The sequence below is a fragment of the Chryseobacterium culicis genome (assembly GCF_900108365.1).
Taxonomy (GTDB): Bacteria; Bacteroidota; Bacteroidia; order Flavobacteriales; family Weeksellaceae; genus Chryseobacterium; species Chryseobacterium culicis.
In genome coordinates, this window is sequence record NZ_FNWQ01000001.1 from 1326443 (window position 1) to 1384113 (window position 57671).

A 57671-nucleotide genomic window follows, 5' to 3' on the forward strand; every position below is an offset into this window, starting at 1 on the left:
TTCAGCTTTTCATGTAAAATACTTTGCCCCGTGGTGTAGATAAAAGCGCCGAGTGATTTTGCTACCTGAATAGCCAGTGTTCCGACACCTCCCGCACCGCCGAGAATGAGAATGCTGTTGCCTTTTTGTAATTTTGCGCGTCCCACAAGCATTTCCCAAACAGTCCCTCCGATAAGCGGAATAGAAGCTGCTTCCTCATAGCTTATATTGTAAGGCATTCTTGATAACGAAGACTCGTCAGTAAGATGATATTCCGAATAACTGCCCGAACTGCCAAAGCGGGGAGAATAATACACTTTATCGCCGGCTTTCCATTTTTTGACAGCTTCACCTACGGAAACAATATCACCAGCTATATCATGACCCGTAATAACAGGCAGCTCAAAAAATGAGGCATAATCACCCCGTCTTATCTGATAATCGAGAGGATTAACAGACGTTGCTCTTACTTTTACCAGAACCTGAGTCGGATCTTTTATAACAGGAACAGGCATTTCCTCCAGCTGCAAAACTTCCGGCCCGCCATAGTTATTAATAACAATTGTTTTCATAATGAGGTATTTTTCTTATTTCTCAAAAGTTTAGTGGTGGCTTACTGCATTGAGACAGTGTCCATAAACTGAAGGATTTCAGCACCTATTTCTTCCGCGTTTGTCTCAAGGGCAAAATGTCCGGTATCATAAAATTTTAACCGGGCATCCGGAATATCCTTTTTATAAGCTTCAGCGCCCTGGGGAAGGAAATACGGGTCTTTGTTTCCCCAAACCAATAATAATTTTGGCTGGTACTTTCTGAAATATTCATGAAATTTTGGATATAAGGCTACGTTGCTTCTGTAATCTTTTACCAGATCCAGCTGGATCTCTATATTTCCTGGTCTGTCAAGAAATTTCTGATCAAGGGTGTAGGCTTCAGGGGCAATCAAAGAAGGATCAGAAACGCCGTGATGGTATTGAAATAAGGTAATTTCTTTAGAAACAAAGCCTTGTAAAGCAAGGCGGTTGGCCTCTGTAGTTTCCTCCCAGTATTTCCGGATCGGGTTCCACTCATTGCTTAATCCTTCTTCATAGGCATTCCCGTTTTGTGAAATGATACCTGTAATTTTCTCAGGATTGTTCATAGCAAGACGTAATCCTACCGGAGCTCCATAATCAAATATATAGATGGCAAAACGTTTCATTTCCAGCTTATCTACAAATTTTTGTATCGTTTCCGAAAGGTTATCGAAGGTGTAGGAGAACTCATGATGATCCGGAGCATCAGAATAACCGAATCCCGGCAGATCTGGAGCAATGACATGGTATTTTTTACTCAAAATCGGGATCAGGTTCCTGAACATATGAGATGATGTGGGATATCCGTGCAGAAGAAGTATTGCGGGGGCATTAGCAGGACCTGCTTCTCTGTAAAACAGATTAAGGTTATTTACTTTAATGTTACGGTAATGGGTAGGATGGGTGTTTTCCATAATGTGATGATTTAAATGTAATGTCTGATTAGATTGAGCCATTGTCATATTACCCGTAAACAGGGCAACCGACAGGCCTGCAATCCATTGTTTTGAAATGATTCTCATTTATTTTTTTTGATATTCAAAATTAATGCGGATATTTGATTATTAAAAACGATTAATTATAATCATTTAAATCACTTTTAATGATTAATTAAAATGAATATACACGATTTAAAAATATTTGAAGCCGTAGCAGAAAGCGGAAGTTTTACAAAAGCTGCCACAATGATGTTTACGGTTCAGTCTAATGTTACAGCAAGAATAAAAAGTCTTGAAGAAGAGTTTAATGCCAAACTGTTTTCCCGTACTTCCAGAAGAGTAGAGCTTACTTCCGAAGGGATGATCCTGATGCAGTATTCTAAACAGATTCAGTATTTGGTGGAGGAAGCCAGACATAACATCCAAAGCGGTGATCCTATCAGAGGATGCCTGAAAATAGGCTGTATAGAAACTACAATGGCACTCAAAGTTCCAGAGATCCTGCATATTTTTGATGAAAAATATCCCGGAATTGAGCTTGAATTTAAATCAGATACCAGAGATTCAATGCTATCTGATGTGGTGAATTATAATCTGGATGCAGCTTTTGTCTCGGCACCTGTGAATGTGAAAGGATTGGAGAAAATTTGTATCAAAGAAGAACAGCTTGTTATTCTTTCTTCCTCAAAAGGGCCGGGCCTGCAGACGCTTATTGCGAACGAACCATTAAAGATTGTAGTATTTGATGAAGGATGTATTTTCAGGGAAAGATTAGAATCCTGGTTAAGCCATAAAGGAATTCTGAATTACAAAAGTACAGTTCTGAACTCTATTGAAGGAATAATTAACTTTGTGGAAGCTGGTTTGGGAATCAGCATACTCCCTGAAGAAATTGTGTCTAAATACTACGCTGGAAGAGAAATTAAGACGTACGGACTGAATAAGCAGCTCGGTACCATGAACACAATTCTTGTTTTTAGAAAAGATGGGGCACAGTCAAGAGCTTTGCAATGCTTTATTGATATGCATACAGAAATGGTGTGATTTTCAATGAAAGATTCTGCAGGCATAAACGTGGGCTTCCTCAAAAGTAACATTCTTCACAGTACAAATTTCAGAATGATCCATGGAGGAAGCCTGTTTAATCTTCAAAGATTTATTTTTTAGAGGTTAAAGAAAAATTGTCTACATAAACAGCCTGATGTACACCGTTCAGTAAAACTTTCAGTGCTAAGTGCGTGTCCTTTTTGATGGAAATAGTGTAGGTTTTCTTTTCTCCTGTTATTTTTGAAGCTTTAGCAATGGAGCGGTAAGATTTAGCATCAGATGCATTGCCTGCTGAGAAAATTTCCAACACAGTATCCCCGCCGTTATCCGAAATATCAAGGCTGAGTGTATAAGTTCCTGCTTTTATTTCCGGGGTTACCAGATACATATTTTCTCCGGGGCTGGTCATAGAATAAAAAATGATTTTTTTATCACTTGCATACAGCATGGCTTTTCCTCCCTGAGCCGTCCAGCATTTGTTGATGTCTTTCCATGTATCAAAATTTTCAACCAGTGATGTTATAGGTTTACATTGTGCATTTGCAGTAAGAAATCCTCCTAAAGTTACTATTCCCGCTACTACGAATCTTTTCATGAGTTATTTATATTATCACGTAAAAATACTTAAAAAGAGATTGTTTTGCTGAATTCTGGGTTGATTTTAATCATGAAAACGAAGTAATGGTCTGTTTTTGTTCCGTAAAGTGTAAAAGCAGTGCATACACTTCATAAAGTTTGCGGACTAAAAACCGGAAGGCTTACTCATTAGTTGTGTAGACCCATTGGTACCGCCAAGATCTTTAGTATCATCGTTAATATTTTGTTTTGTGATCAGATATTTATAAGCCATTAAATAGAGATCAACTTTAAAACTATTGTAAGTGCCGTTCGGGCTGGTATAGCGCTCTAATCTGCTATTTGTAAAATTTGCCCTGATATGCCAGGTTCCGTTGCTTTTAAAAGTATTGATATTGGGAGATCCCTGTCTGTTATCATTAACGCCGTTGCTGCCATAGTCCAGAGCAACTTTCGTAGAGCCGTTACTAAGCTGAAACGAATAATTATGTACGACTACCAGAAATTTTGCGGTATCTATTTTAGTATCATAATCTGTAATTCCGGTGGAAGGAACTCCCGAAATGGTAAGCTTGATATAATTAAATAATCCGCTGGTTTCAAGCGCAGGATTATACAAATCCAGGGTGTTTTTAGAGGTAGCAAGAAAACGGCCTCCCGTTTTATCCGGTTCACCAGGGTTTCTTAAATATAAGGAATTGGTAAAGCTTGAGCCGTTTACATCAAGTGTTTCTGCTGGAGCTGAGGTATTGATTCCTATTTTTGTATTTTGAGCATTAATAAATATTCCTGAAAGAAATATAATGGTGCTGTACAGTACTCTTTTCATAGTTTATTATTGAAGTCCGGTGGGTGTATTAGTTGAAGTTCCTGTAAATGAACTGTTCACGCTTCCGGTGTAAGTTCCCCAGTCTTTAATGAGTGCTTTTTCAAAACACAAAGTGTAAGGGTCCAGGTTCCGTTCTGCGCAGATGTTGTGCCTGCCCCCTTAAAACCGAGGTTAACGGCATTGTACGTTTTTCCTCCACTTAACACATGGGTTATTTCCGTAGAATACGCTCCATAGGAAGGGATACCTGTTGCTGTATTTACCCCTGCTGTGGCATCTGTGAAAACCGCTCCGGTAATGGCTGCTATATATTTTTCTGTTTCCAGTCCTGTATTGAGATTGACAACATCTGTCTGGCTCACATTTTTGAGGATAATAGTATATGTATTAACAGGCGCTACATTTCGAAGGGAAATATCAAGAAGCTTGATCTTTCCTGCTGGTGTAGTATCTTTTGAGCGCGTAAGCAGATAATAGTTACCGGTTGCATCAGAATTTGCAGTATCAATAACATAAGATTCAACAAGTGTTCCTCCCTGAACATCCAGCATGCCCTGCGGATCTTTTGTGTTTATTCCCACTTGTGCATTAGCTCCAAAATAAGTACAGGCGGTACAGAGAAATAGGGTTATTTTTTTCATATTCTTTTTTTATTATTGTATTAAAGGAGCCGAAGCGGCGCCTGTTCCTGAGGTATTAACGGTTTGTGCAGAGGTGAATTCCTTGGCATAAGCTCTGTCAAACACCAATAAATTGAGGGTCCAAATGCCATCGGGTAAAGAATCATCAGTTGAGAACCCTACATAATCAGCTTTGAGTTTCCATGTGCCGTTGGTATTGTAGGCAAAAACTTCAGGTACAGGAGTAATTACCGTTGAGGTATAGGTAAATACCGGCTGTGTAAATCCGTATGAGGCAATTACAACCAGGAATTTATTTGAATTAATTTTAGTATCATATTCATCTACCCAATCTTTATCCGCACTATTACAGGTGATCTTATATTGGATCAGGTTAATAGGTGCAGGAGTATTGGGTACAAAAGATTCGTTATAAGATGTGATCTTGTTCTGGGGAGCCGGAGATTTAATTAAAAAAGAATAATTTTCATCTGCCCCAAGTTTTTCCAGAGGATCTTTGATGGTAATACCGGATGTTTTCATCGTCCCATTTACCGTGAGCTCTTTTTCAGGATTGGGTGTATTGATTCCTACGTTACCAGCGCTTTGTGCGCACACAGGAATGAAAGCACCGGCGAGCAGTACAGTCAAAATAATTTTATTCATTGCTATTGTGTTAAATGTATGATATAGTTTGCATGGTTATGACGGCCTGAAGGCTACACCTTAAAGTGGTTTTTCCATTTGGTAATGGTATTTCTGCTTAATTTATAATGATTAGAGAGCTGGGTGTTATTAAGTCTGTATTTCTTCTGATATTCCAGGATCTGTATAACCGTCTCATCATCATAGGAGCGGAGCCGCTGATTTTCTGATGAAATTTCTTCAGATCCGAATATTCTCTGATTAAGCTGAATAATATCCAGAATACCAAGCTCTTCTTTGGATAAGATAGAGTTGCATTCATCAATCTTTTCCGGAAACTTCATGGTAAGGATGTCCGTGTAGATTTTTTTATAGTAAGGCTGAGTTATTTTTTGTTTTTTTCTATCCATTTGTATAAAGTAGTTTTAGGAATATTATACTCACTTATAACCTGGCTTTTGGTTTTTTTTCCGGTCTCGATCATTTCAAGCATAAAATTGATAACCTCCTTGGTATAAATATTCTTTCGGAAATGAGGCATCTCAGAATCTGATTTATTTTTTTTGTTCCTGATATCAGGCGATGCAGGAGAATAAAAAATCAGATTTTGAGAATAAAACCGGAAGAAATCATATTCTAAAATTTTACTCCACTTCAGAAGAATTTCAGTATCCATACTTTTAGAAGCATACATCTCAGAAATGTCCTCTTCTGTACAGTTAAAAAATTTGCAGATTCTGGGCATGGGAGTTTCGCACTCCTTCACACGCTTATTGATCATGGAGCCAATGTGTATATTCTTGAACTTCATCTAGGCACGAATTTGAGGTAGGGGTGAAACAGAGTAACTGCAAGTCTCGAAATAGTGTTTTTTTATCATAAATTTTAATTTTTTTATCCTTTGTGTGTTGAGAAAAGTATAGCCATAAACCAACCTGATCGTTTGTTAAATTATCTAAAATTGGTACTTTTCTTTATTTTTTACTAAATATTCTAATATTTGATATAAATGTTATTTTTATGCAGTATTAAGGTAAATCTGATAATATTTATATTGTTATAATGATTTATATGTGATGATATGGAAATTGACTTGTGCTTTTAATCATTTTGAATGTTATCATATATTATTAAATTTGTAACTTGCTTTAGCAAAATTAAGAGATAAAAACAATCATAAATTGAAAGATTAAATTGAATTTTTAATTTCATTTAATTATATAAAGTTTTGATATTTACTATTTTGCATAAGTTATTTTTTGAAAAACATTAGGATGACAGCTGACAAAGAATTTCAGGATAAATCTGTAGAGGCGCTCAAGAGAAAACTTATTTCACAATATGTTTATCTTATGTCCGGCATATTGCTGGCATATTCTGTTGTATTTTACTTTATCATTAAAGATGTTTTTTTTGCAGCATGTACGCTGATCTATTCCGTTACTATGTTTTATACCTTTATGGTAATCCGCAAAAGTTATAATATTAAAGTGTTGGTACATCTCTATATGTCCTATGCTCCTTTATTCGCCGGATTTGTCATGCTGGATTTCTGGAAGTTTTCTGCGGCCACGGCTATGTGGCTTCTTCCTGTACCCCTTGGCGCACACATTTTTCTTGGGAAAAAGTACATCTATATTTACACTTTATACATTTTACTGATTATAATAGCTGTAAGCATTCTTAATAAGTTGTATGTATTTGATTACTTCGCTCTTAATGATGTTAAAGTGATTGTAGCTTCTGACACTTTTGTAGGTGTTTCCAATATAGCGGTATTCGGTCTTTTACTTTATTATAATGAAAAAATAAGAAAAGCTGAAATTGAAAGTAATATTTTGAATAAAATAGAGTTTTCCAAACAGCAGGAAAATCCTGATAGGTCTGAAGAAGCAGACTTTACTGAAAAAGAAAAAGCAGCTTACCCCAACCTTGAAAATACAGAAAAATATAACCTCCTTTTTAATGATATAAGAGATATTGTAGAAGATCAGGGCTATTATAAAGATGTAGGATTTACCATCTCTCAATTGTCTAACATTTTGAAATCCAATAATCTGTATATCTCTAAATCTATTAAATTAAACGGATTCTCAAACTTCAGCCACTATCTTAATACCTGCAGAATAGAAAACGTGAAGAAGCTGCTTGAGGAAAATGATATCAGCAAAGTGACCCTTATGTACATTTATACGGAATCAGGGTTTTCCAATCAATCCACATTTAACAGGGTGTTTAAACAGATTGAAGGCGTTACTCCTTCAGAATATCTCACCAATTTAAACTTGGAAGAATAGAAAAAGTTGACATTCTCATCATTGTAATTTGAGCGATTTGGGTTAAAATAATGAACCCCCAAAATTAACCGTCATAAAAAAGCCCGGCACCTTTGGTGCCGGGCTTCATTATTAATCTAAAAAATCTACTATTTCCAGAAACTCCAGTTCAATCCGTCGAACACAGCTATTGTTTTGCTAACTGTGTCATAGCAGATGGTTCCTGCCACCGGACTTTTCATATTGGCAGCAGGATCATTTACTTTAGGCAGAACCAAAGCTTTACTGGTAGATTCAAGAACAAGAACGCCCTGTGCAGGAGAACTTGCAGCTCCTATAATTACTCCGCTGCCTGTTTCTGCAGAAGTGTTAGGCATGGTACCTGTAAGACTTCCTGGATCAGATAAAGGTACCCACAAATCATTCTGGCGCATTTTTATGGTAAGATCAGTCTTATCCAGAAGAAATGTTCCGTTGGTAGCCGCTGCTCCCGTAGGAAGGACTTCTACTACAGGAAGAATAATTCCTGTTCTGGAAACAGGGAAATCCAGAATAGCATCTCCGTCTACAGAAGACTTACCCATGCCCACCTGCGATTTCAGCGAAGAAACGCCGGCAACAATAAGGGTTAATATGATTACTTTTTTCATTTTCGATTCATTAAAAATTATTATTGATTACAGCTTCTTGCTACACAGTTCCAGCTGGTTCCGTTGTAAAGCTTCATGCATTTGCTTACTGTATCATAAATAAGCATTCCTTCTACAGGGGTTGTAATAGATGAGCTTTGTGTACGCGTGATAACGAAACCTTTGCTTTTCGATTCCAGAGCAATGGCGCCGTTAGGAATATTTTCCGGCCATCCGCTTTGCTTAGACTGGGTTGTAATCCCAATTTTGGTAATCATGTCAGCGGGAGAAGTATTAGACGGGCGTGTACAGTATGTCAATTTTGAAAAAGTGAAAAATTTACCATTCGGGATCTGAATACCGGAAGTGGCACCAGCTGTAAGGCTGATATTCACTACATTGGCCGTTATCGCTGCATCATCCGCATACACAAGATAGTTCGCCTGGCTGTCAGAAGTCTTAATGTATAGATTCTGTGCCGTACCTGTCGACTGTACTTTCCATCTGCGCAGCATTAGATTTTGAGCATTATATGTGGTTGCAGCACCATTATTACCCGTGATAAAATAAAATTGATCATTAGTAATATTGGAATGACCTGCACCTGTATTGGCGCTTGTAAAATCATTATTCGTACTAATGGTAATAATATCTGCCACAGCATCCTGAGATTTTGCAATTCTCTGATGCAAAGCTTCTGCATCATCTCTTGCGATACCTATCACATTGGTTTGGTAGGTGCTTGCTGCCGTAGACCATACTGTGGTACCATTAGTACTGGTATAGTTCACCGGGGAAGCAAATGTTCCTAGCGTTACACCATATTTAAGAGCCATGTAAGATACTACCTTATTATAATCTGCAGCATTCAGGACGGAATTATACATAATGTTTTCAGGCATAATAATGTCTATACCATCATCAGATCCGCCATCAGCATCTACTCCTATTACCAAATTGGTTCCGTTTTTTGAAAGACTGGCGCCGCTGCCCTTGGATACACTGTTTACTTGGTAAGCGATGGTTCCTGTTCCCGTCGCTGAAAACGTAGTGACCGCAGGAATATTTACCGTATATGCGGATGTTCCGGCAGCACTTGGCCACGCTATAGGGGAGCTAGTATAAGTCCCAAACCAGCTGCTGGAGGTACTTACCGTATTTAGGCTTGCACTGTCATGGAAGCTGAACATGTTTCTAAATCCTGCAAAAGGAAGAGTGGGGTTTTTATGCAAGGCAATCATGGTATAATCATCCCCGATAGTGGCAAACGCATTCTGCATACCAAGCCCGGAGGTGGAAGTAGACTGTGCCACAGGATTGAAATTGATATTCATTGCTGAAGAGTTTCTGTACAATGGACCGGTCGTTTGTAATGCAATGGTATTGGGAGATGCAGCCCCTCCAATGAAATTTCCACCAATTGGCGATCTGTTTGGCCAGGTGCTTATCGCTACGTTATCCGTAGTATTTCCGTTAGGATGATCATCTGCTTTTATCCAGACACGCAGATTGTTTAAAATTCCTCCCGGAGCCTGAGCAAAAGATGCGAATGTAAAAAACTGTCCGTTGGCAAGAGAAACATCAGCATAATTATATACAACTCCGTTAATAGTCTGCGTGTTGGCAGACATATCAGTCACAGTATTTCCAGAAGCAAAAGTAGGATCCGAATTGTTCTGAATCAATTTTAAATTATTCAGTCCCTGAGGCCACATTACCCTTACTGTTCCTACAGAGCCCGTATTTTGAACCTTCCAGACAGAAGCGAAAAGGTAATTAGCTCCCGGAATGTTGTTTACAAGGGTTGCAGGCGCTTTTGCCAGACCATTATCACCAACAACAAGTGATTGCAGGTTGGTTAATGTTCCCGAATTGGAAGCGTTAGTATTAGCCATTCCTGTAAGTCCGATCAAAAGCTGCTGTCCGGGATTAATACTCATCGACTGCTTTTGATACAAGGCTGAATTGTCATCTCTGGCAATACCTGTTATATTGTTGCTATATGCACTGTTCATTGCGGAATTCCAATAGGTTGTTCCGTCAGAAGCAATATAATCACCAAATTTTGTAATTCCGTATTTCAGAGAAAGGTAACTTTCTATCTGGGGACGTTCTAAGGTCTTTGTGGTGTTGTAAATAACAATTTCAGCGATATCTGCATTCACGAAATTATTAAGTCCCTGGCCTCCTACCCAAACAGGCTGTGTACCTGAAGTAGCAACAGCATTACCATTGGAAAAAGCTGAAGACTTAAATTGGCCGTTCACATAGACATTCATTAAACTTGAAGTCCCGTCTGTTGACTGTAATCTGATTTCATTGATTGCAGGAGTTGCAGAACCTACACTACGGTTCGTAATAAGCATGCCTCCATTGGAATTTGCTCCCACATTCCATGTTCCTCCAAAACCATTAGAATGGTTGTATAAGGAATTTGCAGTACTTCCTACTTTTCTGTAGACCACATATTGTGATGACTGATAAGGAGATGGCGAACTGACTGTTACATTTTGTGGAACACTGGGTGCTGCCAAACGGTCATCTACCCCATCAAATCTTATTGATGGATTAAAGTTAATCTGGCTTGTATTATAAGCAGGCAAAGTACTCGTTGCTGCGGACTGTTGGATAAGATCATAAGTTCCCGGAGAAGCACTGTTATTCCATTGGCTAACCGTTCCTGATGAAGTTGTAATTCCTGCATCAGCTTTATACCAGAGCTGAGGAGCAATTCCTCCCGGGCTTTGGGCATTTGTAAAAATGAATACATTGGCTGTTAGCAATATACCCATTAAGATATTGTTTTTTGTCACCTTAGTATGTTTAAAATTAAAATATTGTATTGATTCTTTTATACCCGTGAAGAGGGTGGAGGGCGGGTTTTATATCGGAACCAGTAAAAGTCTTTAAAGAAAATAAAGCTATTGCTGACAATTTTGTTCTGTGTGAGATTAAGATATCCGGGGCTGAATCTTAGTTTTTTACTTTCAATTGAAAAATTCAGATGGTCATATATTACGACCGAAGCATACACCGCTTCTCCTTTCTGATGTGACGAAAAGAAGTCATCCGGATGGGACGCAGCCAATTCTGCAGATTCCGCTTTAGGATATGCTCTGACTTTTTCTGCACGGTGTTTCGCTGCAGTTCTGTTGGTATTGAAGATAGATTTTCTTCGTTTTCCGTATTTTGATACGTTCTTCTTTTTCGGTGACTGATCTCCGGAATTCTTCAGATCTGCCTGATGTATTTCGCCTGCATCAGTAGTATACAATATCGTATTTTCCCCAATAGTAATGCTGGTGTCCTTTACATCAAAGAGAATCTGAGCCTTGATTTTCGAGGGGATAAAAAATAAAAACAACAGCAGTGAAGCCCTCTCGTATAAAGGGAAGAAAAGCTTCAATTGCTGTTGTGGGGATTTCATTGTGTGTGTTTTTATGTTGATAAGAAACAAACGTGTTGTTTCAGTACTTTTTCTGGTTCAGAAAAAATTCTGAATCATCTATAATGAGGGAGCTGAGGTCTAATGAAAATTAAAGCACAGGTAACCGGATCAATTGCAGGTATGCCTTTTTACCGTGGAATGATTGTATAAAAAATATTTTACAATAGAATAAATAGGATGGATTTTTTTTCACGTTGTATAAGGGTGGTTAATGGATTTTTTTCCAATGTTTTTTATATAAGGGTGAGTTTTATGGAAAAATTAGAAGCAGCCGCCGCTGTAATTTTGCGTGCCTTTCTTTTGGTAAAATTAGAGGTAAAATTGATAGTTTAGGCTGGTTTTATCAATAACATTAAATGATTTTGTTAATTTCATTAATGTTATTTATCTTATTGAAGTATAGTATTTTATGTAAGTTAAAAAGACAATTTTTTGAAAATAGCTTAAAGTAGAGTATAGGCCGTTTTTAAAAAAAGATAAAATCAGTCATTTTTTTATCTCGGAGGAGCTGAAAAGCAAGGTATTTATTCAAAATAAAAAAACTTTCTGAATTCTTAAAGGAAATAAACAGAAACATTTTCTATAGAAAGTGGAGGGTAAATTTTACGCATAATTTTATTAATTGTGGAAAATATTACTTTTTCTGACAGGTCGTTAATCAACCGGAAATAAAGATCCTCAATTTGCCTACAAAGGTCTGCGATTAGCCTACAAAACCCGAAGATAAGCTCTATACCTTTGCTTTGTAAATAAAACATATACAATTATGACACAGCAAAATAGAGTCTGGTTCATTACCGGAGCATCAAGAGGATTCGGTCGTATCTGGACCGAGGCAGCACTGGAAAGGGGAGATCAGGTGGTGGCAACAGCCAGAAAACTGGAAAGTATTGCTGATTTTAAAGAAAAATACGGTGATCAGGTGCTGACTTTAGAACTGGATGTTACCAATGCCGGTCAGGTAAAAGAAGCCGTAAATAAGGCACATCAGCATTTCGGAAAGCTGGATATTGTACTGAATAATGCAGGATATTCGCTGGTAGGAACCATAGAGGAGGCTTCTGCCGATGAAATCCGTGCTTTGTATGAAACCAATATTCTGGGGCCTGTAAGCGTAATTCAGGCTGCGCTGCCGATCCTAAGAGAGCAGGGGTTCGGGCATATTTTAGGGACATCCAGTAATCTGGGGCATTTTACACTGCCTGTCATTGGCTACTACAGCTCTTCTAAATGGGCCTTTGAAGCCATCCATGAAAGTCTGGCCGAAGAAATAAAGCAGTTCGGGATTAAGGTAACCATTATAGAACCGGGTGCTTATGCTACAGAATTCGGAAGCCAGGACTCGTTGAAGTTTGCTCAGAGCTTAGACGTATATCAGGATTTTAAATCAGAGTTTATGAAAACCATTCAGTCTTTTGAGCGGGGAAATCCGAATGCTACACCGCAGGCGCTCTTTAAGGTTGTAGATGCTGAAAATCCACCGCTGCGTTTTCATCTGGGAAGCCATAACCTTCCGCAGGTAAAATCTGTATATGCAGACAGAATAAGTCTTTGGGAGGCTTGGGATGATATTTCCAGTGCGGCACAGGGCTCATAACCACTGTAAAAACCGGCTATCAGGATATAACCGGTTTTTCGTATCTTTAAAGTACTATTTATGAAAAAGACAGACCAGACTCCTTTAAAATTTGAATCATTGTCTGTAGCAAGCCAGTTTTTTGGACTGCCGAAGCCTAAGCATCCCCTCATTAGCTTAATGAACGGGCCTCATAATCTTGTGCTGACTGATAAATTGTCCCAAAAGCATGTTTTGAGCTTCTACAAGATTTCCTATAAACCCAAATTAGAAGGAAGAATAGAATACGGGCAGGGTTACTATGATTTTAATGAAGGCGGATTGCTGTTTGCTGCTCCCGGCCAGGTGATCGGCGGTAACGGAAACAGTGAAACGGTCTGTTCCCAATACTCGCTGCTCATTCATCCCGATTTCTTTTTGGGATATCCTATCGCAAGGAAGATCAAACAGTACGGCTTTTTCTCTTATTCTACCAAAGAAACGCTGCACCTTTCTGAAGAAGAAAAAAATACGGTTCTTTCGATCTTTAATTTTATGGAATCTGAGCTTAACAGCCGTATTGACGATTTCAGTCATGATGTAATGATTTCCCAGATAGAATTGCTTCTCAACTACGCCAATCGTTTTTACAAACGTCAGTTTATTACCCGTAAAGCAACCAGCAGCAGCCTTTTACAAAAATTTGAAGAGTTGCTGGATGCCTATTTTAAAGACGAAATGTCGCTGAGCAAAGGAATACCCACGGTGGGTTATTTTGCAGAACATCTTCATCTTTCTCCAAGCTATCTGAGTGATATGCTGCGGTCATTAACGGGGCAGAGTACTCAGCAGCATATTCATGACAAGCTGATCAGCGAGGCCAAGGAAATGCTTTCCACCACCAGTTTATCGGTGAGCGAAGTAGCCTACGCACTGGGATTCGAACATTCCCAGTCCTTCAGTAATTTATTTAAAACAAAAACCAAGCTTTCCCCCTTAGAATTCAGGAAGTCTTTTAATTAACGGTATAGTTTTCATTTGGTTGATAAAAACTCAGTTGCGCCATTGAGTCGATAAGAAAGTTTAAAAACTATCGGACAAGAAGATAGATCCCGACCCCAATGGCAGTATAAGCCGTCACGGTAAGAATATCTGCGATAGGCTGTGAGAAGCGTTTTTCTGCAATTTTTTCGCTATTGATCTGGTTCTTATGGAACTTCAGGCTTGTTTTGGCATTGCGAACAGGATGGGCTACCAGGCTGTCGCTTTCCCATCGGTCAACAATTACTTTATAACTCTTACCATTGACTTCAATTTTAACATTCTTACCAGGGGCAAGCTTCTCCTGAACATTCACCGGAGCAGGTGCCTGTACTGCATTCAGATTTTGAGGTGCCGCTCCTGTATTGTTCATTTGCGGGGAAGCAGTATTGGCAAGAGCTGTATTGTTTTTAGGGTCTTGCTTATTGTTAGCCGCCGGATCTACAGGTTTTTTGACCTGATAGGTATAGCAGCTGGTAAGGGAACATAAGATAATGATAAGATAAAAATTCTTTCGCATGAACCAAATTTAAGAATTAAACGGAATATTTAAGAGTTTCTTTTGAAAGATGATGTTTTTTTTGAAATTTCTGGGGGAGTGTCTTGGTTTTGAAGCTATGAGAAATGGTTCTTTTAAAAATGCGCCGAAGTTGGAGACCTTAGAAGGTGGTTATTTTATTTTTGCTTTCAATATGTGTGATTTATAATACTAAAAACCACACGAAGGGATTCGTGTGGTAGCGGAAATATTTTTTATTTAATTACAACATATCCTTCAAAAGAAATTCTATTTACTGAAAGAATAACTGAATTATTAGTATCTTTAATTCCAACGTTTATCGGAATATAGCCACCATCATCATCTTTCTTGTAAACTTGAATTAAATGTTTTCCTGGTTCCTCTTTTTCAATTAGCATAATAAAAGTATCACCTGCATTAGTCCAGTGATCCTGTGTGAATTCATGTATCATAATTATTTTTTTAGTTCGAACCAAATATACAATTAGACTTAAAATCTTAATTACGGTTTTCCGTAATCGAGGTGTTGTAATCTCATTTATTTTTGCGATTAAAAGCTTATATGATACTAACCTTAATTAATATCTCATTTGGTATTGGTGAACTTTTTTCGACAACATTCTTAATCTTGATCATTTTATCATTTTGTGTTTATCTCTACAGAATTTCTAAATATGAAAAATATCAGAAATCTAGGTATGCAATTGCATGTTTTGCAATCATGTTAATGTTACATTTAGTACTTTTTCCTTTTTTATATACTTTAATGCTTAAAAATAATCCAGATAGCTTTGAATTTAAAACAGCTATTCATGATAATCGAAAACAATTGGTACTAAGTGAGTGGAACGACGATTCCAAAAATATTCCATATCAGATTAAATACCTTGAAAATATTAAACTCTCAAATTATTTGATATTAAATAAGACGTTAAAAGAATTAGAGCAATTAACTTTTACAAAGAATTATATAATACACGCAGATTATAGTCTCAATTTGCCTCATAGAAATAATGATTTTACTGCAACTATTTACATATTCGATAGAAAAGGTATTTTAAAAAAGAAGCTGTATGAAGGAGGAAGCCAAGCTGGGCTGGATTCTATGAAATTTGGAACGGTTATTACTCAAGATATTAACTATCTTAAGAATGAATTACACTATTACAAAGTTAAAAAAGCTGAATTAGATAAGAATAATTTTTGGACCTATGCAACATTACTTCCATATAGCATATCTTCAATATTCACAGGGAATATGTCTCCACTAACGCCACTGGCTAATATATTATACACTTTTCATTATATTATAATTTATTGCATTGGAATTGGGGTGTTCCTTCATTTTCTTATTAGAAATCTGGAATTGATTATTAGGAACCGAAAAGTTTGATCTAGATATTATTTGTACAAAGCTATATAGTCTGTCGATTCTAGAATTAATAAATAAAGTTTTTTTGAATTTCTCTTTTCAAAAAGCAGTTTGTATATTTAGTGTAAATTAATTTCCTTAAAAATAAATATTTAAAAATGGAATTACAAGAAGCTCGTAAAATAATTAGAGGTTCGGCATATACCACTTATCTCAATGAACTTGAGTATGAATTTGTATTGCCTCATTTAGATATTAAATTAAAATTTGTTGGATTAATTAATATTTTTAGATTCTTTAAAGAGCAAGATGAAGGTTGGAAGTTAAAAACATTAGATCCCTCCAATAATTATTTTAGTCATTCAACTAGCTTTTTTTCAACGGCATATACTTTTATTCAGAAATTTTTAAATGAATATATTTCTAATAATAATTATAGTGAGAGTAATTTACAAAGTACTTTTAAAAGTTACCTTCAAGCTTATTTATCTCCTAATCAGTATGTTTTCTTATCAGAATCTTCAGAAGTGGAATTTTTACTTAAATTGTTAGTAAAAGATGAACAAAAATTTCATGGTGGGTATAGATTTTTTACAGACCAAAGTATGGATTATAATTCGCGAAAAGGTATAGAAGGGTATATTCTTAGTTATGAATTTGCAAATCGGGAAAATTCTGTTTTATTTAACAGACGAGAATCCGAAAAGAGATACGTTAATGATATAAGAAACAAAATACAAAATGTAGAGGATGACTACAATAATAAGGTTATTTCGTTAGTACAAAAAATTGAGGAAGATTATAAAAATAATACTGATTTACAAAGTGAAAGTCAATCAAAATCACGTCAACTTCTTGCAGATTGGTTGCAATTTAAAAGAACTAGTTTTTTCGGTTTTTTAGATGCTACAAATACGGAGTTCAAAGCACTTTTTGAAAATTCCAAATCAGAGTTTAACAGTTTGCAAAATCAATATAGTGAATTGTTAAAATTGCAGGAACCTGTAAAATATTGGAAGGATAGAGCTAATGAACTTAATACTAAAGCCAATAGTATTCTGAAGGCAATTATGGGAGTTTCTTTATTATTTGCAATAATGGTTTATTTTTTACTATGGTTTACTCCTGAAGGTTTATTAGAGTCTTTTTTTGATGGTGACAAATACAAAGCATTTAGATGGTCTTTTGTATTTGTGATTTTTGTATCCATTTTTTTTGTCGTAATAAAAGCTTTACTGAAATATATGTTTAGTAATTATCATTTGGCTCGAGATGCAGAAGAGAGAGAAAAATTGACCTATTTGTATATTTCGATACGTAATAATTCAGAAGTTTCCGAAGAAGAAAAGAAAATTGTTTTTCAAGCATTATTTAGTCGATCAGATACAGGTTTATTAAAAGAAGATTCATCACCTACTATGCCAGGTATATCAAGTATAATCGAAAAAAATATAAAATAGATATAGAGAAGTGAAAATTGAAATTTGATGAGAGAAATGAGTATTTCTCGTCATGATTTATCAATTATATTGTGTTCGTATTTTATATTCCAACCATCTTAAAAAAGGTGGCAAGAGTTAAATTTCTGGCATGGCAAATTCGCATTATCGTAAGAAGGGCAATTTGATACTCTTTATCGTCTTTTATTCTTCGGACGGTCTTTTCATCTATGTTATGATCCACTGCAAATTTGCTGTTATTGTTCAGAGGGATAACCCATTCATCCCTTATAAATTCAACAATTTTTCTATTTGCTTCTGTCATAGAAACAAATAAATTACATATTCTTATAAAAATCTCGGACTCAAATCCGAATGTTTGGAATTTTTTATTACATTTATAAAAAAATACAAACACATGAAAAAAAGCAGAACACACTTGGACACCCGTTTTTGGGCAGTTGATAAGAAACGTTCAGGATTACAGCTGATGGAGACCTTCTTCCAGTTCAATGATCTGGCAGCGTCTAAAGAGATGCTAAACAGCATCATGAGTTATGCGGTAAAGAGAAATAACTGGATCAATGAAGATCCGTCTGAGATCTATCAGTTTCATCAGGCGGTACGGTCTTTTGTACGTGCCGGTTATCTTATCCATCTGAAGGAAAAGAAACAGGTTGCAAATGTTCATTTAGAGAATCCTTCTTCATGGGTTCTTGGCTTGCTTTCGGAGAAAGAATACCAAAATCCTCTGTTGGTTTTTAAAAAAGCATTCAAAGAATACAGCGTCAGGGAGTTTGATTATTTTATGTCCGGTATTGTCTATTTCTCCATGGGAATGTATGATCATCTGCCGGAAAGAAACATCGTGAATCCCTACATTCACCTGACCAAAATGCTGGATGCTGCCTACCTGATTCTTGAAAGGAGAAGGAAGAAGGAGTAAGGAGGCTGAGAGTGGGAAGTTGTTGAGTGGTTATGATGCAGAGTCTCTGCAAAACTGTGTTGTTTTAAACACAAAGACTGGCAAGTATGACCTTATCATTTTTAAGAGAGCAAAGAGCGGAATCAACGGGGATGATTTTTCTTTAGCACGCGCATAGCCATACAGCTTCATCAATGACTTTGTGCGGTCTTAGCTTTATTATCCACTAACAGATTGTATCCTGCGCTTTAGGGAATGAATACTAAAAAAGAGGCTCCGGAAGCCTCTTTTTATTATTTCATAATCTGCTGGTCAAACAGAAGATTGTCATCTTCATCAAAGCTGATGATCAGTACTTTAAACTGCTTTGCACTGTCATTATTAAAGAATTTGATTCTTGGCGGAACATAATCGCTGTCAAATAAATTAGGATTCCAGTACAGGGTTTCTCTGGTATCGCTCTCAATTTTCTGTGGGGCATCTTCATCTATCATTTCAATAGGAAATTCGGAAGGTCTGTCATATCCTTTGATGACGGCCGTATTGTTGCTATTGGTTTCTTTTTTGGTGCTTTTAGATTTCATATTGCCTTTCATTGTGTAGATGGCTACGGCATCACCTATTAATCCTGATCCTTTAATGATCTTTACCATTGCAATATTGTCTATAGGAAGGCTGGCGATCATGGTGGGATCAGTCTGTATTTCATCCAGAAACAGTTTAGCCAGCTGGCCACGGATGTAGGGTACGTTTACTCCGGAATTATTTCTCTGGAACGTTAACCCGGCAGCTCTTCCCTGCAGCCAGTCCAGAATGTTCATTGATCCTGCGGCGTGCTGGTCTTCATTAACAAAATCAAACACAGTAGCATTGACGGAGCTGAACATGCCGGTAGACAGCTGTTTGTCCAGTTCTTCTTTGGGATCTTTCTTTTTGCCTACCAGGGCAACTTCCTGAATCTGGATATCATTACTTTCCTTCTTTTTGATATTTTTCTGAGTATTGATAGCTTTTGCAATGGATGGAGGAAGCGTTTTGTTTTCACCTGATTTTACCAGTGTATATTTTGTGGCCGGAAAGTTTCCGGTGAATGGAGCAGGATTTACAAGAGGTTCCACTGTTACAAAAAGGTTATCACTGCTGGCATCTTTATCTTTTTCTGCGTTCACGAATAATGAAACGTTCAAAGGTTGGTCGGTGTTGATATTGTTCAGATACACATAGCCGTTCTGGTCGGTTTGAAACTGATTAATAACGGGATCTCCTTTACCGGCTCTCAGTACTAAATTTACTGTTGAGTTGACGAGTAAAGCATTGTTTTTTATAGGTTTTACCCGGTAGGAAAGAAAGGGCTGGGAAACGGTTTTAATAGCAGGGGCAGCGCCGCTAAGAACAGAATTCCAGTCAAATCTTTTCCACGTTTCCGAGATCAGAAGGGCATCTAAAGCCTCCGTATTGGCTGTTTTAGAAAAATACTGTGCGGGGCTGTCTATTTTTGAAGTAAAATCTCCTGTTAACCAGAGTGCACTCAGAATATTTTCTTCTTCCGGACTTTGTGTACCGTTATCTTCGCTCACCAAAACAGTATAATTTTTAAAATAGGACTCCGGAGAAAGATCAATGCTGTTGAAAGCCCGCGGAGTTGGTTTTAAGCTCTGACCAACTATTTCTGCCTTCTCAATTTTTAAATTACCGGGTCTTAAGAAGCAGAGCCTCTGGGCAACAAGATTATCCTGCTCATCAAAAACGGCCAGCTGAAAAACAGCGTTTGCGCCGTTGCTTACTTTGGTAGGTATAAGACTGGAGGCCTCATTGGTGAGATGATTGATATTAGCCCTGTAAGCAAGGTGATTATTGATAAATCCTACAATTTTATACCCCTGAAGCTGCTGTTTCAGATTTACACCTTTCAGCGTATATTTGATTCCTTCTTTGGAGCTGTTAACTTCTATGCTGAGACCGTTTTCAGAAGCCTGAGGAAGATCTATAGTCTGGCTTTTACCGGTATTATCCTGAATTACGGCCTGGTATTTCTTTCCTGATGCCGGAGTCATTTTAAACGAAGCCACATTTTTATCAAAAGACTTAAAGGTGGCGACAGGTGTTTTCGGATTTTGGGTATCAATAACCTTGCCGGACCAGCTTTCGGGAAAAGAAGTGCCGGCAGATACCCTTACGGCAACTTTTGCAGGCATTCCATTAATGAAGGTTCCGCCCTCAGGAAATGCTTTTGCAGACCAGTCGGAGCTTTTGGAAATTACCAGCGACTCTTTTGAATTAGGATTGTAAACCGGAAGTGCTTTTACGATCTGAAAATCTTCACTGAAATTGGTCATATAAGGGGTATAAGCCCTTACAAAATAAACCTGTTCAGGAAGGTCTTCTTTCAGCTGAAAATCTCCGCTGCCTTCCCCATTCGTAAGAAGTACGGTTTTCCAGTCTATTAATTTTTTATCAGAATTATACAGCTCAACAAATAAAGTGGTAGATAATGCAGAACGGTTATAGCCGTCAAATACAAAACTTTTAAACCATATTTTATCACCTGCTGCATATTGTGATTTGTCTGTCAGTAAGTATACTTTTTCCTGTTCGTAATGATCCTCAAGGTTGGTGATTGCTTTTTCCAGCTTAGTTTGTGCCATTACAGGCTGTATAGCGGAGAGGAGCAATACACAGAGCATATTTTTCATAGAAATCTTAGCGCATTTAATTCTCTGCTAATGTAATGAATTAAAGACTTCGAAAACTTATAATCATCTAAAATCCGGCGTATTTCTTTCAGATCTTAAAAAGTGGCAATTTCGGTGGAAAACTAAAGGTGATTTTTCCCGGAAAATGGTTCTGACAGAGCCGTTTTAACAAGGTGAAGCACTCGGAAATATTTGGAAATTGATCAATAAAGTAAAATGTGGTAGCATAAAATCGCTAATAAATACTATCTTTAATTATATGAATTGAAGAAGCTTACAGACTGACAGGAAGATATTTAATTGTCGGCAAGATAGTTGTATTCAATCAATCACCCAACCAAAATATAAACTATGAATGTACAGATAAAACAGGATTATCATCTTAATAATGATTATACGGACAGTTTCAGCTCAGATATTTTAAAAGGCCTGTCTGCCCATCCGAAGAAATTGTCTTCAAAATATTTTTACGATAAAACAGGCGACCGCCTTTTCCAGCAGATCATGGCCATGCCGGAATATTATCTTACCGATTGCGAACTGGATATATTCCAAAATAAAACAGAAGAACTCGCAAAAGCAATTTCCCATATCAATGAGTCCTTTGACCTGATAGAATTAGGAGCCGGAGATGCCATGAAATCATCTTATCTTCTTAAGAATCTGGTGGATAAAGGAACCGACTTTACTTATATGCCTATTGATATCTCAGGGAATATTCTTTCCGTCTTGCAGGAAAACCTGAATAAAAAACTTCCGGAACTGAAAATAGTACCGCTGGAAGGAGAGTATTTTGATATGCTTGATAAAGCAACAGCTCTTTCAAAAAGAAAAAAAGTAGTCCTTTTCTTAGGAGGAAATATAGGAAATATGGAAAACGAGGAAGCCAGACATTTCTGCAGTGAGGTCAAGAGAAAACTCAATCCCGGAGACCTGTTTCTTGTAGGTTTTGATCTTAAGAAAAATCCTAAGACCATCCTTGCCGCATATAATGATCCTGCGGGTATTACCGCATCATTCAATCTTAATCTTCTGACAAGGATTAACAGGGAGCTGAACGCTGATTTCAAATTGGAAAATTTCCAGCATTATCAGAATTATGATCCCATTTCAGGGGCCTGCAGAAGCTTTCTGGTAAGCCTTTGTGATCAGGAAGTTCATGTAGGAAGCCGCCTGTTTCATTTTAAAAGAGATGAGTGGATTGATATGGAAATTTCTCAGAAGTTTTCCGAGCAGGATATCAAAAAGCTGGCGGTAGATGCAGGCTTTCATATTCTTGTGGAAATCAGAGATGCTAAAAGCTGGTTTGTGGATTCTGTCTGGATGGTATAATTAAAACGATTTTTTATGAAAAAAGATGCATTGCTTGTAGAAGCAAACCCTCATAAGAACTGGCTTAAAAAGTATACTGAAATAAGGAACCATTCCGTTGAGATTTGCAGCCCTCTGGAAATTGAAGATTACGTGGTTCAGCCTATCGTAGATGTAAGCCCTCCGAAATGGCATTTGGGACATACCACGTGGTTTTTCGAAACTTTTATTTTACAGCCCAATTTTCCGGGATATGAAGTTTTTGATCCTCAGTATAATTTTGTATTCAACAGTTATTACGAAACCATAGGAGCCCGTGTTATCCGTACCGACAGGGGAAATCTAAGCCGTCCCTCCGTTTCAGAGGTTTTTAAATATCGTGAATATGTAGATCGGAAAATGAATGAATTTCTTCAGAACGGATATCTTACAGAATCCCTTGAACCATTATTGGAATTAGGTTTAAACCACGAACAGCAGCACCAGGAATTATTACTCACGGATATTAAATATATTTTGGGGCATAATCCTTTATTTCCCGCTTACAAAAAAGAACATATTGCAAAAAAAGAAAATACCGAAGCCCCGGAAATACTCCGTTTTTCAGAAGGAATCTATGAAATTGGTTTTAACGGTGAAGGTTTCTGCTTTGATAATGAGCTTGGAAGACACAAAGTGTATCTGAATGATTTTACAATAAGCAGCCAGCTGGTAACCAATAAAGAATATCTGGAATTTGTAGAAGCCGGCGGTTACGAAGATTTCCGGCACTGGCACGCAGAAGGTTGGGATTGGGTAAAGCAGAACAGTGCGAGATCCCCGTTATATTGGCATTTCATTGATGGAAAATGGATGAATTATACATTAAACGGCCTGCATGAAATTGATTTGGAAGAATCTCTATGCCACATTAATTTTTTCGAAGCTTCCGCTTTTGCTTCATGGAAAGGAAAACGCCTGCCCACCGAAGCTGAATGGGAAGCGGCATCAGAACATTTTGAATGGGGAAAACGATGGGAATGGACCAATTCTGCCTATCTTCCTTATCCGGGATTTAAAAAAGAAGCGGGTGCTGTAGGTGAGTATAACGGAAAATTTATGGTAAATCAAATGGTGCTTCGTGGTGCTTCAGCAGCCACTCCGCCAGGGCACAGCCGAAATACCTACCGCAATTTTTTCCAGACGCATTTGCAGTGGCAGTTTACAGGAATCCGACTTGCACAATAATTTGCCTATGATTACAGTTGAATCGGTTTCAAAAAGTTTTAACGGAAAAAAAGCTGTTGACGGTATTTCATTTCAGGCCGGTGATAAGGAAATTCTGGTGCTGTTGGGAACAAGCGGCTGCGGAAAAACGACCATGCTGAAAATGATTAACCGCCTTATAGAAGCAGATTCCGGAAATATTCTGATTGACGGAAGAAACATTAAATCCCAAAAACCGGAAGAGCTTAGAATGGGAATTGGTTTTGTTATGCAGCACTCCGGATTATTTCCACATTACACCATTCAGCAGAATATTGCAGTGATTCCCGATTTATTAAAATGGAACAAAAATAAGACAAAAGACAGAACACTTGAGCTGTTACATAAACTTCATCTTTCAGAAGATGTGCTTACCCGCTTCCCCAACGAATTAAGCGGCGGCCAGCAGCAAAGGGTAGGAATTGCAAGAGCATTGATTGCAGATTCACCGGTTTTGCTGATGGACGAACCCTTCGGTGCATTGGATACGATCACCAAAGCTGATATTCATGCAGAATTTACATCTTTGGAAGAACTTAAAAATAAAACCATCATTCTGGTCACTCATGATGTACAGGAGGCATTTGATCTGGGTCATAAGATTTGTATGATGGACAAAGGTAAAATTATGCAGACCGGGACTCCAAAAGAAATTCTGTACCAGCCGGAAAATGATTTTGTTAAAGATTTCTTTGCTCAAAACCGGCTGCTGCTGGAATATAAAGTAACCACATTGAAAGATGTAGCAGCTTTCATTGATGGTAACCGTTTCTATGAAGATCTTCATTTTTCAGAAGATGCCGGCATTTGGAATGTTATGCAGCAGTTGAGTACAGACGGCTCGCTTTCCGCAGATTATGAAACTCTGGTTAAAGCATTTAACGAATACCGAAAATTCCAGACTGTATGAGTGAACAGAGCTTTTGGCAATTTATCACAGAGCAGCATGAAAAATTACTGGTTCAGGCTGTACAGCATCTTGGCCTTACATTTTTATCTTTGTTTCTGGCCATCATGATCGGGTTACCATTAGGAATTTTAATAGCCCGAAAAAGAAAGCTGTCAGGTTCTGTTTTAGGTATTGCGGGCATTTTACAGACCATTCCCAGCATAGCTTTGCTCGGTTTTATGATTCCTGTTTTCGGAATCGGCGCAACTCCGGCTATTGTTGCATTGCTCATCTACGCCCTTTTACCCATTATAAGAAACACCTACACCGGAATTACCGAAGTAGATCCGGCGGTAACTGAAGCTGCAAAAGCAATGGGAATGAACAGGAAGCAGATGCTTTTCAAAGTAGAACTTCCTTTAGCCATGCCTGTCATTATTGCAGGCATCAGAACAGCGGCAGTGATCAATGTTGGTGTTGCAACCTTAGCATCATTTGTGGCTGCAGGAGGTTTGGGAGAGTTTATTTTTGGCGGAATTTCCCTCAACAGTACGAATATGATTCTGGCCGGAGCCATTCCCGCAGCAGTATTGGCCGTTCTTTTGGATCAGACTATTGCTGTTTTACAGAAGTTAAGCTATCGTTCGGTAAATAAAATAATATACAGTATTCCTGTTATATTAATCATCATTGGAGGGGTCTATCTTTTGGGTTCCGCTTCGGATCATAAGCTTAAAGCTGGTTTTACCCCGGAGTTCATGGGACGGCAGGACGGTGATCTGGGACTTAGATCCGTATATGGTCTTAACGTACATCCTCTGGTGGTAAGCGATGCTATTATGTACAAAGCAGCTTATGAAAAAGAGCTTGATCTGATCAGCGGATATTCTACAGATGGCAGAATCAAGGCTTTTGATCTCTATGTTCTGAATGATGATAAGAAGATTTTTCCTCCTTATTTTGCCGCTCCCATTATCAAGACAAAAACCCTGGAAAAATTTCCTGAATTAGAAAAAACATTGAACCTTTTATCTGGAAAATTCAATGATTCCCTAATGACAGACCTTAACTATAAAGCGGATTATCTGAAACAGACTCCCGAGAAAATCGCCAGAGGTTTTCTAATGAACATGAATTTATATAAAAACCCGCGCAAAGGAAATTCCCAGACGATAAAAATCGGATCGAAAATTTTTGGCGAACAATACATTCTTGCCGAAATTTACAGAATGCTCATTGAAGGCTATACAGACTACAGGGTAGAAACAAAAACCGGGCTCGGGGGAACGAAAATCTGCTTTGATGCTCTTATGAATGATGCGATAGATTTTTATCCCGAATATACTGGAACCGGACTTTTGGTCTTACTGAAACCATCTGCAAAAACAATAGAAGAAGTGTCTAAGAGCCCTGAAAAAACATTCGAGTACGTTAATACGGAGTTCCGGAAACAATACGGAATCCAATGGCTGAAACCACTCGGATTTAATAACGCCTATGCCTTGATGATGCGGAGAAAGCAGGCTCAGGAGCTTACAATTAAAAATATTTCAGATCTGAAAAATTATCTGGATTCAAAATAATCTATCCACCAATGAAATACAATTTCGACGAAATCATAGAAAGAAGAGGAACACATTCCGTAAAATGGGATTGGGCAAAAGAAGATATATTGCCCATGTGGGTTGCTGATATGGATTTTAAAACAGCGCCGGAAGTGATAGAAGCGATCTCTAAAAAAGTCTCACACGGTATTTTCGGTTACGGCACCATTCCCGATGCTTTTTATCAGTCGGTGATCCATTGGTGGAAAACAGAGCATGATTTTATTATAGAAAAGGACTGGATGTTACCTGCCACGGGAATGCTTCCATCACTGTCGGCAGTCGTCCGTACTTTTGTGAAACCCGATGAAAATATTATTTTGCAAACTCCTGTTTATAATCATTTTTTTACCATTTTAGAAAATTATGGAGGACATATCGTCTGCAATGAATTGAAATATGCAGACGGGGATTACAGTATTGATTTTGACGATCTGGAAAGGAAAGCTGCTGATCCGAAAACAAAGCTGCTGCTGTTTTGTAATCCTCATAATCCTGTTGGCAAAGTCTGGAAAAGAGAAGATCTGGAAAAGATAGCGGATATCTGTTCACGAAATAAAGTAATGGTGGTTTCTGATGAAATTCATTCTGATTTAGTTTTTAATAGCCACCGGCATATTCCATTTGTTTCAGTAGCGCAGCGCTATGATCTTGAATCGGTAACCTGTGGTTCTCCGTGTAAGACCTTTAATTTTTCAGGTTTACCTATATCATATCTTATTTCTCCGAACAAAAATTTATTACAGCAAATTCATAAGACTTTAGAGCTTCAGGAAAACAGTTATCCTAATCCAATTGCAGCAGAAGCCATGATTGCAGCCTATACCAAAGGACACAGTTGGCTGGATTCGCTTAAACACTATCTGTATGAAAACTTTCTGTTTCTGAGAAACTACTGCAATGAACATCTGCCCGCAATTAAAGTGGTTCCTTTGGAGGCCACCTATCTTGTTTGGCTGGATTGCACCTTGTTTGGTAAAAGTTCTGATGAACTGTCAAAGATTCTTCTCATGGAAGGTAAAGTCTGGCTCAATTCAGGAACGATGTATGGAAGTAATGGAGAAGGTTTCCTGAGAATCAATATCGGCTGCCCGAGACAGCTTCTGAATGAAGGCCTTGAACGGTTGAAAAAAGCTTTGCAGGAGTGAAATTCCAACACTGAAATTGCTATATAATTCAATTGGAAAGCTATTATAAATTTAGAAAGACGATGCTTAGCTTATATTTCGAAAGGTAGTAAGTATTAAGGTTACCCATCTCTGAGAGATGGATCAGTTTAAAGTATAAAAAAGTATTCCCGTAGAAATTCTGTAAAATAATTGATTTTGCAGAATTTTATGTCAGTTGGAAGGAAGCAATTGATGATATCAACTTGGACTTTCTGGCACAATAAACTTGGACTTTCCAACAAAACATGCCATTGCTTTTTCAGGCGATCTTTGCAATATAAATTCAAAGAAAATGAAAAATTTAAATGGTAAAACAGAAGTCCTTGTAACGGGCGGTTCCGGGTTCATCGCTGTTCATTGTATCATAAAATTACTTGAACAAGGGTATAAGGTAAGAACAACACTTCGTTCTCTTAACAGACAGGATGAGGTGAAAGATATGCTGAGAAAAGGAGGGATAGACGCATTTGAAGACCTCTCCTTTATGCAGGCTGACCTATCAAAAGATAACAATTGGGATAAGGCTGTGCAGGGGTGCACCTATGTTCTGCATATAGCATCTCCAACCCCCATTGTGAATTATAAGCACGAAGACGAAATGATCGTCCCTGCAAAAGAAGGTGTGCTAAGGGTTTTGAGAGCTGCGAGGGCAGCCCGTGTTAAGAGAGTAGTTCTCACATCTGCTTACGGAGCAGTAGGGATGGGAAATATAAATCGTACAACACCTTATACTGAAAAAGACTGGTCAAATCTTAAGGCCAATCTTCATCCTTATCAAAAATCAAAAACAATTGCAGAAAAAACGGCGTGGGAGTTTATCAGTAATGAGGGAGCCGGTCTTGAGCTTTCAACGGTTAATCCTGTGGCCGTAATGGGGCCGGTTCTCGGTACAGATTATTCCCATTCCAATCAGGTAGTGAAGAAAATGCTGGAAGGAGAGATCGGAGCATGTCCAAAAGTATACTGCTGCCATGTGGATGTACGTGATGTTGCTGATCTCCATCTCCTTGCTATGACACATCCGAATGCCAATGGTGAGAGATTTCTGGCTACCACCGGTAATGCTTTGTCAATGCTGGATGTTGCTAACATATTGAAAAAAAATCTAGGGGAGACGGCAGCGAAGGTTCCTACCAGAGAGCTGCCCAATTGGATCGTCAGAACAGCCGCGATATTCAATCCATCATTACGCATGCTGGCTACGCTGCTGGGTAAATATGCAGAAACGAGTGGGGATAAAGCGAAGCAGTTACTAAAGTGGTCACCCCGTTCTAGTGAAGAAGCAGTAATGGCTACAGCAAATTCAATGTTAAAGCTAGGTCTGATAAAAAAATAAGAAATAATAAATTCCAGCTGGCATGCGTGTTGAAAATCTTATTTTTACGCAGCAACTGGTAAAGCAATAATTATTACATTTATCATATGAAAGAATCAAGTATTGCTTCCTGTTATATGAGTCCTTCTCCCGGTACGGAGCAGTTTATCCCAGACCATTGCTTTATGTATCTGGTCTCGGGCTCAATGCTTGTTTATGATGGACATAAGGAATATCAAATCGATTCCGGAGATTACGGCATAGGCAGAAGAAATCACCTTGCTAAATACATCAAACAGCCGGAGGATAAGCCTTTCAAAAAGATATTCATTTTGTTCGGGCAGGATTTTCTAAAGAATTTTAAGGATTTGTACGGGTTTACTGCTGAAGAAACAAAAGCAGCAGGTGCTATCATTCCATTGGCTAAAGATAAGCTGGTTAAAAATTTTATGGATTCGATAATTCCTTATTTTAATGAAGATGGAATAATGGAAGAACAGTTCTTAGATGTCAAGAGGACCGAACTGCTGCTCGTGCTCCTGAAGGTAAATCCAGAACTTGCCAATGTCTTTTTTGATTTTGCGAGTCCCGAAAAAATAAACCTTGAGGAGTTTATGAACCGCAATTACACGTTCAATGTGAGTATAGAACGGTTTGCCTATCTGACGGGAAGGAGCCTTTCCGCTTTCAAACGTGACTTTGAAAAAATATTTCATGCCACTCCAAGGCAGTGGCTTGTGCAGAAACGATTGGAAGAAGCGTATTATCTTATCGACAAAAAAGGCAAAAAGCCTTCTGAGATCTATCTCGATCTTGGTTTTGAAAATTTTTCCCATTTCTCTTTTGCATTTAAAAAAATGTTCGGACATCCGCCAACTCATTTGGCCGGAAAGCCTAAGAGCAGCCGCTGACCTTTTGAAAACATTAATTTGGACTTTTTACAACAATACGATAAGGGATTTTTTCAGAAATTTGTATAAGAAACAATGGATAAAGATTCAGAAGGAAACAGGTTTGTAACCCGATGAAGTTCAGATCTATAAAAGGCGTGGTAATAATTCCGGAGACCTTATTTTCCGGATTGTGGCAATCTATAGAAAAATTTTAATGAAATGGGTAAAGTGTACTCATTGGAAGTGAATTTTCAGCAGTAGAGACGAATTAAAATTTGAGATGAAATGAAAATTACAGATTTGACTAACTGTCCGGTAGAACCAATGATCTCCCCCGAGCATTTTTTAATGGATCATACATTTCTGTTTCTGGTCAAGGGATCAATGAGAGGCTTTGATGGAAAAACAAATGTTTTGCTCAGGAACGGCGAATGCTGTATGGTTGTCAGAAATCAGCTGCAACGCCACAGCAAGATTCCCGTTAATGGAGAGTTTGAAAAAATTATTATGCCCTTCAGTCAGGAATTTCTCAAAGAATTTAGTGAAAAATATAAATATGATGCCAGCTTTAAAAATAAAAACAGATCAGCATTTATTTGCCTGCCTAAAAAAGGACTGCTGGAAAATTATTTACAATCACTGATTCCTTATTACAGGGGAAAGAGTGAAATTGAAAGTAAATATCTGCGCATCAAGAGTGAGGAGCTACTTCTCGTACTTCTGGAGGTAAAGCCTGAATTAGCGATGATACTTTTCGATTTTGGTGATCCGGAAAAAATAGATCTCCTGACTTTTATGCAGAAGAATTACAAGTTCAATGTCTCTTTAGAATACCTTGCATTTCTTTCGGGCAGAAGTCTTTCAACATTTAAAAGGGATTTTAAGCTGCTGTATAACCAGACACCTTCTCGCTGGCTCGTTCAACGACGCCTTGAAGAAGCTCATTTTCTCCTGGAAAACAAAAGAAGAAGACCGGGTGCTCTGTATCTTGAGCTGGGATTTGAAAATTTTTCACATTTTACCCAGTGTTTTAAAAAAAAGTATGGTTACACGCCTTCCTCGCTTGCAGAATCAGGAAGAATGGTCTCCAATGAAACAGAAAAACCCAAAAGTTAAGTTGAAATAGCAGAATTAACGATGAAAAAGACAGAAAAACTAGAAGAATTCAGCCAAAGATCTACCAAAAGGGTACAAGATATGGTTGGTGAGCCCAAAATAGAACATTTCGGTATCTTTACAAGAGATAACTGCCCCTTAACTTCTGCTTATGGCCGTAGAAATTTTTACAAGGTAGCGCTTGTGCTTGATCCCGGTAAACTATTTTATGCAGACCGATGGGTAGATATTGATAGACCTGCGCTGCAATTTTCAAATCCGATGATTCCCTATGCGTGGGAAAATGAAGTTGAGGACCGCAAAGGGTGGTTCTGTCTGTTCAATGAAGAATTTCTGTACCAGGGAGAGCGCAGCGGAACACTAAAACAAAATCCCTTCTTTAAGGCCGGAGGTTTGCCTGTTTTCTTTCTGGAGAGCAAAGAAGAACTGCTCATCACCGGCATATTTCAGAATATGTTGGAAGAATTTAATTCAGATTATACTTATAAATATGATGTACTGCGCAATTACCTGCATATTGTAATGCATCAGGCTATTAAACTGAAGCCTTCAGAAGATTACAGACAGTATGGTAATTCTGCTTCACGCATGACTTCTCTTTTTCTGGAGCTCCTTGACAGGCAGTTTCCCGTTGATCCCGCTATTGGTTTGGTTTTAAGATCAGCACAGGATTATGCCGAAAATCTGTCTGTTCATGTGAATTCACTGAACCGGGCCCTGAAAGATATCACCGGAAAGACCACTTCGGAATATATTAATCATAGGATTATACAGGAAGCTGTTTATCTGTTGAAACAAAATCAATTCAATATTTCTGAAATCGCTTACATGCTGGGATTTCAGGAACCGAATAATTTTACCAGCTATTTTAAAAAGCATACCGGTACATCACCCAGTTCTGTCAGAAACTCTTAAGCCAAAGGTTTTTGAGCATTGGTTTGATATGCATAGGTATTTGTTTGAAGCCAATAGGTGATCTGTTTTTTCATGTTCATAAATTTGTATGGGCAATATTTAAATATCGGCCGAATTAGTTATAAAAAATTAAGACAACTGGCCATACCGGTAAATTTATAGAAAGATAAATACTATGAATACTTTATTGAAAACAATAATGATAATGCTATTGAGCATGATCTCTTTAAAAAGCAATGCGCAAATTATGAATCAGAATAAGCTGGAGAAACAGTATACCAATAAAGATTTTTACAAGAACGGCATCTTTCAGAAAGATGTAGCCAAACAGGCTGTTAAAGAAGTTATTTTGAGCCATGGTGAGCTTTATACTGATAAAATAGACAGCGAGATATGGATAAGTGACTTTGGGTTAGGTGATTTTGAGCATGTAGGACTGGCAAGTGTTACCTGGTTTAATGATCCCCTTTATGACTATTTTGCGATGACTATGTACCTATTGCCCAATCAGATGATCCCTGAGCATATTCATCGGGCTATAATGGAAGCGCCAAAGAAACCAGCAAAATATGAAAGCTGGAAAGTAATCAGAGGCTGGATTTACAATTTTTCGGAAGTTGGTGATCCTACACCAGATCCTCCTTTGATTCCCGCTTCATTTGGATCGGTTAAAAGTAAGAATTTTGCCATTATAAAGGCAGGAGATACCTCGGCCCTGAAGAAAGTGGAAACCTGGCATTTTATGATGGCAGGCCCTCAGGGGGCAATTGTTGACGAATACGGTGTTCACCATGACCGTAGAGGCTGGTTCAGCTCTAATCCTAAAGCGCACCCAACTAAATAAGCTGGTCTTAATTTTTTAATCTGAGACTTCAAGCTGCACATTTATACCTTTAAAGAGGCAAATTAAAAAATAATAGTAAAATTGAATAATATGAAATGGATTCCAAAAGATAATCGCTACGAAAAAATGCTGTATAACCGCACCGGTAATAGTGGACTTTTACTGCCAGCCATATCAATGGGGCTGTGGCATAACTTTGGTGATGATACCCCTCATAAAAATAAAGTTGATATCTGTACAACAGCATTTGATCTGGGTATAACGCATTTTGATCTGGCCAATAATTACGGGCCAAAGCCGGGAAGTGCCGAGATCGCATTTGGGAAAATACTAAAGGAAGAGTTCTCAGGACTGCGGGATGAACTCATTATTTCTTCTAAGGCAGGATATTATATGTGGCCAGGCCCATACGGTGAATGGGGCAGCAAAAAATATATTATCGCCAGCTGCGATCAGTCTCTTAAAAGAATGGGAGTTGATTATGTTGATATTTTTTATTCTCACCGTTACGATCCCAATACACCATTGGAAGAAACCATGATGGCACTGGATCAGCTGGTTCGTTCAGGAAAAGCACTTTATGTAGGGATTTCATCTTACAATTCTCAGCGTACGAAGGAGGCTTATGAAATTCTCAAAGCTTTGGGTACACCATTCATTATCCATCAGCCCAGCTATTCCATGCTGAATCGTTGGATCGAGAAGGACGGATTATTAGAAACTCTGGACGATTTAAAATTAGGATCCATCGTATTTTCGCCTTTAGCGCAGGGAATGCTGACCAATAAATATCTGAACGATATTCCGGAGGACAGCAGAGCTTCTCAGGGCAAATCTTTACAGCAGGGATTTCTGACTGAAGAGAATCTCCAAAATATCAGGGAGCTGAATGCAATCGCTATGAAACGCGGTCAGACCTTAGCTCAGATGGCTATTGCCTGGACATTAAAACAAGGAAGGGTTACTTCCGCACTGATCGGAGCAAGCAAACCACAACAGGTTATTGATTGTGTTGGTGCTTTGGATAATCTTGAATTTACGATGGATGAATTAAAACAAATCGATCTTTTTGCTAAAGACGGAGGCATAAATCTATGGCAGCAGTCTTCGGAAAATGCATAAAAGCAATTAACTGTCCACAAAAGTATAACCCTGAGGGTGTTCAAAATAGATAAAAGGAATCATTAAGGTTCCTTTTTTTGTTTAAATACTGCACAAAATCTTATCACTTTCAGTGGTGTTTTACGTTTTTGATAAAGCTGAACAGTACCCGTTCAGCCTCAAATAAAATTTCCTGTACCCTTACCTGTTTGATATTCATAGATTTCTGTTTGATGTGAATATAGAACATGCATGGCAGTCAATCTAACTTTGTAGTATAAATTTTAAGAATATGAAATACAAAGATTTAGATCGGAAAATGGTATCTGAAACAAGAAAGTTCCTGATGCTGTTTTTCGTGATTTGCATCGGAAATTTTTCCTTTTCCCAATCAGCTTCTCAATCGAAGAGTCCTGGTGAGAAGAAATTAAAAGTTCTGGTTACCGGCCATCTGGGCTATGTTGGAAGTGCTTTTGTTAAGGCTTTTGGAAACAAGTATGATATTGTGGGCTATGATCTTCTTGAAGGCGATGATATTCTTGATTATGATCAATTGAAGAGAAGAATGAAGGGGGTAGATGTGGTTGTTCATGAAGCCGCAATACCTGCTCCTGTTCCGGGTAAAAATTTCAATGATTATTTCAGGACCAATGTGGAAGGTACGGCTAATGTTGCCCGGGCGGCTTATGAAAGCGGAGTTAAAAGGCTAATATACGCCAGTTCCACTACTATTTACGGAATAGAAGGAGGAATTCCGTTTTCCTATCCCATTAGTGAAGGACAGTCTTTTGTTTCTCAGTATTTGAAAGCTGATGATCTGCATACACGTGATATCGACTTATCCTATCATATGAGTAAAGTTATGGCTGAACAGATCATAGCGTGGTACGGACTGAACAAAAAAATGGAAACCATTGCTTTACGCTACGGGCCGATTGATAAAGTCAATATGGGAACACACGTAAGTTTGGAGAATGTTGTGCAGGCAACGGATCTGGCTGTCAGCAGTAAAGATAAATTTTGGTATGAGGCTTTTAGTATCGTTGATGGTGATGTTGACTTTATTGATATTTCAAAGGCGAGAAAAATGCTTCTATACGATCCAAAACCGGCCCAATATAACAGGGAACAGATTATTGCACCTTTTCAGGATCGTTTAAAACTTGGCCATTAAGAATGAAACTATAAGTTTAATTGTGGAATTATTGATCTGGGGCAGAAAATTCATATGCAGCAAGGGATATCATGATCATTTACAATTTACACTAATCCTACTAGATCTTATCAGAAAATATAAATATAAAACATAACAATGACTTCAAGACGTGAATTTTTAAAGAAAACAGGGCAAGGTGTGATACTTGCCGGAGCAGCTGCAATGCTGCCGGGCATCGCAACGGCAGAAGGCCTATTAACAGATACACACGCTGACCTTTCGGGCTACAATCCAAAATTTAAGCTGCAGCACACATTCGGGATGGGAGGAGTGCCCTTTGGAAACGAATTTGAAATGATTCCTGAACGTCAGGCTTACGAAACGCTGGAAGCAGCATGGAATAGTGGCGTGAGGTATTATGATGTAGCTCCGTTTTACGGATTAGGACTTGCTGAACGCAGGTACGGTATGTTTTTACACAATCAGAACAGAGCAGATTATGTAATCAGCACGAAGGTAGGAAGACTGCTGAAAGCATCTAAACATATTGACGACCGCACATTATATCCTATGAGTCATTCACCTAATAATGTTACTTATGACTATTCCGGGCCGGCAGTCAGAAGATCTATTGAAGACAGTTTACAGCGTCTTGGAATTGACAGTATAGATATTGTTTATGTTCACGACGTTGCTCCGGATAATAAATGGCTGAACGGGCGATGGCTTGAGCATTTTGAAGTCGCAACAAAAGGGGCTTTTCCTGAATTGGAAAAGATGAAAGAAGAAGGATTGATAAAGGCTTGGGGAGTGGGTGTAAATACACCGGATCCCATACTGAAGGTCATGCAGGTTGCACAGCCGGATATTATATTACTGGCTTCCCAATACTCTCTTATTGACCACAAAAATGCATTAAATACTCTATTTCCTGAGGTACGTAAAAATAATGTCAGCCTTGTAATGGGAACAAATCTTAATGCCGGTTTTTTATCAGGAAGCAACCGTTATAATTACGGTGGAGGGGTAATTCCTCCTGAATATCTTAAAAAAAGAGAAGAACTTAGAGCTGTTGCAAAAGCACATCATGTAGACCTCAGAACAGCAGCGCTTCAGTTTGCTTCTTTTCCGGATGTAGCAGCAGCTATTATTCCGGGGGTGAAGAGTCCCAACCAGATCAGGGAAGATTACGAGTCTATGCATGTTAAGATTCCTGCAGCATTTTGGGAAGAACTGAAAAACAAAAAATTAATAGAACCTAATGCACCGACCAGCAAAGGATAATATATATTAACAAATCAATGAAAAATAAAAAGGACGCTTAAAGTTCACGAATTGAATGATAAAAATTCTTTTCATTGAAAAATGGTGTATGCGTCAGACATGCACTTTGGAAATAGAGAGTAAAATAATTGATCGCAGTTAATGTACATGTTTAAAGTCAAAAAGCATTGTTTTTTGTAATTAATTTGCTGTAGGATGTTCTAATATGGTATGAGGCAGCCAACTTGGCTGCCTCATACATTTTTTTACAAAAAATAAGTTATGTACCTGTTATTTTGATAAAAGTGTTATGATCTGTTTACTCATTTCTACACCGACCGGACGATGGCCGGCTTCCAGTGCCACGACTGCTACGGAAGCGTTCAACTGAGGAATATAAATAGCATCAGTACCCAAACCGCCACCGTGGTTATACCCTAAATAGCCCGCATACTTAATCTTACGCACTCCAAGGCAATAGTTGATCTCCAAATTTGGCGGCACATCAGTTGTCATTTGATAAAGAATATTTTTGTTTTTGATGAGGGAGCCATTAAAAAGCTGCTGAAAGAACAGCGCTATTTCTTTAACGTTGGTTACGATTCCGCCACCGCCATATAAGTCCCATGATGGATCCAGATTGTAAGTATCCCATCCAAATTCATCCCAATACTGGTGCGCCTGTTCAGGGGTGTTTCTGCCTGCTTTTTCAAATTTAGCAAAGCGGGTAATTTGCAGTCCGTTCTTGTTGTAGCTGAGCAGCTTTCTGATGGAAAGATAGTAGGGACGATGGGTGATATTTTCAATAATTTCGGTAAGTAACACAAAGTTGATATCCGCATATTTAAAACCTTCACCTGGCTGTGCAAGTGGTTTTCCAAGTTGTGCTGCCCTGGCGATCTGTTCGTCGCGTGTCCATGCATATTGGGGATGTTCACCGATAAATTTGAAATAGCCTGCATCTACATAATCCCTGATGCCTGAGGTATGAGAAAGCAGGTGTTTTATGGTTATGCGGGATGTATCATAACCTGCCTGGCTAAGTTCTTTTTCAGACCGGGGGCTCAGATATTTTTTGATAGGGTAATCTATAGTAAGTTTTCCTTTTTCCGCAAGCCTCAATAGAGCTGCCGCAATATAGGGCTTGGTGGTACTGGCTATCAATACCGGCTGATCCACTTTTAGTGTCTGTTGAGTATCTCTGTTGTTGTAGCCCGTAGCGTAACCAAAAGAAAGTTTTTGATCCGGTGCTTCAACATAGAGTGCAAACCCAACAGCTTTGGGATTGGCAGCGTAAGTGGAATCAGCAATCTTTTTAATTTTTTGCTGCAGATTTTGTGCATACGAATGTGAGGCTGCAAGAATAATCAGAAGTATGACTTTAAAATTTTTAACAGTGTTCATTATATTATTTTACTATTTTTTGGAGCGGTTTATGTGCAATAACGGGAAATAACATTTACTTATCTATTTTACTTCCTGCATGTGGTAAAGCTGTTTTTACGGTTGATAGTGAGTCTAATTATGCCGTTCTCGGAATTGCAGCGGTGTCAGACCGGTTTTGTTTTTGAAAAGTTTGTTAAATGACTGCGGATACTCAAACCCCAGCTCAAAAGCAATTTCAGCTGCAGTAAGGTCTGATAAGGACAGCTTTTGTTTGGCAATTTCGATCAGTTTTGCGTGGATATGCTGCTGGGTATTCATCCCAGTCATGCTCCTTAGAAGATCACTAAGATAACCATACGATACATTTAGCTTGGCTGAAAAATAACCGACTGACGGAATCCCTCTCTGCACGGATTCTCCTTCTTCATAATACTTGTTGAGGAGCATTTCAAAGCGCTCTGTTAAAGGGCTGTTTATAGCCTTTCTGGTGATAAACTGCCTCTTATAATAGCGGTTGCTGTAATTAAGCAGCACTTCCAGATATGAGAGGATGAGTTCCTGACTTGTATCGTCTATTACCGTTTCAATTTCTTCCCGGATATTCTCAAAAATATGAAGTATTTTATTCCTTTCCTTTTCCGAAAGATGAAGGGCTTCGTTAATATTGTAGCCAAAAAATCCGAATTTTGTTATTAACCTCGAAAGAGGATGGCCGGCAAAAAAATCAGGATGAACGAAGAGGCTGCGTCCGCTGCAGATGTCATCATCAATGACGGAAAGAGCCTGCCCCGGAGCTACAAATAATAATCCTCCTTCATCAAAGTCATAGTGCCCCTGTCCATATTTCAATTTGCCCTTTAGGTTACTTTTATAGGACACCATGTAAAAGTCGTGAACAAGATATTTTACTTTCGATTCCGGAGCAATGTCAGCATGATTGACAGAAACAATAAGGGGATGCAGAGGGCTGGAAACGCCCAGCCCTCTGCATAAATCAGTAATTGACTTAAAATAATGCACTTCTTTCTTTTTAACCGATTTATCGATCATGAGTTGATTGTAAAATTTTTATTTAGGTGAATTGATCATTTAAATTTAGCCAATTTTAACAGCTGACACAACTTATGAATACGGATGTTTTTATTTGATTCATCTTATATCCTAAACCCGAAGAAGCCCATGATATCAAATATAGTTTTCATGGATCTGCTTATTTCGGCAGGAAAATAGTGTTGGTAAATGCCTGATATTTCTCTTCAGAAGTATTTCTTCGTGCATCCAGAATAGGCTTGATGTCGTCAGTAGGAGAATAGCGTAAACGGTCCGTTCCATCAGTAGCAGCTTCAAAAATGGCATGCACTACTTTTTCTACTGCATCAGCATCTGCTGTTCCCTGCATTCCATTATAAACTTTGCCAATTTGTTCTAAAAAAGGAAGATAATCCCCGATCTGCTGTATGGCTAAGCCCTCATCACCCATACGGCTCATAAAGCTGGTTTGCGGTGCTCCTCCGGGTTCAATAATTTTTGCAGCAATACCTAATGATGCCAGTTCATACCTCAGTCCTTCTGTCCATCCCTCCAATGCAAATTTCGATGCACTGTAAATCGAAGCCATAGGGAAGCCAATAGCACCTGCACCGGAGCTGATATTGATAATGATCCCGGATCTTTTGGAGCGGAAATGTGGTAAAATGGCTCTTGTTACATCCATAGCCCCAAATACATTCACATCAAATTGTGCCTGTACAGCTTCGCGGGATGCACCTTCAAAAATTCCGAACAGGCCATATCCTGCATTATTTACCACTACATCAATATTTCCGAACTGATTTATTCCCTCTTCGATTGCTTTATCAATAGAATTTTTGTCCTGAACATCCAACTGGCTGATAAGGATATTTTCTGACTTTCCGATATTTTGATCTTTACGGGTATCCCTCATTGTGGCAATAACATTCCAGCCCTGAGCCGCGAAATAATTTGCAGTTGCGGCGCCAAAGCCTGATGATGTTCCCGTAATTAATACTGTTTTTTTCATTTCTGTTATTTAATTTGTTTAATATTTTTGACATTGCAAATATCTAACGTATTTCAAATCACGAGTAAACCAGATTAAGGGATTGATGATCCAAAATGAGGATTATGTTTTTTTCCGGAAATGCTTCAATCGGCGAATTAGCTATCGTTACACTGCAGTGCTACCTGTTGCAAGCCCTGACAATACTTTACCATAAGTACATTATCGCAGCCGGTGTACATTAATAATGTAAAAACATTATCAGACCAAGACGCTTTAACAGTACAGGTTTGCAATAAAGCTGGAAATCCGGTAAGGTACCGTAGAGGCAGGAAAGGCGAGTCCAATAACTGCAGAGGACAAAGGAGGTCTTCGCCAAGATAAGGGCCATGGAGCTGCAAATGTATTATTTAGCTCTGAAATTCATATGTTCTTTTTCAACTGTGAAAGACATATTCTCTGCCAGAGTTGTCTCTCCATAGATCTGTTCGATGCCCTCTTTATTTTCAAACCGGATATGTCCATTATTGAATCCTTCGTTCATTTCAGCCATTAGTTTGGCTGCTGCATCGGTAAGGCCGAATTGTCTGTAAGTAGATTGATACTGTTCACTCGGAATAACCTTCACACTGATCTGCTTTTCAAATAGGGTACTCAATACGGAGGCAACGTCTTCCGCAGAATATACATCAGGACCACTAAGCTCTATCATGCGGTGCCCCTGTAATTCCTGCTGCATCAGCAAGGATGCAAGATGACCAATGTCTTTTGCCGCAACCATCGGAAGTTTTAGATCGGCAGGATTTATAAAACTGTAAAAAAAGCCCTTAGAAGCAGCTTGTTTTATGCTTTCCCCGAAATTCTCCATAAACCAGCCTGCCCTTATACCTACCGTTGGGATATCCAGTAATCTTAATTTTTGTTCCATATCATAAAATTTAAGAATAGCCCCAGTACCATTACGCAGATGTCCGCCAATGGAAGATAAATAAACAATTTTTCTGATTGAAGACTGCTGTACTGCTGCTGCTATGTTATCCAGCATTTTCAAATGCTCACCAATTGGATCTTCGAGGTCAAAGGCCGGCGGCGTCATCACAAATAAGGTGTCCGTATCCTTTAATGCGGTGGCCAGACTGTCATAATCTAACAGGTCTGCTAAAGCAACCTTTGCTCCTTTTTCCTGCCATTGAGCTGCTTTGGTGGGATTCCTGAGAATTGCCTGTACTGCTAATCCCTTATTTAATAGTTCTGTGGCAACGATGCTGCCTACATGCCCGGAGGCACCTATCACTGTATACATTATGTTTTACTATTTGATTTTAAACTAATACAGCACCGCCATCAATCACTAATGACTGTCCTGTCATATATTCCTGTTTCATGAGAAATACAAAAGCATCCGCAACATCCATTGGCTGTCCAACTCTCTGTAACAGTAGCGTATTTTCCAGGTGGCTGAAAAAGTTTTCTTTATCTTCCCGGCTAAGATTTCCCCATAAATTAGTATCTATGATACCTGCCGCAATATTATTGACTCTTACAGGAGCAAGCTCTACAGCCATGGCCTTTGTAAATGCGTCCATTGCTCCACAAATTGTTGCGCCTAAGCTGTATCCCGCCGCCGGACGCTGTCCAAAATTGCCGCTCATCAAATTTATACTCCCTCCTTCATTGATGTGGGGACGACCATATTTAATGGCTGCAAAGGCACCCCAGAAACGTATTGTGAAGAAATCTTTGCCATTTTCTATATCCGTATCGTCAACCATACTCATCGAAATATTTTCTCCCGCTGTGTAAACCAGGTGATCGAATTTGCCGATAGTACTAAAGAAAGTCTTTATATTTTCTTCTTTATCTAAACTCACAGCAAACCCTCTGCTATTTTCCGGTAATGTTGCCAAAGCTCTGTCAATACGCTGCTGATTGCTTGAAACGATAATTACTTCGGCTCCATCCGCAGCGGCTGCCTGGGCTGTTGCCAATCCAAGTCCTGAACTGCCACCTAGAATAATTACTTTTTTGTTTTCTAATGTTTTCATTGTGAAATTTTTATATTAAAATTATATTTGACGAAAATTGTTCTGTGTTATTCAATGTCAGCCTGTCCGATCAACAATTGGTCGAACTTTCCGTCTGAACCTATCCTGAATTTGAAGTATGTTTTGAAATCACCCCAGCTGTCACTATGGAATTTTCCGTAAATATCCCTGCTGTTATTTTCAGCTTTATCTATAGAGGTAAAATATTCCTTACCAATTGCCTCTGTTGAAAATTTTATGAAATCCCTTGGATGTCCGTCGTCCAAGAGCGTGGCATTTTTATTAAAATGTGAAAGCCATTTTGCACGATCTCCTTTTTGCCAGTCTTCAATAGCAGCAAGAACCGTGGGGTTATTAATCTTAGAATATTCCATTTTGCTGATTGTTTTGTGGGTATGGCTGCCTATCTGTCCGCACGCATATAGATTATAAAGAAGAAGGATCGGTACGAAAGCCCTGAAGATTTTCATTGCTTACTGATTTGCTCCTCCATTAACCAACAGGTGCTGGCCATTTACAAATGAGGATAGTCCCCCTGCGAAAAATTCTGCGGCATTGGCAACATCCTCCACTTCTGCAAGTCTGCCCATAGGACAACTTTCCAGCAGGGATTTTCTCAGCTCAGGATAGCTTCCTTCCTCGGCGAAGATACCGGAATGATCTACAGCGAATGGAATAATGGAATTTACAGTAACCCCCCGATGTCCAATTTCTTTTGATAATACATCAACAAGATATCGCGGTGTTGTTTTGCTTCCGCCATATACTGCCATCCCAGGAACCGGGAAAGCGGTGGTACTGGATGCAATATAAATGATGCGGCCGTTATCTTCCACATGAAGCGCTGCCTGCTGCATGGTAAAATAGGCCCCCTTAGTATTGATTGAAAAGAGACGGTCAAACTGTTCTTCTGTAAATTCTGTCACCGGTGTTTCTACCATTTCTATCCCCGCATTAGCCACAACAATATCAATCTTTCCAAATGTTTTTTTGGCTTCTTCAAACAATCGTTTAATATCTTCAACTTTGCTTACATCTGCCTGAATTGAAATAACCTTTACTCCCATTGCCTTAATGTTGCTTTCTACCTGATCTGTAGAAGATTTGTCTTTTGAGTAATTCAGTACGATATCTGCGCCTAAAGCGGCATAACGTTCCGCAATGGCTTTTCCCAAGCCTCTTCCTGAGCCCGTAATCAAGGCTACTTTATTTACTAATGTGTTCATTTTGTAGTATTTTTTACTGATTTTCAAAAATTTGATCAGGCCATTCCCCCATTGGCACCTATGCTTTGTCCGGAAATCCATTTTGCCTGATCAGATGCAAGAAATGCAACTACTTCTGCTATGTCTTCAGGAGTTCCGAGACGTCCGAACGCATTGCTGGAAGCAAGCTGTTTGATCTGTTCCTCAGACTTTCCCTTGAGAAACAAGTCAGTTCCTGTCGGGCCGGGCAGTACGCAGTTGACATTAATTCCTCTCGAACCGATTTCCTTTGCGAAAATGCGGCTCATCTGTTCTACTGCCGCTTTAGTGGCAGCATAAACTCCATAAGTAGGAAAAGCAGTTCGGGTCACCGTTGAAGAAAGGTTGATAATACTTCCATTGTCAGAAAGTTGGGCTGCAGCTTGCTGAAGGGAGTAGAATACCCCTTTAAAGTTAATATCCAATTGTTTTTCCAACTGTTCTTCTGAAAGATCCTTGATTAGGGCATTGATCATTACTCCAGCATTATTTACCCAAATATCTACGTTTCCAAAATGCTCAATGCTTTCAGTAAACAGGCGTATAACTTCTTCCTTTCGGCTCACATCAGCTTTAATAGCAATGGCCTCTCCTCCTGATGAAGTGATACCTGATACAGTCTCATCTGCCGCTGCTTTGTTGCCGCTGTAGTTTACAACAACTCTGGCACCTTCCTGTGCCAATCTCAATGCAATGGCAGCCCCGATTCCTTTCGATGAACCTGTTACTACTGCCACTTTTTCTGCTAAATTTTTCATTTTTATTTATTTTTTTGTTTGATGAAACCGTCTTTCCCTCTTACGTATTATATTCAGTGTAAATGGGTGGTCCGGTTTGTATTTACACTTTTTTATCCCAGGTCAAAGGTATTATCTCCTGTGCCCTGAATTGTTGCGAATTTTAAAGGATGAGTTGCAAAATTTAAATAACTTCAGCTCTAAGATAAAACGGCTTAGTCAGGGAGCGTGATACCTGAGATTTCTGCGCATTTATCAATAAATATCTCCTGTATTTTCCTGTTTTTAGCATCAGCATGCAAATTCTGTGGTTTTTTATGATAATAATAACCTCCCGATTTGAGCACATGGGCATCCATAGAAGAAGCTAACCACACCTGTGTCAGTGGAGCATCTGCAAGACTGTCCGGAGCTCCGGCTCCTCCCATTTTAGTAGCTACCCATCCCGGTTCCAGTGCATTAGATGCGACATCTTTCCATCTTTCGGCAACCGCAAAGGCAAGTAGTACATTGTGCAGTTTGGAATCAGAATAAGCCTGAAATCCGTTCCAGTTTCTTTGTTCCCATAGTAGGTCATCCAGGCTGCTGTCTCCATCGCGGTGGAGACCACTGCTTATATATATAAGCCTGTTGGGTTTCTCAATAAGAGCAGTTAGGATGTATGGGGAAAGACTGTTTATGGCAAAGACATGCGGTAAACCATCTGTAGTCAATATTTTTCTCGGTTCCCTGTAACCCACTGCAGCATTATGGATAACAGCATCAAACCTTCCAAGTTTATTGACTTTCTTAGCGAGGTCAATGGTTTCTGAAATACTGGCCAGATCAGCAGTTAATACCGTTTCTGCTTTTGGATTGGCTTCAAGTGCTTGTTCGGCTCTGTCCTGATTTCTTGCATGAAGTACTATCTGATGTCCCTGTTGGATCAGTATTTTTGCGGCCATCATGCCAAGGCCGTCAGAAGATCCTGTAATGAATATTCGTCCCATTTTATTATTTTGATTGTATTAGAAAATGATTAGATAACCCCCGATTGGTGGCTTGGTTTTAATGCAATAGCTGTCAACATTGATGAATGCCAAGCAGCTTTTTTCATTAATAAATTGCTTATTCAAAGGTATGCACGCTGTGCCTTGTTAGAGTTGCAAATATTAAAGCAAGCATTGCAAATATTAAAGAAGTTTTGGCAAAGCAATACTTAATATCTGCTTTTTACGATTGCGAGTAGGGGAGTAGCGAAGTTTCTGCTCCTGCTAAAAACCTGAAGTATCCGTATTGTGTAAAAAACGCAGGTATTTTCTTCACGTTTTCTGCAATTAATGCATAACAGTATACTCGTTGTGTGGATATAGATAAGTGTTACAGATATTTCCTTCGAACCTGTTATTTCCTGCTTAAAAGCTCTTAAGAGTGGTGAGATTTTCTGTATAAGATAGGTGATGTTTTCTCATACTTTTTAAAAAAGTTACTGAAATGTGAGGTTTCTGAGAAGCCCAATCTGTAGCTGATTTCCTTGATCGTCATATCCTCATTCTGTAATAAGGATTTCGCTTCCGTAAGCGTTTTCTCGGCAATCCAGGCGGTAATGTTTTTCCCTGTTTTGCTTTTGATAACACTGCTTAGGTAATTGGGATGCAGATGAAGTGCATTGGCATAATCCTGCACACGGAAAGCCAGATCAGCTTTTCCTAAACTCAGATCACGATAATGCTGCTCTAAAATTCTTTTAAAAGAAATAACAATCTGGGAACTGCGGTTTCCTTCATAGATAGGATTATAATCAACCCAGATATGCTCCCTGATCTTAAAAAGAAGGACAGCCAACAGATGACCTATAATTTTGTATTTGGAAGCTGTATTTTTTCTGTACTCGTTTACGATCTCTACATTAATTACTGCAACTTCTTCGAAGAAATGATCCGCCACCACTCTTGGCCTTACAGTTTCAGTAAGAAGAAAAGGAAAATCTGTGTAAACATCTTCTCCAATGTATTTTTTCAGAAAGGTTTCGTCAAAAGTTATCAGGAGTATATCATCTATTTGTGTCCAGCTGAATGTACGGTAATTGCTGGGATTGGTGAAGTAAATTGAGTGGGGTTCAACTTCAAAAGTCTGTTCATCAATGGTGTATCTGCCTTTCCCATTCTTCACAAACAGAAAGGAGAAAAAATTAGGCCGATAGGAATCTGAAGTGTAAGGAAGTTCGAATCCAATTTCATTGAGATTGAAAATGGTAAAACATTCCCCTGAGTCAAATAATTCTACAGACAGGTGTAAAGCCTGATACAGTTGAAATAGCGAGTTGGATTCAATTCTTTTAGAATTTGCCACTTGATTATTGTTTTTTTGACAGAATCTGTTCAAATATACTCATTTACCTGCAACCGAAAGAATTGCAAGCTTATTAAAACACAGGTTATTCTCAACTTTGTGTTAAGAACCGGCTAATTCAAAGATTTTGTCAATGTCTAAGCTTCTGTATTCTGAGTAGATGTGTGAATGAAAATCATTTAATTTTCTGAGTAATTCCAATAGTTGTGCTTTTTCTTTATTTTCAAGCTTGCCCGCAAGAATTCTGGACGTCATATTCACTTTTTCAACGGAGCGGTGGAAATAATCTTCTCCTTTCGTGCTGATGTTCAGGCGTTTGCTTCTTTTATCCTCAATGTCGTTTTTTTCCTCGATTAAGCCATATTCCAGAAGACGTTTGATAATCTGCGTACCGGTTTGTTTTTCGTGTCCGTTTCTTTCAATCAGCTGAATTTTAGTGAGATTCGGTTCATCTTTCAGCCGGTAGAGATAAGTGAATTCTTCATTGGCCAATTCAGGAAAATCATTCAGACCCTTTCTGATCAGTTGTTTAGAATACCTTCCCAACAGTAAAACCTGCTTGCAGATTTCATTTTCTGTGAAAGAAACCTGATGCTGTTCATTTTTAAAAAGCTTTGTAGGGCTTTCCGTTCTGTATTTTTTATCATTCAGCCATAAACGGAAATCCTCAACAGTGGAGTGAGGTTTATAAGATCCGGAGTTTTCAAATTCTTTTACCTGATGCAGCAAGTCAATGAAAAAGTCAGTATTCATAGCGCAAATTTAATCTAAATATTTTTTAAAGCTTCACACTTCCCATTCCACCATCAACACCGAAAATTTGTCCGGTAATCCAGGACGACTGATCCGAAACCAAAAAAGCCGCCATTTCCGCCATTTCCTCAGCTGTTCCAACTCTCTGCAGCGGATGTCTCTTCGCAGAAGCCTCTCTTTTTTCCGGTGTTGATAAAAGCTGTGATGCCAGATGGGTGTCCGTTAAAGAAGGTGCAATCGCATTAACCCTAATTTTCTGAGCCGAAAATTCTGCTGCTAAACTTTTTGTAAGACCTTCCACAGCATTTTTACTTGCGGCAACAGATGCATGAAAAGGCATTCCCAGTTTTGCTGCCACCGAACTGAAAAGAACAACTGATGCACTTTCAGATTTTTTGAGATTGGGCAGCAGTTTTTGAACCGTCTTTACCGCTCCTAAAACATTAATTTCAAAATCATTTCTAAAATCATCCGCAGAAAGCCGGTTGAATGGCTTTAGAGTAATGCTTCCCGGCGCATAAACCAATCCGTCAATAACTTCAGGAAAGCTGATTTCATCTAAATTTCCCGTCATAATGTCCATTGTGTGGAATTCAATATTAGGATGATTCAGTTCCGGATTTTCAGTTCTGGAAATTCCGATGATTTTGTGTTTTTCTGCAAGTTTGTTTGCCGTTGCGAGGCCAATGCCTTTTCCACAGCCGATGATGACAATATTTTTCATAGTGATTTACTTTCGATTTTTTATAACGTTAAGGCCTTCTCTTTTTGAATTTAAGACGCTTCGACAAGCGCAGTGTGAGAATTCTAATAATATTAGATCAGATATTTCGATACTTTCAGGCTGAGCTTGCCGAAGCCTTTTAATTATTTTTAGCTTAAAACCCTAAGCCTATAGGGCTTTTTCAATTGCACCAATTATCTTTTCGATATTTTATTATTGCTGATCATCCGTTGCCTGCTGCATTTAAAGCGGTTGATTTCTTCACTTCTTTTTTTCAGATGTTTCTGGCTCACTCCGGAATTCACTCTTTTTCTCCAGAGTTTGAAACTCGATTCCTTCAGTTCCGACCGCATCAGTTCAATCACTTCTGATTCACTGATTCCAAACTGAAATTGTATCGCTTCAAACGGCGTTCTGTCTTCCCAAGCCATTTCGATGATTCTGTCAATTTCTTTTATGTTGAGGTTTTTATTCATTTTTATTTTTTTACCCTGAAATATCCTCCGGGAAGCCCGTGATAATATCTCTTATACTAACTTTATTCTGCTTTGTCAGGCTGAGCTTGTCGAAGCCTTTTTTTCTTTTTCAAGATTACATTCAGACATTTCCTGCGTGGCTGAAAGAATCATTTAACATTCCCGATAAATTTCTTTGCGGCTTTAAAATGCTGCTTTCGCTTTTCTTCCGGCATTTTCTCCAGCGTTTTCAGCATCATTCCCAGTCTGGGATTTTTAGCAAAGAAATCCTTATGGTCATTGATAAAATTCCAGAATAGGGCATCCCATTTTTCGGTCCAGTCTCCGTCGCCGTAGTCACTCATCTTTTTAATGTAATTGCTTCCGCTGATGTAAGGTTTAGTACTCATTTTACCGCCATCCGAATAGCTGCTCATTCCATACACATTCGGAACCATCACCCAATCGTAAGAATCAATGAACATTTCCATAAACCACTGATAAACCTCATCGGGATTGAACTGACAGAGGTTCATAAAATTGGCAAAAATCATCAGTCTTTCGATGTGATGGGCATAACCGGTTTTTAAAAGTTTCCGCAGCGAGCTGTCAATAGGCCGGATTCCCGTTTTGGCGGTGTAAAATGATTCCGGCAGGTGTTGCTGATGTTTCCAGTAATTGTTATTCCGCTGATCCGTTCCCTGATAAATATAAACACCACGCACAAATTCCCGCCAACCCAAAATCTGGCGTACAAAACCCTCCAGAGAATTCACCGGGATATCATTCTCCTGTGCGAAGGAAATTGCTTTTTCGAGAACATTTTCAGACGTTAAAAGCCCGATGTTCATCAACGGAGAAAGTATGCTGTGATGCAGAAAATGTTCATTTTCCACAATGCTGTCCTCATATATGCCAAACTCGTGGAATCGGTTCTCAAAAAACTGTTCCAGCCATTGTTCAGCTTCAGTAAAAGTAGTAGGATAAAGCTGCTCATCAGTTAGCATTCCGTAATTTTTGGCGAAGTGTTTTTCTGTATATTGTTTCGCTTCTTCATAAAAGTCATTGTTTTTCGGGAAATAAATTGCAGGAGCTTTCTTATTTTTCGGATATTTTTTGCGGTTTTCTGTGTCGTATGTCCATTTTCCACCCAATGGTTTTCCGGCTTTCATCAGGATGTTTCGTGTGATTCTCTGCTGTTTGTAAAAATCAGTCTGATGATAGGATTTTTTATCTTCGAAATATTCTTTAAGATCTTCCTGGGTATTGATGAAAAGCGGACTGTCCATGATTTCAAGTTCCAGCTTTGTCTTTTTCAGCCTTTTTTCCAGCCAGTTATCGCAGACATCAGTTGTTTTTATCGCTTTAAAACCCTCTTTTGCAAGCTTTTGAATTAAATGTCTGATATCCGAAAATTTTGATGAACTTTCAATGTATTCAACTTTAAAACCCGCTTTTTTCAGTCTGTTTTCATAGAATTTCATGGTTGCCCTATGAAATGCAATTTTCTGTTTATGAAAAGAATATTGTTTAAAAAACAGAAATTCCTCCACCAGAAATACAGGCTGATTTTTATCCAGATAATCCATATCCTTAAAAAGCTGATGCGGAAAGATCAATTGAGCGGTATGTTTTACTTCTTTATCCATAATTTTCTGTATTCTTGTCCTGAGTCATATATTTCTGCCTGTTTTTCAGGGTTGAAATTTCTGTCCCGATTATCATTTCCAACGCCGGCGAGATACATCCAGTTGCCATAATTGCTGTGAACATCATAATCAATAAGCATTCCCTCAAAATAAGCTGCCCCCTTTCTCCAGTCCTGTTTCAGGGTCTTGCAGAAATAGGAAGCCGCATTTTGCCGGCCACGATTGCTCATCCAGCCGGTACTTTTCAGTTCAAGCATATTCGCATTCACAAAATCGGACTCAGTTTCTCCGTCCTTCCATTTTTGAATCAGTTCCCGATTGTTTTCTACAGCATATTTTTGCCCGCTGATTCCGTTTTTCCGGAAAATTAAATCGTTGTACTGTAAAGAAGTATACCTGAAAAAATCCCTCCATAACAGTTCAAAAACCAGCCAATACGTTGAATCATTAGCTCCGAATTCTTCTTCATATTTTTTAATTTCGGAATACACCGTGACGGCAGAAAGGCTGCCGTCTGATAGCCACGCGGAAAATTTAGAACTGTAATCTGCTCCCGACAAACCGTTTCGGGTGTCTTTATATCTGCTCAGATTCCGTGTTTCTGAGAAATAATGATGTAATCTTTTTAACGCTGCATTTTCTCCGCCCGAAAATGGAAAAGCTGTTCTTTCATCAATTTCAAAGTTTTCAAAACCTAATAATTTCAAAGAAATTTCATCGCTTTTCAGAGGAATATGTACTCCTTTATAAAGATCTTTTTCCGATTCAAATTCAGGACGGATCAGAAGATTTTTTTCAATTTTCTGTCTGAACGTTGTGAAAAGCAGCGGAATTTTATCCAGAACTTTAAAAACAAAAAGCGGATGAACCAAAAACTGCGAGTACGATTTTTCCCAAACTGCATACGGAACCACTTTTTCAATTTTAGCCTGTAAACCCACTTCTTCTTTTGTCCATTCTTCCTGACAGAAAATCTTAACCACCTCAAATTCTTCGGAAATGTCTTTGAAAATATCCGCTGTTTTTCCATATTTAACTAAAAAAGGAATCCTTTGCCGGGCTAAATTCTGTTTTACATTTTCAACCGTTTCCAGCAGGAATTTGGCTCTGAATTGCATAATTTTTCTACAGCCAAACTGTTTTTGTGCAAAAAAATCAGAATCAAAAACATAGAGGGCAAGAAAAGGCAAATCTTCCTGCATCACCTTATATAAGGATTCTGAATCTCTTGTTCTTAAATCTTTGGTGAACCAGAGGATGTTGATTTTTTGTTTTTTCGGCATCTTTCGCTGCAATATTTTACATCGTCCCAGTTTTTCTTCCACTTTTTCCGCCAACTGAAAGGAAGTCCGCAGACTTCACAGATTTTGGAAGGTAATCCTGATGGCATATTTTTGTAGTTTTACTTTTGGACATCATTTTTGGTACCTATTATTCTTCGACAACTGTAATTTTTTTCATTATGAGGAAGAGTCTTTAGAAAAATTTATTTACTATTGAAAAAATTACTGTAAGTAGTTTTTAAAATTATGAATCACCACGTCTTTCGATCTTAAATCGTGCATCATATTATACAGCCCGAAAAACGTTCTGTTCAGATAAATGAAATGTCTTGAACCGCGGTTGGTATTCATTCCCTTCATATCGCCTGCTTTGGCATATTTTTGACCCAGATCGGCAATTTCCTGGAAGAAAGATTCATCTGAAAAATCAAATTTTTCCTGATTAAATGGTCGGGTAAATAATTCAAGCAATTCGTAGAACAGCTTGGCAAAAAACTCTTTTTCCTGTGGAGAATCTTCTTCACGAAGGATTTCCAGCGTAAATAATTTCTCACGGAATATCTCAGGATTTTTAAGATTTTCTTCTTGAGCCAATTCAAAATACGGAATGTAAAAATCTTCAGGAATTTCTTTGATACATCCAAAATCAATAACCATCAATTCCTTATCTTCTGAAATCAGGAAATTTCCGGGATGTGGATCTGCATGAACTTTTTTCAGCACATGCATTTGATACATGTAAAAATCCCAAAGTGTCTGTCCGAGTTTGTTCAAATCTTCCTGCGAATTCTGTTTTTTGGTAAATTCTGAAAAATGAATTCCTGACATCCAATCCATTGTAATAATTTTCTCACAAGAATATGCCGGATAATATTGCGGAAATTTCACGTTCGGAAGATGGCTGCATTCTTCCGAAAAATGCTGACTTCTTTTAAGCTCCAGGCTGTAATCGGTTTCTTCAAACAATTTGTCTTCCACTTCCTGAAAGTAAGATTCTGAACCCTCTTTTTTAATGTTGAACATCTTCATGGCAATGGGTTTCACCATTTTAAGATCACTGGAAATACTTTCTTTTACTCCTGGGTACTGGATTTTGACCGCCAGCTTTTTATTCCCTTTTTTCGCTGTATGAACCTGTCCGATACTCGCTGCGTTCACAGATTCGGCAGAAAACTCATCAAAAATATCTTCCGGATTTTTCCCAAAGTATTTTCTGAACGTTTTCTTGACCAAAGCACCAGACAAAGGCGGAACGGAAAACTGTGAAAGCGAAAATTTATCTACATATTCCACCGGAAGTATATTTTTTTCCATACTCAGCATTTGAGCAACTTTCAGGGCGGAACCTTTCAGTTCTTTCAGGGAGTCATAAATATCCGCTGCATTGTTTTCATTCAGAATTTTGCGTGCTTCATCTTCGTCTTTTGTTATTTTGTTTCCGTAATATTTCAGGTAATTGACTCCCACTTTTGCGCCAGCTTTCAGCAGGCTTCCTGTACGTTCAATTTTTCCTGTCGGAATTTTGTCTAATGTTTTCATTTTTTTTTGTGTGTTTTCAAAGCAAAGCCCGCAAGGTTTTTTAAATTGCTGACTTTAGAGATTACAGAGCATTTGCAGTAAGAGAACTATCAAATATAGGCTTGTGGTAAATTGTTCCCTTTAAAAGAGCTGCATCAGCTCATTTTAAATTTTTCCTTCCAGAGAAATTTTCCCAGATCGAAAACTTTTCTCAGGGGTTCGTTGTCCATCAGTTCAAAGCCGGTATCTATGGTTTTTTCAATGAAAATATCGGTCTTTTCAAAATCGGGAGAGGTGTCTTTCTTCCAGAAATCAATTGAGGAAATAAGATGGAGCCAAAGGACTTCCTGTCTTGATTTTTCGTTGAACTTTCGGAGGTCTTCCTTTGCTTTCCGGATCAGTTCCCATTCATTGAAATCCAAAGTGTTGACAAAGTGCTGATGGGTTTCCCTGAGAGTCTTAAGCGTTTTGATATTCTGGATTTTGCTGCTTCCCAAAATGGATAGCACCAATGAACGGTTCATTGTCAGATTTTCAAAGAAAATGTAGTAAACATTCAGAAGCTTTTCCTTGGTTGTAATTTCATCTGATGAATTAACTTCAGCAGCAAGTTCCAGCGATTTTGTAAAAAGATGATTCATTATTTCACTTTCAATCTGCTCGAAGCCTGAAAAATAATGGTAAAATTCTTTCTCTTCAAAGTTGTTTTCTTTAGCAAAGAGATACACATTCTTTGGTTTTTCTCCATGATTCAAAAGATAATCTCCATACCGCTCAAATATTTTTTCCTGCGTGATGTTGGCTTGTTCTTGCATAATAGAATTTATTTATTAACAAATTTAGTAATAAATTTTATTTTTAATTTAAATAAAGTATAAATTTGTACTATATAAACCATTTAATTTTTGAATGATGTTAAAAATACAGGCACAATCGAATATACCTACAGATTTTGGAATGTTTACTGTTTATGCCTTTTCAGAATACGAAAAGGACTGGAATCCGCACTTGGTTTGGGTATCAGAAAACACAGATTTCAGCAAAACAGTGAACGTCCGTTTTCACTCGGAATGTATCACCGGAGAGATTTTTCATTCTAAAAAATGTGAATGCGGACAACAGCTGGATACGGCCATGAAATATATGGCTGAAAACGGAGGAATGATTATTTATCTTCGCCAGGAAGGCAGAAACATAGGAATTATCAATAAACTAAGAGCCTATGCACTTCAGGAACAAGGTTTTGATACAGTGGAAGCGAATCTCAAACTGGGTCTGCCCGCAGATGCAAGAAATTTTGATGGGGCAGTTGAAATGCTGAAGATCTTACAGGTGAAAGAAATTAATCTGCTAACAAATAATCCGGATAAGCTTAAATCTCTTGAAAATAGCGGGATTAAACTTCATCACAGAATTCCTCTTGAAATAGAATCCAATGAGGTGAATGAAAGTTATCTTTCTAAAAAGAAGGATTACTTCGGGCATCTACTGGAAAAGGTGTAATATTCTTATTCACTTAGAAATTCCACGGTCTCCATTTATTATGATAGTACTTTCTTACGAACTGATTTGGACAAAGGAATTTTTGTAATAAGCCTTTCTATAAGACAGCTTGAACCCTTTGATAATAAGAAATGCCCCTAAAAAGTGTCTAACTTTTTGGGGGCAGTCTAAAAAGGGGCATTATATTATTGTGCTTTTACCTGCTCTATCTTTATGAATATTTTAGTAAGGTTGGGCTGGGCGTTGCCTGAAGTAGGGGCTCCCGCCATAATGGTTGCGGTATAAGCGGTTTTTGAGGAAGAATTACTGTCTATCCAGGTATATCTTCTATGCTCTGGTCCTCCGCCAGCTCCATCTATAATCCCTATGTTCCCCCAGTATGCATTTCCCATTGCCCCAGTTCCCTGAGGATACCAGGTAGCGGATGAATCTGCCATACCGCCCCAAACTCCTGAAGTTATATTGTTGGTTGTTACAGCAGAACCAATATAACCACCATATTCGGTATTATAATTCCAGTAAAGATTAACGGTAGAACCTGTATTATTATATAATTGTACGTTAGGATTGGCAGGGGTGGTACCACTGGTGGTATCAAATAGTACTCTGATTGAATACTTGCCATCTGGAGTAGCAAGAGGGAAAGTATACGCCTGTTTGCCGTTGGAGTCGGTGGTCAGGGTAGGATATCCCATCACTGCGACAGATGCAATGTCTGCACGGCTGGTATTTCCTACTGTAGCGGTACAGTTTTGTGCAGCTGTTAAGAAAGGAACTGTAGCGCTGGTGATAGGAAGCGTCATATCATTGGCAGTGGTAGGAGTTCCGCTTACTGAGAATACCAGTTCACCATCACCAAACTCCAGGGTTCCGGGTCTTAACTGGAAGGTTAATCCGTTTACTGTAAAAGGAGTTCCTGAATTATACGCACCTCCGTTTCCCTGGCTGTAGCTAATTCTCAGATTTCCGGTGAAAGGAGTACCAGCCGTATAAGTAGAAGGGCTTAGGTAAGCTGTTGTACATTGTAATGCAGAAATCGCCGGAGCAACGGCATTGGTTGCTTGTGTAAGTCTTTGCCATACTGTTCCGTCAAAATAATAATAGCCTGTTGCAGTAACGTTAATACGTTGTCCCACAGCATCTCCACCGGTAACATCCGTTATATAAATCAAGGCTCCACTCTGATCGCTGCTATAGGTAGCAGTATTTGCCGTAAGCTCAGCTCTTGTAAGTCTGGGAGCCTGTAAGCCCAAGGTCTGAGTGTTATCCGTAATCAGTCCTGAAGTATCTCTTTTAGCAGATACATCCACCGTTGTTTTGGGTGAAGTTGTATTAACCCCTACTTGGGCAAATGAGAATCCGGAAATAAGAATAGCTGTGAATTGTGTAAATTTTGTTTTCATATCAAGGTGATTTATGTGGTAGGTCAAATATACCTTTTTTTTATGAAAAATAAAAAATAATTACTTTATAATTGATAAAAATTAAATGGTTAATCACGTTTTGTTTGATTTTATATCTGATTTTTCGATTAAAATTATTTATATTAAATTATGTTTTTATGTAAATTACAACCTACAATTATTTTTTATGAAAAAAAATATGATGTCTTTGTTTGTTTATAATGTAAAATTTTCATTTTTGAAATTGTTGGTTTTAGGCGAAATAATTTTATCAGCTTCGGTGATTTTATTGTCTGGTAAGAATGCGCTGATCAGCAAAATATTTTGGTATTTTCCCCTGTAAGACTTGCGTTCATCTTTTTTAGCCACTTCATAATGCATGCATATTGTTAATGTAAGAAGCAGAATTAACATGTTGTACAACACAATCGGAACAGTCAACATTATAATGCCATAATTTTTCTATCTTTAGAAGAATATTAGTATCTATTTTACTTATGGATGGTACAATGGTTTGTGTTTGTATTTTGCAATCTAAAACATGCCTGTGAATATAATATAAAAAAGACAATGCCGATAAACCCAATACCTCCTGATGGAGGCATGTTATATAAAGAAACAGATATGGCTCAATTTTTCCCTGAGCCATTAAATGCAATAACTGCAATATTGTTTTTAGCTTTGGCTATTTTTTGGACCATTAAGATAAAGGGTAGTTTTAAAGAGTATTCTTTTTTAGCATATTGCCTGGTATTGTTATACATCGGTGCCTTAGGAGGAACTATTTACCATTCTTTCAGGCAATGGCCGGTATTTATCATGATGGATTGGCTGCCCATTATGCTGCTCTGTCTGTCTGCAGGATTTTATTTTGTAGCTCAGAGTACCCGATGGTATTACGCTGCCGTAATGGTTCTGGTATATCCGGCTCTTGTGTTTGCTTTAAGAAATTGGATTTTGGCAGATAATCCTTCTCTTTTTATCAACGTAAATTATGCAATCATGGCCTCATTTGTCCTTTTTTCGGTAGTAAGGTATTTAATCTATACGCACTGGAAAGCCGGCAGATGGGTAGGGTTTGCTTTATTGTCATTTGTTTTTGCATTGACCTTCCGGATCGCTGACAAATGGGAGTGGATTAGTTTCGGAACACACTTCTTATGGCATACTTTCGGCGCGGCCGCAACATTCTGCATGTTTAATTATATCTATCTTACAGGGAATACTATAAGGAAAAAATAAGCAGTTTTTATTTTTCTTGAAACTTTAATTTATTTATGGATAATTAGTTTTAATGTTTATTTTATTTTGTGAAATTCATAGTTTCATTCTTTTAAGTTTGAAAGAAAGATGATTTACTTATATTTGCTTTGCAAAGTAAAATTAAATGTTCAAAAAAGTAAGCACTGTATTTATCCTTGGATTTTATACGGTTTTTTGTTCGGCCCAGCAGGTCCGGCCCTCAAAATCTTCTGAAATTTACCGCGAAATCAAAACCCTTAAACAACTGCCTAAAGTTTTATACCTTGCAGCCCATCCCGATGATGAAAATACCGGATTACTCTCCTGGTTAATCAATGACCAAAATGTAGAAACGGGCTATTTGTCTTTAACCAGAGGTGATGGCGGACAGAATTTATTAGGCATAGAACAAGGTGCTGCACTGGGTTTAATAAGAACACATGAACTTTTAGAGGCCAGAAAGCTGGACGGCGCCCAACAGTTTTTTACCAGGGCGATTGATTTCGGGTTCTCTAAGAACACTGCTGATACTTTTAAACAATGGGATGCTGACGCTATAACAGCGGATGTAGTTTGGGTAATCCGTCAATTCAGGCCGGATGTTATCATTTGCCGTTTTCCTCCCACAGCTGCGGCAGGCCACGGACAGCATGCCGCTTCTGCAGTGGTTGCGGAAAAAGCTTTTAAGCTGGCAGGTGATAAAAATGCTTTCCCGGCTCAACTGAAATATGTTAATGTATGGCAGCCAAAACGGGTATTGTGGAATACCTTCCGGTTTGGTGGTGTCAATACAACCAATGAAAATCAGCTGAAAGTTACTGTAGGGCAATATGATGCTCAGCTAGGAATGGGCTATGGTGAATTGGCAGGATTAAGCAGAAGTTTACATAAAAGCCAGGGAGCAGGAACACAGTCTGTAGCCGGCATCAGAACGGAATATTTTTCGCATGTTACCGGCGAACCTGCAAAAGCCACCCTTTTTGATGGAATAAGTAAAACCTGGACTTCACAAGGAAAGGCAGATATTGACCAGTCATTAGATACAATTATTTCCGCTTTCAATTTCAATAATCCTGATCAGAGCCTGCCTGCTTTGCTTGCTTTGCGAAAAAAGATAGCGGCGCTCAATGATGCAGACCTTAGAAAGGATAAACTTAAAGCTCTTGACAATATCATTTTAAGCTGTGCCGGGTTTATGGGCGAGGTCGTAACCAATCAGGCTGAAGCAGTAGCCGGAGATCATTACAATTTCAGGCTAAATCTGATTTCAAGAGCTGCAAATCCTGTCATTTTAGAAAATGTACAATGGTTAAGTCAATCAGAAAGTTTTAACAGAAAACTATCAAAAGATTCTTTGGTTACCATACAGCATGATATTCAGATTCCTGCAGATGCAGCACCCACAGAACCTTACTGGCTGGCAAAACCAGCTATGAACGCTGCAACTTTC

General features: G+C 38.4%; 58 protein-coding genes (2 of these 58 running past the window's edge). 23 read left to right on the forward strand and 35 right to left on the reverse strand.

The genetic code is table 11. The features are described 5' to 3' along the window. Both BLW74_RS05820 and BLW74_RS05825 read right to left on the reverse strand, forming a co-directional pair. Positions 1-551, reverse strand: the 5' portion of a protein-coding gene (locus BLW74_RS05820) for a zinc-binding dehydrogenase (protein WP_089690475.1). It extends 412 nt beyond the left edge of the window; only the first 551 of its 963 coding nucleotides appear in the window; it begins with the start codon at positions 549-551; the stop codon falls past the left edge of the window. 41 nt (positions 552-592) lie between these two features. Continuing rightward, the gene (locus BLW74_RS05825) at positions 593-1576 is read right to left on the reverse strand and encodes an alpha/beta fold hydrolase (RefSeq protein ID WP_228424784.1); all 984 of its coding nucleotides are present in this window, start codon (positions 1574-1576) and stop codon (positions 593-595) included. Positions 1577-1669: 93 nt separating this feature from the next. Here BLW74_RS05825 and BLW74_RS05830 point away from each other — a divergent pair, with 93 nt between their 5' ends. Then, positions 1670-2536 (forward strand): LysR family transcriptional regulator, encoded by an 867-nt coding sequence (locus tag BLW74_RS05830; protein ID WP_089690476.1) that lies wholly within the window; start codon positions 1670-1672, stop codon positions 2534-2536. A gap of 112 nt (positions 2537-2648) precedes the next feature. Here the strand turns inward: BLW74_RS05830 and BLW74_RS05835 are convergent, their stop codons facing one another. The 6 genes from BLW74_RS05835 to BLW74_RS05860 form a co-directional block, all read right to left on the reverse strand. Then, on the reverse strand, positions 2649-3134 hold the full coding sequence (locus BLW74_RS05835) for a hypothetical protein (protein ID WP_089690477.1): 486 nt from the start codon (positions 3132-3134) through the stop codon (positions 2649-2651). A gap of 147 nt (positions 3135-3281) precedes the next feature. Beyond that, entirely contained in the window at positions 3282-3944 is a 663-nt protein-coding gene (locus BLW74_RS05840; RefSeq protein WP_089690478.1) for a hypothetical protein, read from the reverse strand. A 56-nt stretch (positions 3945-4000) separates the two neighbouring features. Further along, on the reverse strand, positions 4001-4585 hold the full coding sequence (locus BLW74_RS05845; RefSeq protein WP_228424786.1) for a hypothetical protein: 585 nt from the start codon (positions 4583-4585) through the stop codon (positions 4001-4003). Between the two features lie 12 nt (positions 4586-4597). Beyond that, on the reverse strand, positions 4598-5230 hold the full coding sequence (locus tag BLW74_RS05850) for a hypothetical protein (RefSeq protein WP_089690479.1): 633 nt from the start codon (positions 5228-5230) through the stop codon (positions 4598-4600). A gap of 53 nt (positions 5231-5283) precedes the next feature. Next, positions 5284-5619 carry a transposase gene (locus BLW74_RS05855; RefSeq protein WP_089690480.1) on the reverse strand — a complete coding sequence of 112 codons (336 nt, stop codon included), beginning with the start codon at positions 5617-5619 and terminating at the stop codon, positions 5284-5286. Then, the gene (locus BLW74_RS05860; RefSeq protein ID WP_089690481.1) at positions 5595-6020 is read right to left on the reverse strand and encodes a helix-turn-helix domain-containing protein; all 426 of its coding nucleotides are present in this window, start codon (positions 6018-6020) and stop codon (positions 5595-5597) included. The genes BLW74_RS05855 and BLW74_RS05860 overlap by 25 nt, the downstream gene beginning before the upstream one ends. A 463-nt stretch (positions 6021-6483) precedes the next feature. Between BLW74_RS05860 and BLW74_RS05865 the strand changes: the two genes are divergently transcribed. Beyond that, entirely contained in the window at positions 6484-7506 is a 1023-nt protein-coding gene (locus BLW74_RS05865) for a helix-turn-helix domain-containing protein (protein ID WP_089690482.1), read from the forward strand. Between the two features lie 128 nt (positions 7507-7634). Here the strand turns inward: BLW74_RS05865 and BLW74_RS05870 are convergent, their stop codons facing one another. Genes BLW74_RS05870 through BLW74_RS05880 form a run of 3 tightly spaced genes read right to left on the reverse strand, consistent with a single transcriptional unit; the run spans position 7635 to position 11541 of the window. After that, positions 7635-8135 carry a hypothetical protein gene (locus BLW74_RS05870; protein WP_228424788.1) on the reverse strand — a complete coding sequence of 167 codons (501 nt, stop codon included), beginning with the start codon at positions 8133-8135 and terminating at the stop codon, positions 7635-7637. Between the two features lie 20 nt (positions 8136-8155). Next, on the reverse strand, positions 8156-10906 hold the full coding sequence (locus BLW74_RS05875; RefSeq protein ID WP_089690484.1) for a DUF8202 domain-containing protein: 2751 nt from the start codon (positions 10904-10906) through the stop codon (positions 8156-8158). Positions 10907-10965: 59 nt separating this feature from the next. After that, a complete protein-coding gene (locus BLW74_RS05880) occupies positions 10966-11541 on the reverse strand; it encodes a hypothetical protein (protein WP_089690485.1) in 576 nt (191 codons plus the stop codon). 787 nt (positions 11542-12328) lie between these two features. Here BLW74_RS05880 and BLW74_RS05885 point away from each other — a divergent pair. After that, positions 12329-13159 (forward strand): SDR family NAD(P)-dependent oxidoreductase, encoded by an 831-nt coding sequence (locus tag BLW74_RS05885; RefSeq protein ID WP_089690486.1) that lies wholly within the window; start codon positions 12329-12331, stop codon positions 13157-13159. A 60-nt stretch (positions 13160-13219) separates the two neighbouring features. Continuing rightward, complete coding sequence (locus tag BLW74_RS05890) at positions 13220-14140, forward strand: helix-turn-helix domain-containing protein (RefSeq protein WP_089690487.1); 921 nt, start codon at positions 13220-13222, stop codon at positions 14138-14140. A gap of 67 nt (positions 14141-14207) precedes the next feature. Here BLW74_RS05890 and BLW74_RS05895 read toward each other — a convergent pair whose 3' ends face one another. Further along, positions 14208-14678, reverse strand: a complete 471-nt coding sequence (locus BLW74_RS05895) for a hypothetical protein (protein WP_089690488.1) — start codon at positions 14676-14678, stop codon at positions 14208-14210. Between the two features lie 233 nt (positions 14679-14911). After that, positions 14912-15130 carry a hypothetical protein gene (locus tag BLW74_RS05900; protein ID WP_089690489.1) on the reverse strand — a complete coding sequence of 73 codons (219 nt, stop codon included), beginning with the start codon at positions 15128-15130 and terminating at the stop codon, positions 14912-14914. A 110-nt stretch (positions 15131-15240) separates the two neighbouring features. On the opposite strand from BLW74_RS05900, the gene BLW74_RS05905 reads away from it, so the two are divergent. Together BLW74_RS05905 and BLW74_RS05910 are read left to right on the forward strand one after the other, a co-directional pair. Continuing rightward, positions 15241-16071: a hypothetical protein gene (locus BLW74_RS05905; protein ID WP_139265706.1), complete on the forward strand. Its 831-nt coding sequence runs from the start codon at positions 15241-15243 to the stop codon at positions 16069-16071. A gap of 137 nt (positions 16072-16208) precedes the next feature. Further along, positions 16209-17510 carry a DUF6161 domain-containing protein gene (locus BLW74_RS05910; protein WP_089690491.1) on the forward strand — a complete coding sequence of 434 codons (1302 nt, stop codon included), beginning with the start codon at positions 16209-16211 and terminating at the stop codon, positions 17508-17510. 82 nt (positions 17511-17592) lie between these two features. Here BLW74_RS05910 and BLW74_RS05915 read toward each other — a convergent pair whose 3' ends face one another. Further along, positions 17593-17814: a hypothetical protein gene (locus BLW74_RS05915; RefSeq protein ID WP_089690715.1), complete on the reverse strand. Its 222-nt coding sequence runs from the start codon at positions 17812-17814 to the stop codon at positions 17593-17595. Between the two features lie 93 nt (positions 17815-17907). Here BLW74_RS05915 and BLW74_RS05920 point away from each other — a divergent pair, with 93 nt between their 5' ends. Then, the gene (locus tag BLW74_RS05920; RefSeq protein WP_089690492.1) at positions 17908-18435 is read left to right on the forward strand and encodes a hypothetical protein; all 528 of its coding nucleotides are present in this window, start codon (positions 17908-17910) and stop codon (positions 18433-18435) included. Between the two features lie 272 nt (positions 18436-18707). On the opposite strand, the gene BLW74_RS05925 is transcribed toward BLW74_RS05920, so the two are convergent. Beyond that, complete coding sequence (locus BLW74_RS05925; protein WP_089690493.1) at positions 18708-21107, reverse strand: hypothetical protein; 2400 nt, start codon at positions 21105-21107, stop codon at positions 18708-18710. Positions 21108-21458: 351 nt separating this feature from the next. On the opposite strand from BLW74_RS05925, the gene egtD reads away from it, so the two are divergent. The 13 genes from egtD to BLW74_RS05990 all read left to right on the forward strand — a co-directional run bounded on the left by egtD (position 21459) and on the right by BLW74_RS05990 (position 35949). Then, positions 21459-22439, forward strand: a complete 981-nt coding sequence (gene egtD / locus BLW74_RS05930; protein WP_089690494.1) for an L-histidine N(alpha)-methyltransferase — start codon at positions 21459-21461, stop codon at positions 22437-22439. A gap of 15 nt (positions 22440-22454) precedes the next feature. Further along, positions 22455-23645 carry an ergothioneine biosynthesis protein EgtB gene (gene egtB, locus BLW74_RS05935; protein WP_089690495.1) on the forward strand — a complete coding sequence of 397 codons (1191 nt, stop codon included), beginning with the start codon at positions 22455-22457 and terminating at the stop codon, positions 23643-23645. Positions 23646-23652: 7 nt separating this feature from the next. Further along, positions 23653-24573: an ABC transporter ATP-binding protein gene (locus tag BLW74_RS05940; protein ID WP_089690717.1), complete on the forward strand. Its 921-nt coding sequence runs from the start codon at positions 23653-23655 to the stop codon at positions 24571-24573. Then, positions 24570-26135 carry an ABC transporter permease/substrate-binding protein gene (locus BLW74_RS05945; protein ID WP_089690496.1) on the forward strand — a complete coding sequence of 522 codons (1566 nt, stop codon included), beginning with the start codon at positions 24570-24572 and terminating at the stop codon, positions 26133-26135. The genes BLW74_RS05940 and BLW74_RS05945 overlap by 4 nt, the downstream gene beginning before the upstream one ends. An 11-nt stretch (positions 26136-26146) precedes the next feature. Next, a complete protein-coding gene (locus tag BLW74_RS05950) occupies positions 26147-27304 on the forward strand; it encodes a MalY/PatB family protein (protein WP_089690497.1) in 1158 nt (385 codons plus the stop codon). Between the two features lie 313 nt (positions 27305-27617). Next, complete coding sequence (locus BLW74_RS05955; RefSeq protein ID WP_089690498.1) at positions 27618-28661, forward strand: SDR family oxidoreductase; 1044 nt, start codon at positions 27618-27620, stop codon at positions 28659-28661. Positions 28662-28747: 86 nt separating this feature from the next. Beyond that, positions 28748-29551, forward strand: a complete 804-nt coding sequence (locus tag BLW74_RS05960; RefSeq protein ID WP_089690499.1) for a helix-turn-helix domain-containing protein — start codon at positions 28748-28750, stop codon at positions 29549-29551. Between the two features lie 267 nt (positions 29552-29818). Then, a complete protein-coding gene (locus tag BLW74_RS05965; protein ID WP_089690500.1) occupies positions 29819-30649 on the forward strand; it encodes a helix-turn-helix domain-containing protein in 831 nt (276 codons plus the stop codon). Positions 30650-30670: 21 nt separating this feature from the next. Beyond that, positions 30671-31564 (forward strand): helix-turn-helix domain-containing protein, encoded by an 894-nt coding sequence (locus BLW74_RS05970; RefSeq protein ID WP_089690501.1) that lies wholly within the window; start codon positions 30671-30673, stop codon positions 31562-31564. Between the two features lie 247 nt (positions 31565-31811). Next, positions 31812-32408 carry a cupin domain-containing protein gene (locus tag BLW74_RS05975; RefSeq protein WP_089690718.1) on the forward strand — a complete coding sequence of 199 codons (597 nt, stop codon included), beginning with the start codon at positions 31812-31814 and terminating at the stop codon, positions 32406-32408. Positions 32409-32498: 90 nt separating this feature from the next. Further along, positions 32499-33530, forward strand: coding sequence for an L-glyceraldehyde 3-phosphate reductase (gene mgrA / locus BLW74_RS05980; RefSeq protein WP_089690502.1), 1032 nt, complete (start codon positions 32499-32501; stop codon positions 33528-33530). 271 nt (positions 33531-33801) lie between these two features. Further along, a complete protein-coding gene (locus tag BLW74_RS05985) occupies positions 33802-34683 on the forward strand; it encodes an NAD-dependent epimerase/dehydratase family protein (protein ID WP_089690503.1) in 882 nt (293 codons plus the stop codon). A 138-nt stretch (positions 34684-34821) separates the two neighbouring features. Beyond that, entirely contained in the window at positions 34822-35949 is a 1128-nt protein-coding gene (locus tag BLW74_RS05990) for an aldo/keto reductase (protein WP_089690504.1), read from the forward strand. Positions 35950-36219: 270 nt separating this feature from the next. Here BLW74_RS05990 and BLW74_RS05995 read toward each other — a convergent pair whose 3' ends face one another. From BLW74_RS05995 to BLW74_RS06080, 18 genes are all read right to left on the reverse strand, one after another. Next, positions 36220-37332, reverse strand: coding sequence for a serine hydrolase domain-containing protein (locus BLW74_RS05995; protein ID WP_089690505.1), 1113 nt, complete (start codon positions 37330-37332; stop codon positions 36220-36222). Between the two features lie 114 nt (positions 37333-37446). Continuing rightward, entirely contained in the window at positions 37447-38364 is a 918-nt protein-coding gene (locus BLW74_RS06000) for a helix-turn-helix domain-containing protein (RefSeq protein ID WP_089690506.1), read from the reverse strand. 160 nt (positions 38365-38524) lie between these two features. After that, entirely contained in the window at positions 38525-39355 is an 831-nt protein-coding gene (locus BLW74_RS06005; RefSeq protein WP_089690507.1) for an SDR family oxidoreductase, read from the reverse strand. Positions 39356-39740: 385 nt separating this feature from the next. Next, entirely contained in the window at positions 39741-40637 is an 897-nt protein-coding gene (locus BLW74_RS06010; protein ID WP_089690508.1) for an NmrA family NAD(P)-binding protein, read from the reverse strand. 19 nt (positions 40638-40656) lie between these two features. Beyond that, positions 40657-41379 (reverse strand): SDR family oxidoreductase, encoded by a 723-nt coding sequence (locus BLW74_RS06015; protein WP_089690509.1) that lies wholly within the window; start codon positions 41377-41379, stop codon positions 40657-40659. A gap of 47 nt (positions 41380-41426) precedes the next feature. After that, the gene (locus tag BLW74_RS06020; RefSeq protein WP_089690510.1) at positions 41427-41849 is read right to left on the reverse strand and encodes a hypothetical protein; all 423 of its coding nucleotides are present in this window, start codon (positions 41847-41849) and stop codon (positions 41427-41429) included. A gap of 3 nt (positions 41850-41852) precedes the next feature. After that, positions 41853-42605: an SDR family oxidoreductase gene (locus tag BLW74_RS06025; protein WP_089690511.1), complete on the reverse strand. Its 753-nt coding sequence runs from the start codon at positions 42603-42605 to the stop codon at positions 41853-41855. A gap of 35 nt (positions 42606-42640) precedes the next feature. After that, a complete protein-coding gene (locus tag BLW74_RS06030; RefSeq protein WP_089690512.1) occupies positions 42641-43381 on the reverse strand; it encodes an SDR family oxidoreductase in 741 nt (246 codons plus the stop codon). A gap of 194 nt (positions 43382-43575) precedes the next feature. Then, positions 43576-44349, reverse strand: a complete 774-nt coding sequence (locus tag BLW74_RS06035; protein WP_089690513.1) for an SDR family NAD(P)-dependent oxidoreductase — start codon at positions 44347-44349, stop codon at positions 43576-43578. A gap of 415 nt (positions 44350-44764) precedes the next feature. Then, positions 44765-45691, reverse strand: coding sequence for an AraC family transcriptional regulator (locus tag BLW74_RS06040; RefSeq protein WP_089690514.1), 927 nt, complete (start codon positions 45689-45691; stop codon positions 44765-44767). 102 nt (positions 45692-45793) lie between these two features. Continuing rightward, positions 45794-46444, reverse strand: a complete 651-nt coding sequence (locus BLW74_RS06045; protein WP_089690515.1) for a MarR family winged helix-turn-helix transcriptional regulator — start codon at positions 46442-46444, stop codon at positions 45794-45796. A gap of 25 nt (positions 46445-46469) precedes the next feature. Then, the gene (locus BLW74_RS06050; RefSeq protein WP_089690516.1) at positions 46470-47168 is read right to left on the reverse strand and encodes an SDR family NAD(P)-dependent oxidoreductase; all 699 of its coding nucleotides are present in this window, start codon (positions 47166-47168) and stop codon (positions 46470-46472) included. 194 nt (positions 47169-47362) lie between these two features. Continuing rightward, positions 47363-47644, reverse strand: a complete 282-nt coding sequence (locus BLW74_RS06055; protein ID WP_089690517.1) for a TIGR03643 family protein — start codon at positions 47642-47644, stop codon at positions 47363-47365. A gap of 149 nt (positions 47645-47793) precedes the next feature. Then, positions 47794-49272 (reverse strand): cryptochrome/photolyase family protein, encoded by a 1479-nt coding sequence (locus BLW74_RS06060; protein ID WP_089690518.1) that lies wholly within the window; start codon positions 49270-49272, stop codon positions 47794-47796. Then, the gene (locus BLW74_RS06065) at positions 49257-50555 is read right to left on the reverse strand and encodes a DASH family cryptochrome (RefSeq protein ID WP_089690519.1); all 1299 of its coding nucleotides are present in this window, start codon (positions 50553-50555) and stop codon (positions 49257-49259) included. The genes BLW74_RS06060 and BLW74_RS06065 overlap by 16 nt, the downstream gene beginning before the upstream one ends. After that, positions 50507-50662 (reverse strand): DUF2256 domain-containing protein, encoded by a 156-nt coding sequence (locus BLW74_RS06070; RefSeq protein WP_076597833.1) that lies wholly within the window; start codon positions 50660-50662, stop codon positions 50507-50509. Before BLW74_RS06070 ends, BLW74_RS06065 begins: the two co-directional genes overlap by 49 nt. 115 nt (positions 50663-50777) lie before the next feature. Continuing rightward, entirely contained in the window at positions 50778-52094 is a 1317-nt protein-coding gene (locus BLW74_RS06075; RefSeq protein ID WP_089690520.1) for an ABC1 kinase family protein, read from the reverse strand. A 134-nt stretch (positions 52095-52228) separates the two neighbouring features. Beyond that, the gene (locus tag BLW74_RS06080) at positions 52229-52888 is read right to left on the reverse strand and encodes a TetR family transcriptional regulator C-terminal domain-containing protein (RefSeq protein WP_089690521.1); all 660 of its coding nucleotides are present in this window, start codon (positions 52886-52888) and stop codon (positions 52229-52231) included. 97 nt (positions 52889-52985) lie between these two features. Between BLW74_RS06080 and ribA the strand changes: the two genes are divergently transcribed. Then, positions 52986-53576: a GTP cyclohydrolase II gene (ribA, locus tag BLW74_RS06085; protein ID WP_089690522.1), complete on the forward strand. Its 591-nt coding sequence runs from the start codon at positions 52986-52988 to the stop codon at positions 53574-53576. A 185-nt stretch (positions 53577-53761) separates the two neighbouring features. Here ribA and BLW74_RS06090 read toward each other — a convergent pair whose 3' ends face one another. Then, the gene (locus tag BLW74_RS06090; RefSeq protein WP_089690523.1) at positions 53762-54979 is read right to left on the reverse strand and encodes a hypothetical protein; all 1218 of its coding nucleotides are present in this window, start codon (positions 54977-54979) and stop codon (positions 53762-53764) included. Positions 54980-55195: 216 nt separating this feature from the next. Next, entirely contained in the window at positions 55196-55393 is a 198-nt protein-coding gene (locus BLW74_RS22215; RefSeq protein ID WP_139265707.1) for a hypothetical protein, read from the reverse strand. A gap of 156 nt (positions 55394-55549) precedes the next feature. On the opposite strand from BLW74_RS22215, the gene BLW74_RS06095 reads away from it, so the two are divergent. After that, positions 55550-56221, forward strand: a complete 672-nt coding sequence (locus tag BLW74_RS06095) for a hypothetical protein (RefSeq protein ID WP_089690524.1) — start codon at positions 55550-55552, stop codon at positions 56219-56221. 145 nt (positions 56222-56366) lie between these two features. After that, a protein-coding gene (locus tag BLW74_RS06100; protein ID WP_089690525.1) for a PIG-L family deacetylase crosses the window boundary here: on the forward strand, positions 56367-57671 show its 5' portion. 1197 nt of this gene lie beyond the right edge of the window; only the first 1305 of its 2502 coding nucleotides appear in the window; the start codon lies at positions 56367-56369; its stop codon lies off the right edge, out of view.

Excerpts from the sequence above, each read along its gene's own strand:
- BLW74_RS05825 (WP_228424784.1), bottom strand. The coding sequence starts at position 1,576 with ATGAGAATCATTTCAAAACAATGGATTGCAGGCCTGTCGGTTGCCCTG.
- BLW74_RS05830 (WP_089690476.1), top strand. The coding sequence starts at position 1,670 with ATGAATATACACGATTTAAAAATATTTGAAGCCGTAGCAGAAAGCGGA.
- BLW74_RS05835 (WP_089690477.1), bottom strand. The coding sequence starts at position 3,134 with ATGAAAAGATTCGTAGTAGCGGGAATAGTAACTTTAGGAGGATTTCTT.
- BLW74_RS05840 (WP_089690478.1), bottom strand. The coding sequence starts at position 3,944 with ATGAAAAGAGTACTGTACAGCACCATTATATTTCTTTCAGGAATATTT.
- BLW74_RS05845 (WP_228424786.1), bottom strand. The coding sequence starts at position 4,585 with ATGAAAAAAATAACCCTATTTCTCTGTACCGCCTGTACTTATTTTGGA.
- BLW74_RS05850 (WP_089690479.1), bottom strand. The coding sequence starts at position 5,230 with ATGAATAAAATTATTTTGACTGTACTGCTCGCCGGTGCTTTCATTCCT.
- BLW74_RS05855 (WP_089690480.1), bottom strand. The coding sequence starts at position 5,619 with ATGGATAGAAAAAAACAAAAAATAACTCAGCCTTACTATAAAAAAATC.
- BLW74_RS05860 (WP_089690481.1), bottom strand. The coding sequence starts at position 6,020 with ATGAAGTTCAAGAATATACACATTGGCTCCATGATCAATAAGCGTGTG.
- BLW74_RS05865 (WP_089690482.1), top strand. The coding sequence starts at position 6,484 with ATGACAGCTGACAAAGAATTTCAGGATAAATCTGTAGAGGCGCTCAAG.
- BLW74_RS05870 (WP_228424788.1), bottom strand. The coding sequence starts at position 8,135 with ATGAAAAAAGTAATCATATTAACCCTTATTGTTGCCGGCGTTTCTTCG.
- BLW74_RS05875 (WP_089690484.1), bottom strand. The coding sequence starts at position 10,906 with ATGGGTATATTGCTAACAGCCAATGTATTCATTTTTACAAATGCCCAA.
- BLW74_RS05880 (WP_089690485.1), bottom strand. The coding sequence starts at position 11,541 with ATGAAATCCCCACAACAGCAATTGAAGCTTTTCTTCCCTTTATACGAG.
- BLW74_RS05885 (WP_089690486.1), top strand. The coding sequence starts at position 12,329 with ATGACACAGCAAAATAGAGTCTGGTTCATTACCGGAGCATCAAGAGGA.
- BLW74_RS05890 (WP_089690487.1), top strand. The coding sequence starts at position 13,220 with ATGAAAAAGACAGACCAGACTCCTTTAAAATTTGAATCATTGTCTGTA.
- BLW74_RS05895 (WP_089690488.1), bottom strand. The coding sequence starts at position 14,678 with ATGCGAAAGAATTTTTATCTTATCATTATCTTATGTTCCCTTACCAGC.
- BLW74_RS05900 (WP_089690489.1), bottom strand. The coding sequence starts at position 15,130 with ATGATACATGAATTCACACAGGATCACTGGACTAATGCAGGTGATACT.
- BLW74_RS05905 (WP_139265706.1), top strand. The coding sequence starts at position 15,241 with ATGATACTAACCTTAATTAATATCTCATTTGGTATTGGTGAACTTTTT.
- BLW74_RS05910 (WP_089690491.1), top strand. The coding sequence starts at position 16,209 with ATGGAATTACAAGAAGCTCGTAAAATAATTAGAGGTTCGGCATATACC.
- BLW74_RS05915 (WP_089690715.1), bottom strand. The coding sequence starts at position 17,814 with ATGACAGAAGCAAATAGAAAAATTGTTGAATTTATAAGGGATGAATGG.
- BLW74_RS05920 (WP_089690492.1), top strand. The coding sequence starts at position 17,908 with ATGAAAAAAAGCAGAACACACTTGGACACCCGTTTTTGGGCAGTTGAT.
- BLW74_RS05925 (WP_089690493.1), bottom strand. The coding sequence starts at position 21,107 with ATGAAAAATATGCTCTGTGTATTGCTCCTCTCCGCTATACAGCCTGTA.
- egtD (WP_089690494.1), top strand. The coding sequence starts at position 21,459 with ATGAATGTACAGATAAAACAGGATTATCATCTTAATAATGATTATACG.
- egtB (WP_089690495.1), top strand. The coding sequence starts at position 22,455 with ATGAAAAAAGATGCATTGCTTGTAGAAGCAAACCCTCATAAGAACTGG.
- BLW74_RS05940 (WP_089690717.1), top strand. The coding sequence starts at position 23,653 with ATGATTACAGTTGAATCGGTTTCAAAAAGTTTTAACGGAAAAAAAGCT.
- BLW74_RS05945 (WP_089690496.1), top strand. The coding sequence starts at position 24,570 with ATGAGTGAACAGAGCTTTTGGCAATTTATCACAGAGCAGCATGAAAAA.
- BLW74_RS05950 (WP_089690497.1), top strand. The coding sequence starts at position 26,147 with ATGAAATACAATTTCGACGAAATCATAGAAAGAAGAGGAACACATTCC.
- BLW74_RS05955 (WP_089690498.1), top strand. The coding sequence starts at position 27,618 with ATGAAAAATTTAAATGGTAAAACAGAAGTCCTTGTAACGGGCGGTTCC.
- BLW74_RS05960 (WP_089690499.1), top strand. The coding sequence starts at position 28,748 with ATGAAAGAATCAAGTATTGCTTCCTGTTATATGAGTCCTTCTCCCGGT.
- BLW74_RS05965 (WP_089690500.1), top strand. The coding sequence starts at position 29,819 with ATGAAAATTACAGATTTGACTAACTGTCCGGTAGAACCAATGATCTCC.
- BLW74_RS05970 (WP_089690501.1), top strand. The coding sequence starts at position 30,671 with ATGAAAAAGACAGAAAAACTAGAAGAATTCAGCCAAAGATCTACCAAA.
- BLW74_RS05975 (WP_089690718.1), top strand. The coding sequence starts at position 31,812 with ATGAATCAGAATAAGCTGGAGAAACAGTATACCAATAAAGATTTTTAC.
- mgrA (WP_089690502.1), top strand. The coding sequence starts at position 32,499 with ATGAAATGGATTCCAAAAGATAATCGCTACGAAAAAATGCTGTATAAC.
- BLW74_RS05985 (WP_089690503.1), top strand. The coding sequence starts at position 33,802 with ATGAAATACAAAGATTTAGATCGGAAAATGGTATCTGAAACAAGAAAG.
- BLW74_RS05990 (WP_089690504.1), top strand. The coding sequence starts at position 34,822 with ATGACTTCAAGACGTGAATTTTTAAAGAAAACAGGGCAAGGTGTGATA.
- BLW74_RS05995 (WP_089690505.1), bottom strand. The coding sequence starts at position 37,332 with ATGAACACTGTTAAAAATTTTAAAGTCATACTTCTGATTATTCTTGCA.
- BLW74_RS06000 (WP_089690506.1), bottom strand. The coding sequence starts at position 38,364 with ATGATCGATAAATCGGTTAAAAAGAAAGAAGTGCATTATTTTAAGTCA.
- BLW74_RS06005 (WP_089690507.1), bottom strand. The coding sequence starts at position 39,355 with ATGAAAAAAACAGTATTAATTACGGGAACATCATCAGGCTTTGGCGCC.
- BLW74_RS06010 (WP_089690508.1), bottom strand. The coding sequence starts at position 40,637 with ATGTATACAGTGATAGGTGCCTCCGGGCATGTAGGCAGCATCGTTGCC.
- BLW74_RS06015 (WP_089690509.1), bottom strand. The coding sequence starts at position 41,379 with ATGAAAACATTAGAAAACAAAAAAGTAATTATTCTAGGTGGCAGTTCA.
- BLW74_RS06020 (WP_089690510.1), bottom strand. The coding sequence starts at position 41,849 with ATGAAAATCTTCAGGGCTTTCGTACCGATCCTTCTTCTTTATAATCTA.
- BLW74_RS06025 (WP_089690511.1), bottom strand. The coding sequence starts at position 42,605 with ATGAACACATTAGTAAATAAAGTAGCCTTGATTACGGGCTCAGGAAGA.
- BLW74_RS06030 (WP_089690512.1), bottom strand. The coding sequence starts at position 43,381 with ATGAAAAATTTAGCAGAAAAAGTGGCAGTAGTAACAGGTTCATCGAAA.
- BLW74_RS06035 (WP_089690513.1), bottom strand. The coding sequence starts at position 44,349 with ATGGGACGAATATTCATTACAGGATCTTCTGACGGCCTTGGCATGATG.
- BLW74_RS06045 (WP_089690515.1), bottom strand. The coding sequence starts at position 46,444 with ATGAATACTGACTTTTTCATTGACTTGCTGCATCAGGTAAAAGAATTT.
- BLW74_RS06050 (WP_089690516.1), bottom strand. The coding sequence starts at position 47,168 with ATGAAAAATATTGTCATCATCGGCTGTGGAAAAGGCATTGGCCTCGCA.
- BLW74_RS06055 (WP_089690517.1), bottom strand. The coding sequence starts at position 47,644 with ATGAATAAAAACCTCAACATAAAAGAAATTGACAGAATCATCGAAATG.
- BLW74_RS06060 (WP_089690518.1), bottom strand. The coding sequence starts at position 49,272 with ATGGATAAAGAAGTAAAACATACCGCTCAATTGATCTTTCCGCATCAG.
- BLW74_RS06065 (WP_089690519.1), bottom strand. The coding sequence starts at position 50,555 with ATGCCGAAAAAACAAAAAATCAACATCCTCTGGTTCACCAAAGATTTA.
- BLW74_RS06070 (WP_076597833.1), bottom strand. The coding sequence starts at position 50,662 with ATGCCATCAGGATTACCTTCCAAAATCTGTGAAGTCTGCGGACTTCCT.
- BLW74_RS06075 (WP_089690520.1), bottom strand. The coding sequence starts at position 52,094 with ATGAAAACATTAGACAAAATTCCGACAGGAAAAATTGAACGTACAGGA.
- BLW74_RS06080 (WP_089690521.1), bottom strand. The coding sequence starts at position 52,888 with ATGCAAGAACAAGCCAACATCACGCAGGAAAAAATATTTGAGCGGTAT.
- ribA (WP_089690522.1), top strand. The coding sequence starts at position 52,986 with ATGTTAAAAATACAGGCACAATCGAATATACCTACAGATTTTGGAATG.
- BLW74_RS06090 (WP_089690523.1), bottom strand. The coding sequence starts at position 54,979 with ATGAAAACAAAATTTACACAATTCACAGCTATTCTTATTTCCGGATTC.
- BLW74_RS22215 (WP_139265707.1), bottom strand. The coding sequence starts at position 55,393 with ATGTTAATTCTGCTTCTTACATTAACAATATGCATGCATTATGAAGTG.
- BLW74_RS06095 (WP_089690524.1), top strand. The coding sequence starts at position 55,550 with ATGCCGATAAACCCAATACCTCCTGATGGAGGCATGTTATATAAAGAA.